General features: G+C 40.2%; 53 protein-coding genes and 1 pseudogene (1 of these 54 running past the window's edge). 26 read left to right on the plus strand and 28 right to left on the minus strand.

The features are described from left to right. A pseudogene (locus BLR27_RS18660) lies at positions 1–448 on the plus strand (hypothetical protein); the annotation flags it as partial. Between the two features lie 77 nt (positions 449–525). On the opposite strand, the gene BLR27_RS12675 reads toward BLR27_RS18660, so the two are convergent. From BLR27_RS12675 to xylA, 5 genes are all read right to left on the minus strand, one after another. After that, a complete protein-coding gene (locus BLR27_RS12675) occupies positions 526–1,443 on the minus strand; it encodes a PLP-dependent cysteine synthase family protein (RefSeq protein WP_090705432.1) in 918 nt (305 codons plus the stop codon). A gap of 15 nt (positions 1,444–1,458) precedes the next feature. Next, positions 1,459–1,767, minus strand: a complete 309-nt coding sequence (locus BLR27_RS12680) for a helix-turn-helix transcriptional regulator (protein ID WP_245704509.1) — start codon at positions 1,765–1,767, stop codon at positions 1,459–1,461. Further along, a complete protein-coding gene (locus tag BLR27_RS12685) occupies positions 1,760–2,125 on the minus strand; it encodes a type II toxin-antitoxin system RelE/ParE family toxin (protein ID WP_221406338.1) in 366 nt (121 codons plus the stop codon). The genes BLR27_RS12680 and BLR27_RS12685 overlap by 8 nt, the downstream gene beginning before the upstream one ends. Before the next feature lie 185 nt (positions 2,126–2,310). Further along, on the minus strand, positions 2,311–2,655 hold the full coding sequence (locus BLR27_RS12690) for a DHCW motif cupin fold protein (protein ID WP_090705433.1): 345 nt from the start codon (positions 2,653–2,655) through the stop codon (positions 2,311–2,313). Positions 2,656–2,660: 5 nt separating this feature from the next. Continuing rightward, the gene (gene xylA / locus BLR27_RS12695; protein WP_090705435.1) at positions 2,661–3,992 is read right to left on the minus strand and encodes a xylose isomerase; all 1,332 of its coding nucleotides are present in this window, start codon (positions 3,990–3,992) and stop codon (positions 2,661–2,663) included. A 373-nt stretch (positions 3,993–4,365) separates the two neighbouring features. Between xylA and BLR27_RS12700 the strand changes: the two genes are divergently transcribed. Further along, positions 4,366–5,568 carry a glucuronyl esterase domain-containing protein gene (locus BLR27_RS12700; RefSeq protein ID WP_090705437.1) on the plus strand — a complete coding sequence of 401 codons (1,203 nt, stop codon included), beginning with the start codon at positions 4,366–4,368 and terminating at the stop codon, positions 5,566–5,568. A 72-nt stretch (positions 5,569–5,640) separates the two neighbouring features. Here BLR27_RS12700 and BLR27_RS12705 read toward each other — a convergent pair whose 3' ends face one another. Both BLR27_RS12705 and BLR27_RS12710 read right to left on the minus strand, forming a co-directional pair. Further along, positions 5,641–7,113, minus strand: a complete 1,473-nt coding sequence (locus BLR27_RS12705; protein WP_090705439.1) for a xylulokinase — start codon at positions 7,111–7,113, stop codon at positions 5,641–5,643. Between the two features lie 76 nt (positions 7,114–7,189). Beyond that, positions 7,190–8,371 carry a formimidoylglutamase gene (locus BLR27_RS12710; protein WP_090705441.1) on the minus strand — a complete coding sequence of 394 codons (1,182 nt, stop codon included), beginning with the start codon at positions 8,369–8,371 and terminating at the stop codon, positions 7,190–7,192. 160 nt (positions 8,372–8,531) lie between these two features. On the opposite strand from BLR27_RS12710, the gene BLR27_RS12715 reads away from it, so the two are divergent. The 3 genes from BLR27_RS12715 to BLR27_RS12725 all read left to right on the plus strand — a co-directional run bounded on the left by BLR27_RS12715 (position 8,532) and on the right by BLR27_RS12725 (position 12,022). Next, positions 8,532–9,494, plus strand: a complete 963-nt coding sequence (locus BLR27_RS12715; RefSeq protein WP_090705443.1) for an NAD-dependent epimerase/dehydratase family protein — start codon at positions 8,532–8,534, stop codon at positions 9,492–9,494. Positions 9,495–9,522: 28 nt separating this feature from the next. Next, complete coding sequence (locus tag BLR27_RS12720; protein WP_090705549.1) at positions 9,523–10,815, plus strand: HAD-IB family phosphatase; 1,293 nt, start codon at positions 9,523–9,525, stop codon at positions 10,813–10,815. 136 nt (positions 10,816–10,951) lie between these two features. Beyond that, positions 10,952–12,022 (plus strand): branched-chain amino acid aminotransferase, encoded by a 1,071-nt coding sequence (locus tag BLR27_RS12725; RefSeq protein ID WP_090705445.1) that lies wholly within the window; start codon positions 10,952–10,954, stop codon positions 12,020–12,022. Between the two features lie 104 nt (positions 12,023–12,126). On the opposite strand, the gene BLR27_RS12730 is transcribed toward BLR27_RS12725, so the two are convergent. Beyond that, positions 12,127–13,926, minus strand: coding sequence for an AsmA family protein (locus BLR27_RS12730; protein WP_090705446.1), 1,800 nt, complete (start codon positions 13,924–13,926; stop codon positions 12,127–12,129). A 162-nt stretch (positions 13,927–14,088) separates the two neighbouring features. Here BLR27_RS12730 and miaB point away from each other — a divergent pair, with 162 nt between their 5' ends. The 8 genes from miaB (at position 14,089) to BLR27_RS12770 (ending at position 23,149) form a co-directional block, all read left to right on the plus strand. After that, positions 14,089–15,510, plus strand: a complete 1,422-nt coding sequence (miaB, locus tag BLR27_RS12735; RefSeq protein WP_090705448.1) for a tRNA (N6-isopentenyl adenosine(37)-C2)-methylthiotransferase MiaB — start codon at positions 14,089–14,091, stop codon at positions 15,508–15,510. Positions 15,511–15,566: 56 nt separating this feature from the next. Continuing rightward, entirely contained in the window at positions 15,567–16,802 is a 1,236-nt protein-coding gene (locus BLR27_RS12740) for a sigma-54 interaction domain-containing protein (RefSeq protein WP_090705551.1), read from the plus strand. Positions 16,803–16,924: 122 nt separating this feature from the next. Continuing rightward, positions 16,925–17,335: an LptE family protein gene (locus tag BLR27_RS12745; RefSeq protein WP_245704510.1), complete on the plus strand. Its 411-nt coding sequence runs from the start codon at positions 16,925–16,927 to the stop codon at positions 17,333–17,335. A gap of 33 nt (positions 17,336–17,368) precedes the next feature. After that, positions 17,369–18,934: a hypothetical protein gene (locus tag BLR27_RS12750; RefSeq protein WP_090705451.1), complete on the plus strand. Its 1,566-nt coding sequence runs from the start codon at positions 17,369–17,371 to the stop codon at positions 18,932–18,934. 5 nt (positions 18,935–18,939) lie between these two features. Next, positions 18,940–19,275 carry a preprotein translocase subunit SecG gene (secG, locus tag BLR27_RS12755; protein WP_090705453.1) on the plus strand — a complete coding sequence of 112 codons (336 nt, stop codon included), beginning with the start codon at positions 18,940–18,942 and terminating at the stop codon, positions 19,273–19,275. A gap of 219 nt (positions 19,276–19,494) precedes the next feature. After that, complete coding sequence (locus BLR27_RS12760; protein WP_090705455.1) at positions 19,495–19,788, plus strand: co-chaperone GroES; 294 nt, start codon at positions 19,495–19,497, stop codon at positions 19,786–19,788. Positions 19,789–19,938: 150 nt separating this feature from the next. Then, entirely contained in the window at positions 19,939–21,576 is a 1,638-nt protein-coding gene (gene groL, locus BLR27_RS12765) for a chaperonin GroEL (RefSeq protein WP_090705456.1), read from the plus strand. 370 nt (positions 21,577–21,946) lie between these two features. Further along, on the plus strand, positions 21,947–23,149 hold the full coding sequence (locus BLR27_RS12770; RefSeq protein WP_221406339.1) for a coiled-coil domain-containing protein: 1,203 nt from the start codon (positions 21,947–21,949) through the stop codon (positions 23,147–23,149). Positions 23,150–23,158: 9 nt separating this feature from the next. Here the strand turns inward: BLR27_RS12770 and BLR27_RS12775 are convergent, their stop codons facing one another. Genes BLR27_RS12775 through BLR27_RS12785 form a run of 3 tightly spaced genes read right to left on the minus strand, consistent with a single transcriptional unit; the run spans position 23,159 to position 25,186 of the window. Next, positions 23,159–23,848 (minus strand): SGNH/GDSL hydrolase family protein, encoded by a 690-nt coding sequence (locus BLR27_RS12775; RefSeq protein WP_245704511.1) that lies wholly within the window; start codon positions 23,846–23,848, stop codon positions 23,159–23,161. Further along, positions 23,845–24,543, minus strand: a complete 699-nt coding sequence (gene lipB / locus BLR27_RS12780) for a lipoyl(octanoyl) transferase LipB (RefSeq protein ID WP_090705459.1) — start codon at positions 24,541–24,543, stop codon at positions 23,845–23,847. The genes BLR27_RS12775 and lipB overlap by 4 nt, the downstream gene beginning before the upstream one ends. Beyond that, a complete protein-coding gene (locus tag BLR27_RS12785) occupies positions 24,533–25,186 on the minus strand; it encodes a 4'-phosphopantetheinyl transferase family protein (RefSeq protein WP_090705461.1) in 654 nt (217 codons plus the stop codon). The genes lipB and BLR27_RS12785 overlap by 11 nt, the downstream gene beginning before the upstream one ends. A 70-nt stretch (positions 25,187–25,256) precedes the next feature. Between BLR27_RS12785 and dcd the strand changes: the two genes are divergently transcribed. The 6 genes from dcd to BLR27_RS12815 all read left to right on the plus strand — a co-directional run bounded on the left by dcd (position 25,257) and on the right by BLR27_RS12815 (position 31,053). Beyond that, entirely contained in the window at positions 25,257–25,793 is a 537-nt protein-coding gene (gene dcd / locus BLR27_RS12790) for a dCTP deaminase (protein ID WP_090705463.1), read from the plus strand. Between the two features lie 169 nt (positions 25,794–25,962). After that, a complete protein-coding gene (locus BLR27_RS12795) occupies positions 25,963–28,671 on the plus strand; it encodes a carboxypeptidase-like regulatory domain-containing protein (protein ID WP_090705464.1) in 2,709 nt (902 codons plus the stop codon). A 2-nt stretch (positions 28,672–28,673) separates the two neighbouring features. After that, complete coding sequence (locus tag BLR27_RS12800) at positions 28,674–29,441, plus strand: enoyl-CoA hydratase/isomerase family protein (protein ID WP_090705466.1); 768 nt, start codon at positions 28,674–28,676, stop codon at positions 29,439–29,441. A 1-nt stretch (position 29,442) separates the two neighbouring features. Next, on the plus strand, positions 29,443–30,336 hold the full coding sequence (locus BLR27_RS12805; RefSeq protein WP_090705467.1) for an SDR family oxidoreductase: 894 nt from the start codon (positions 29,443–29,445) through the stop codon (positions 30,334–30,336). 8 nt (positions 30,337–30,344) lie between these two features. Then, on the plus strand, positions 30,345–30,731 hold the full coding sequence (locus BLR27_RS12810; protein WP_090705469.1) for a RidA family protein: 387 nt from the start codon (positions 30,345–30,347) through the stop codon (positions 30,729–30,731). Positions 30,732–30,771: 40 nt separating this feature from the next. Then, complete coding sequence (locus BLR27_RS12815) at positions 30,772–31,053, plus strand: ATP-dependent Clp protease adaptor ClpS (protein ID WP_090705471.1); 282 nt, start codon at positions 30,772–30,774, stop codon at positions 31,051–31,053. 17 nt (positions 31,054–31,070) lie between these two features. On the opposite strand, the gene BLR27_RS12820 is transcribed toward BLR27_RS12815, so the two are convergent. Next, positions 31,071–32,009, minus strand: a complete 939-nt coding sequence (locus BLR27_RS12820; RefSeq protein ID WP_090705472.1) for a PorP/SprF family type IX secretion system membrane protein — start codon at positions 32,007–32,009, stop codon at positions 31,071–31,073. 284 nt (positions 32,010–32,293) lie between these two features. On the opposite strand from BLR27_RS12820, the gene BLR27_RS12825 reads away from it, so the two are divergent. Continuing rightward, entirely contained in the window at positions 32,294–33,049 is a 756-nt protein-coding gene (locus BLR27_RS12825; protein ID WP_090705474.1) for a YdcF family protein, read from the plus strand. Positions 33,050–33,085: 36 nt separating this feature from the next. On the opposite strand, the gene BLR27_RS12830 is transcribed toward BLR27_RS12825, so the two are convergent. Beyond that, positions 33,086–34,225, minus strand: coding sequence for a carbohydrate-binding family 9-like protein (locus BLR27_RS12830; RefSeq protein ID WP_090705476.1), 1,140 nt, complete (start codon positions 34,223–34,225; stop codon positions 33,086–33,088). A 177-nt stretch (positions 34,226–34,402) separates the two neighbouring features. Between BLR27_RS12830 and BLR27_RS12835 the strand changes: the two genes are divergently transcribed. After that, the gene (locus tag BLR27_RS12835; protein ID WP_090705477.1) at positions 34,403–35,956 is read left to right on the plus strand and encodes a M20/M25/M40 family metallo-hydrolase; all 1,554 of its coding nucleotides are present in this window, start codon (positions 34,403–34,405) and stop codon (positions 35,954–35,956) included. 87 nt (positions 35,957–36,043) lie between these two features. Then, the gene (locus tag BLR27_RS12840; protein WP_090705479.1) at positions 36,044–36,412 is read left to right on the plus strand and encodes a hypothetical protein; all 369 of its coding nucleotides are present in this window, start codon (positions 36,044–36,046) and stop codon (positions 36,410–36,412) included. Between the two features lie 4 nt (positions 36,413–36,416). Here BLR27_RS12840 and BLR27_RS12845 read toward each other — a convergent pair whose 3' ends face one another. Both BLR27_RS12845 and BLR27_RS12850 read right to left on the minus strand, forming a co-directional pair. Further along, the gene (locus BLR27_RS12845; RefSeq protein WP_090705481.1) at positions 36,417–38,615 is read right to left on the minus strand and encodes a B12-binding domain-containing radical SAM protein; all 2,199 of its coding nucleotides are present in this window, start codon (positions 38,613–38,615) and stop codon (positions 36,417–36,419) included. Between the two features lie 46 nt (positions 38,616–38,661). Further along, a complete protein-coding gene (locus BLR27_RS12850; protein ID WP_176767700.1) occupies positions 38,662–39,420 on the minus strand; it encodes a DUF2490 domain-containing protein in 759 nt (252 codons plus the stop codon). Between the two features lie 178 nt (positions 39,421–39,598). On the opposite strand from BLR27_RS12850, the gene BLR27_RS12855 reads away from it, so the two are divergent. Next, positions 39,599–40,441 carry a CvfB family protein gene (locus tag BLR27_RS12855; RefSeq protein ID WP_090705486.1) on the plus strand — a complete coding sequence of 281 codons (843 nt, stop codon included), beginning with the start codon at positions 39,599–39,601 and terminating at the stop codon, positions 40,439–40,441. An 88-nt stretch (positions 40,442–40,529) separates the two neighbouring features. Beyond that, positions 40,530–41,123, plus strand: coding sequence for a hypothetical protein (locus BLR27_RS12860; RefSeq protein ID WP_090705488.1), 594 nt, complete (start codon positions 40,530–40,532; stop codon positions 41,121–41,123). A 28-nt stretch (positions 41,124–41,151) separates the two neighbouring features. Here the strand turns inward: BLR27_RS12860 and BLR27_RS12865 are convergent, their stop codons facing one another. Next, positions 41,152–42,414, minus strand: coding sequence for a TCR/Tet family MFS transporter (locus BLR27_RS12865; RefSeq protein WP_090705490.1), 1,263 nt, complete (start codon positions 42,412–42,414; stop codon positions 41,152–41,154). 180 nt (positions 42,415–42,594) lie between these two features. Then, positions 42,595–43,056, minus strand: a complete 462-nt coding sequence (locus tag BLR27_RS12870) for a MaoC family dehydratase (RefSeq protein ID WP_090705492.1) — start codon at positions 43,054–43,056, stop codon at positions 42,595–42,597. Positions 43,057–43,165: 109 nt separating this feature from the next. Here BLR27_RS12870 and BLR27_RS12875 point away from each other — a divergent pair, with 109 nt between their 5' ends. Next, positions 43,166–44,263: a DUF3810 domain-containing protein gene (locus tag BLR27_RS12875; protein WP_090705493.1), complete on the plus strand. Its 1,098-nt coding sequence runs from the start codon at positions 43,166–43,168 to the stop codon at positions 44,261–44,263. Here BLR27_RS12875 and BLR27_RS12880 read toward each other — a convergent pair. The 7 genes from BLR27_RS12880 to uxaC all read right to left on the minus strand — a co-directional run bounded on the left by BLR27_RS12880 (position 44,252) and on the right by uxaC (position 53,665). Next, positions 44,252–45,652, minus strand: coding sequence for a putative oxidoreductase C-terminal domain-containing protein (locus BLR27_RS12880; protein WP_245704512.1), 1,401 nt, complete (start codon positions 45,650–45,652; stop codon positions 44,252–44,254). The genes BLR27_RS12875 and BLR27_RS12880 overlap by 12 nt on opposite strands. A gap of 2 nt (positions 45,653–45,654) precedes the next feature. Continuing rightward, positions 45,655–46,929 (minus strand): MFS transporter, encoded by a 1,275-nt coding sequence (locus BLR27_RS12885; protein ID WP_090705495.1) that lies wholly within the window; start codon positions 46,927–46,929, stop codon positions 45,655–45,657. Between the two features lie 165 nt (positions 46,930–47,094). After that, positions 47,095–48,444 (minus strand): Gfo/Idh/MocA family protein, encoded by a 1,350-nt coding sequence (locus tag BLR27_RS12890; RefSeq protein ID WP_090705496.1) that lies wholly within the window; start codon positions 48,442–48,444, stop codon positions 47,095–47,097. Between the two features lie 57 nt (positions 48,445–48,501). Beyond that, the gene (locus BLR27_RS12895; RefSeq protein WP_090705498.1) at positions 48,502–49,707 is read right to left on the minus strand and encodes a Gfo/Idh/MocA family protein; all 1,206 of its coding nucleotides are present in this window, start codon (positions 49,705–49,707) and stop codon (positions 48,502–48,504) included. 22 nt (positions 49,708–49,729) lie between these two features. After that, a complete protein-coding gene (locus tag BLR27_RS12900) occupies positions 49,730–50,770 on the minus strand; it encodes a Gfo/Idh/MocA family protein (RefSeq protein ID WP_090705500.1) in 1,041 nt (346 codons plus the stop codon). Between the two features lie 138 nt (positions 50,771–50,908). Beyond that, positions 50,909–52,243 (minus strand): MFS transporter, encoded by a 1,335-nt coding sequence (locus BLR27_RS12905; RefSeq protein ID WP_176767701.1) that lies wholly within the window; start codon positions 52,241–52,243, stop codon positions 50,909–50,911. A 21-nt stretch (positions 52,244–52,264) separates the two neighbouring features. Beyond that, a complete protein-coding gene (gene uxaC / locus BLR27_RS12910; protein WP_090705502.1) occupies positions 52,265–53,665 on the minus strand; it encodes a glucuronate isomerase in 1,401 nt (466 codons plus the stop codon). Between the two features lie 227 nt (positions 53,666–53,892). Between uxaC and BLR27_RS12915 the strand changes: the two genes are divergently transcribed. Then, the gene (locus BLR27_RS12915; protein WP_090705503.1) at positions 53,893–54,909 is read left to right on the plus strand and encodes a sodium:calcium antiporter; all 1,017 of its coding nucleotides are present in this window, start codon (positions 53,893–53,895) and stop codon (positions 54,907–54,909) included. A 30-nt stretch (positions 54,910–54,939) separates the two neighbouring features. Here BLR27_RS12915 and BLR27_RS12920 read toward each other — a convergent pair whose 3' ends face one another. The 4 genes in view from BLR27_RS12920 to BLR27_RS12935 are tightly spaced (at most 36 nt apart) and all read right to left on the minus strand, a layout consistent with a single transcriptional unit that may run on beyond the window. Beyond that, positions 54,940–55,575, minus strand: a complete 636-nt coding sequence (locus BLR27_RS12920) for a Crp/Fnr family transcriptional regulator (protein WP_090705505.1) — start codon at positions 55,573–55,575, stop codon at positions 54,940–54,942. Continuing rightward, on the minus strand, positions 55,575–57,005 hold the full coding sequence (locus tag BLR27_RS12925) for an OprD family outer membrane porin (protein WP_090705506.1): 1,431 nt from the start codon (positions 57,003–57,005) through the stop codon (positions 55,575–55,577). Before BLR27_RS12925 ends, BLR27_RS12920 begins: the two co-directional genes overlap by 1 nt. Positions 57,006–57,041: 36 nt before the next feature. Continuing rightward, a complete protein-coding gene (locus BLR27_RS12930) occupies positions 57,042–57,479 on the minus strand; it encodes a DsrE family protein (protein WP_090705508.1) in 438 nt (145 codons plus the stop codon). Positions 57,480–57,489: 10 nt separating this feature from the next. Further along, positions 57,490–57,671, minus strand: the final stretch of a protein-coding gene (locus BLR27_RS12935) for a bifunctional metallophosphatase/5'-nucleotidase (RefSeq protein ID WP_090705510.1). It continues 1,507 nt past the right edge of the window; 182 of the gene's 1,689 nt are visible here — the last part of the coding sequence; the start codon falls outside the window, past its right edge; the stop codon is at positions 57,490–57,492.

Genomic DNA, 57,671 nt, shown 5'->3' on the forward strand with positions numbered 1-57,671 from the left:
GGTAACCTTTCCCTCGGAATCGTGGCGTACTTTGCTTCGGAATGGGCGGCGTACTTTGTGTCGGAATCGTGGCGTACTATGGAGCGGAATATCCAAAAGTAAAAGCAATATAATCAGAGTAAAAAAAATTGAACCATCTCTGGATCCATATTTAGGTTATGTAAATAAAACAGAATCATATTTGTATCCTGAATACAGGATTAACATTGATAAAGCTTATCGCGACTTTAAATATTCATTTTCTGTAATTGTTGACCATAATGGTAAAATGAAGTTCAAACGGTTCATGTTAAATCTGTTTCCTGAATTTATTGAAACAAAAACTAAAGTTGCGCAAGGAATAATAGATGTTTATTTAAGAAATTTATTAGATGTTACACCTGGAAAAACACTTGGGTTCCCACACTCAAGCGTAATTAATCTACATGTAATTGGAAAAGTAAATTGATTATCTGTGTGCTCGCCATATTCCTAAGGGCAGGTCGAATACTCAGATAATTTAGATTTGCAATCCAGTAAAGCGATTTAATCACTGTATTTATACCCCGAATCACAAAGTATAGTGACAATATTCAATGGTTTTGCCTGTTCCATCAAAAATTTCTTTGCTGCCAGAACGTTCGCTCCTGCTGAATATCCCACGTAAAGCCCCTGATCAGCTGATAAACATTTCTTCATATCCATTACTTCCTGATCACTAACTGTAATAAAATCATCAGCAAGTTTTTCATCCCAGTGCGGAGGGATTAAGCCATAGGCCGTACCCTGAATAATATGTTTAGGCTCATCCACTCTCCCGGTTTTCAAAATTGCTGCCTTTTCGGGTTCTACGGCAATGCATTTAATGCCTGGGTTAATCGATTTCAGGTACTTTGCAGTCCCGATGAATGTTCCACCACTACCTACAGATGCCATAAACACATCAATATCCGCCAGTTCCCGCAAAATTTCAGGCCCGGTATGATTAAAATGTGCACGAATACATGATGGATTATTGAACTGATCTGCATAGAATGCATTCCTGTTCTGAGCAATATCTTTTGCAACATCGACAGCAAGGGCAATATCTGCGCCGGTAACCATCCCTGGCAAACCATCCACCTGCTTAGTAAGTATAACTTCTGCCCCGAATACCTGAAGAATTTTTAACCGTTCCGGACTATTCCCTTCCGACATCACGGCAACAAAAGGATTACCAAACTGCCTGCAAACCAATGCAAGTCCCGCTCCCATATTTCCGCTGGTCATTTCCACAACCGTTTGCCCTCTTTTCAAACTCCCATTCTCATAGGCATCCAGAATAATCTGATAGGCTGCCCGGTCTTTGACACTTCCTCCCGGCTGCATATGTTCTGCCTTGGCACAGATCTTTCCGGACAGGCCGGCGCTGATCTTGTCGAGAAAGATTAATGGGGTGTTATGGATTAGGCTTAAGGTGCTCAAGGTTTATTTGACTCATTAACTCTTCATTTCCACACTAAAGCTAATCTTTGCGTTCAGGGCTTTGAAGACTTTCAGGATTGTCTCCACCCGGGCATCGGTAAGACTATTTTCCAGCTTGGAGATCTGAGCCTTTTGAACACCAACCAGCTTACCCAATTCTTCTTGTGTAAGTTTACGGTCTAAACGTGCCTGTTTGATCGCTTCTCCCAACAGGTCGAGACGCAATTCATTGTCAAAAGCTTCGCGCTTGGGTGTTCCCGGCTGACCGATATGCCTATCGGTGATTTCTTCAAGTGTAAAAGTTTTCAAGCTTTGCTTACTCATTTTTAGGTGTATTGAGTATAAAATATAGTTTTCTCAAACTTGCTGCCTTATTCAGATCATCCTGAGGCGTTTTTTCTGATTTCTTAATAATTCCATGAGTACAAACAATGAGAGTTTCGGTACTCACACGCTTGTCCCAAAATGCAAAAAGCCGGTATTGAATATTTTTGTAAAGAGTTCTAAACTCCCAGATCTCATCGTTTAGCTTTTTAAAAAGCTCCTTATCATTTGAATATCTTGATTTTGTGATATTGTAAATGATCTTAACCCTGACTTTCTCATCCAGAAGTTCGAGAAATTCAGCCGCCTCTTCCAAAAATTCAACGCTAAACTTTGGCTTCTGTAAATTATTATTCAAAGATAAAAGTTTCTTATTAAGGAAACAAACTATTTCCTTAATAAATCTTAGAATAAGCAGCCATAAGCTGAAATAAAAATTCTAAAAGGATGCTTTTAATTAGTTATCGGTTAAATATAGATTTGAATATATTGAAAAAAGTCAAGGATCTATTAGACCCAGAGAAGCCAATCCTATAGACCAGACTAATCAAGCTTCAAAAAATCACCATCTACGATAAGCAGTTTAACGCCGCTTTCAGTAACAGATCGATGCGAGCTTAGTTCATCCGATACGACATACGTTTCTCCTTTTTTGAGGCTTATCCGCTCACCGCTGATCAGCTCAGAGTCGAACTCTCCTTCCAGACAATGAACAATATGACCCTTTTGGCACCAGTGGTCGGCCAAATACCCTTCCGAATACTCCACCAGACGAATCCGCAATCCGGGAAACTGAATTGTTTGCCAAAAAGAGGTTCCTGTTTCTCCCTTATGTTCGGTTTTTTCGATGGTAGACCAGTCAATGGTTTGGAAAGGAATATGGCTCATTAATCCTAAATAAACCTGTTCACCACATTCTCCAGATACTCTTGCTTTCCGCTTCTCACTTCCGGCTCTCCATTTTCGATGGCGAAGGCTCTAAGATCTTCCATTCTCAGTTTGCCGGCTTCAAAGTCTTTTCCTTTTCCGGAATCGAATGAGGCATAGCGCTCTGTACGTACCCTTTTATAATCCGATTTATTCAAAATATTATCTGCTGCGATCAGGGCACGAGCAAAATTATCCATACCACCGATATGAGCGTAGAAAAGATCTGCAGGATCAGTCGAGTTTCTTCGGATCTTGGCATCGAAATTAATACCTCCACCCTGGAAACCACCGGCTTCAATGATCACGAGCATGGCTTCGGTCAGTTCATTGATATTATTCGGGAATTGGTCGGTATCCCAGCCGTTCTGGTAGTCACCGCGGTTGGCATCCATAGAGCCTAATAAACCTGCATCGGCACTTACCTGCAATTCATGCTGGAAAGTATGGCCGGCAAGAGTGGCATGGTTCACCTCAATGTTTAGTTTAAAATCGCCCATCAGGTCGAACTGGCGAAGAAAGGCGATCACTGTTGCCGCATCATAATCATACTGATGCTTGCTTGGCTCGCATGGTTTAGGTTCAATGAAAAAGGTGCCTTTAAACCCTTGCTTACGGGCATAATCTTTTGCCATATGCAGGAATTGGGCAAGATGCTCCTGCTCACGCTTCATATTGGTGTTCAGGAGACTCATATATCCTTCTCTGCCACCCCAGAAGACGTAGTTTTCACCACCCAGACTGATAGTCGCATCCAAAGCCGCCTTTACCTGTGCGCCTGCATGGCTCAAAACATGAAAATCAGGATTGGTTGAGGCACCATTCATGTACCGGCGATGCGAAAAGAGGTTGGCTGTTCCCCAAAGTAATTTAACACCGCTGGCTTCCTGCTTTTGCTTCGCATAAGCGGTAATTGCCTGCAGACGGCGTTCATTTTCTGCTATATCGTTTCCATAATCCACCACATCCACATCATGGAAGCAATAGAAAGGAAGGTTCATCTTAGTGATAAATTCAAAAGCCGCATCCATTTTATCTTTGGCACGTTCTACAGCATCTGTTTTCGCATCCCATGGGAAGATATGGGTTGGCTCACCGAAAGGATCAGCTCCATTACCAACAAAAGAATGCCAGTAAGCACAGGCAAAACGCAGGGTTTCCTTCATGGACTTACCCGCTACGATCCGGTTTTCATCGTACCAGCGGAATGCTAATGGGTTATCTGATTCAGGGCCTTCGTAAGCGATCTGGCCAATGCCTTTGAAAAATTCTTTATCTCCTGTGATGATGTTTGACATATTCGTTTATTTGATTCTTAAATAATTCATTCCTCATTACTCGAATTGGGATGAAAGTTTTGGTTTTGTAATTTATAGAATTTATATGAATTGATAAAGGGTAGGATTCGGGAAAAAATTGTGTTGGGATTGGGAGGGAGGCATGTTTTTATTGTCATTGCGAAGAGGCACGATGATGCAATCTCCTGATTTCAATCCAATTGACATTTGAGATTGCCGCGCTGCGCTCGCAATGACAAAGTAATGCTCGCAATTGACAAAGTAACGCTGACGTACGCGAGTGTGCTTTTTTAATCTCACCCTCCCTGCAATTCAATACTTAAAAACGAAATTTCATAATGTATATTTAAACCAACGAAATGAATAAGCCAAAATGAAAACCATCCTATCCCTGCTTCTGATATTTTCTTTTGCACTAAACCTTCATGCTCAAAGGCCCGCATCAACAAACTATGATGAGTCGAAAGTGCCTGAATATACCTTACCAGCGGTTTTAACCACAAGCAGCGGTAAAAAAGTAAGATCGGCCAAAGTCTGGGAAAAATCAAGGCGACCGGAAGTCCTGGGCCTCTTTGCAGAGAATATTTATGGCCAGATGCCGCTTAAATACGACAGGATCACTTATTCCATCATCAATGAGGACAGGAACAGCATGAACGGGAAAGCTCATTTGAAGGAAGTGCTGATCGAAGTATTCAACCGTAATAAAAGTGTGAAAATTAACCTGACCCTGTTCATTCCCAATCAGAAAACCGGGCCTGCACCTGTATTTTTATTGATCAATAACCGGCCAAAAGAGAATACTGATCCAAGCCGGACTGTAAAAAGCGAGTTTTGGCCAGCAGAGGTATTGATCGAAGGAGGATATGCCATTGCAGCCTTTCAGGTAAATGATCTGGCACCGGATAATAAAGAGACATTCATGAACGGAGCCTTGCAATTGTATCCGGAACAGCTGAATGCCGAAAATGGGATGCGGGCTATTGGTGCATGGGCATGGGGAGCAAGCAGGGTGATGGATTATTTTGAAACGGATCCTCAACTGGATAAAAAACGGGTAGCGGTTACCGGACATTCACGCGGCGGAAAAGCATCTTTATGGGCAGCAGCGAACGACCAGCGATTTGCACTCTGTATCAGCAACTGTTCTGGAAATACCGGCGCTGCACTGGCAAGAAGGCAATTTGGCGAACGGGTGAAAGTGATCAATACTGTTTTCCCTCACTGGTTCAATACCAATTATAAGAAATACAATGATAATGAAGATCAGCTTCCCGTGGATCAGCATATGCTGATCTCATTGATCGCTCCGAGGCCGGTTTATGCAACAAACGCTTCAGAAGATCTCTGGGCAGACCCCAGAGGAACCTTTCTTTCGCTCAAACATGCTGAGGAAGTTTATGAATTATATGGCTTGAAATCTGCGTTGCCGGAGGTTCAACCGGAATTAAATACCCCCATTATTGAATCACCACTGGCCTATCATAACCGCGAAGGAAAACATGATCTGACGGTTTACGACTGGAAGCAATTTATACGGTTTGCGGATTCTCACTATTGGGGAAAGAAGAATTAATTGCAGGAAGCTAACAGCGCTAGCACACGCGCCACGTGTGCTCAAATCAAAAACAAATCAACCAGTAAAATATCACAAATGCTTCTCTAACAGCAGCTTCCATTCCTGGAAAACACTCTCATATTCTGAAACCTTTTTCGGTTCCACGATCTTCAAAGCCTTCAGATTACTGAACGCATTTTCTGTGGTAAATTCTCCTTTTCCAATACCGGCGCCAATAGCAGCACCAATACTTCCTTCATTGCTATGCAGCTCAAGAGGTACCCCGCAGGAATTTACGAATGTTTCTATAAAAAGTTCACTGGAGAACATATTTGCCTGCCCTGCACGGATCAGACTGGGGTTCATCCCATTTGCGCGCATGATATCCAGACCATAGCGGAAAGCAAATGCAATTCCTTCCTGAACGGCCCTGAATATGTGCGGGCGACCATGAAGATTCAAGTCGATATGTTGAAAATGTGCTCCTATATTTCGGTTATTCAGCATGCGCTCTGCTCCATTACCAAAAGGAAGGATCCTCAAGCCCTGGCTTCCCACAGGAATCTGAGCAGCCTCCGAATTCATAGTATCGTAGCTAATTCCTGATGCCACCACATCTTTAACCCAGCGGTTCAAAATACCGGTTCCGTTGATACATAATAGAACGCCAAGCCGTTTTTGCTCAGGAGTATAATTAACATGCGCAAAGGTGTTTATTCTTGACTGCTCATCATGGGTCAACTCATCAGAAACACCATAAATAACTCCCGAAGTACCGCCATTGGCAGCAACCTCTCCGGGGTTTAATACATTCAGGGAAAGCGCATTATTGGGCTGATCACCTGATTTATAAGTAACAACCGTACTGGGATCGAGGGAAAGTTTAGCGGCTATTGCCTTATCCAGCCTACCATGTTCTGAAAATACCGGTAAAATTTGGGGAATGATTGATTCATCAAATCCATAATATCTGAAAACATCTTTGGAAAGTTCATCCTTCCTGAAGTCCCAGAATATTCCTTCAGAAAGTGCGGAAATACTGGTGCTGATCTCCCCCGTTAGCTTCATCGCAATGAAATCGCCGGGGAGCATTGCCTTATCTACTTTTTCGAAATTTGCCGGCTCATTTTGCTTGACCCATGCTAGTTTCGAAGCAGTAAAATTACCGGGAGAATTTAACAGGTCTGAGAGGCATTTTTCTTCCCCAATAGCCTTAAAAGCACCATTTCCAATCTCAACCGCCCTGCTATCACACCAAATAATGGAATTTCTAAGTACATTTTGCTGCTTATCGACCAGTACAAGTCCATGCATCTGATAGGCGATGCCAATAGCTCCGATATCAACCGGATCATATACTTTTAAAGCATGAGCTTTGAGGATGGCCTGCTGTACATTTTCCCACCACAGATCCGGAGATTGCTCAGCCCAACCTGGATGCTCAGCAATAATTGTTGTTTCAGTGTCCGGATACTGTACCGTACAAAGACTCCTCTGCGTAGCTGAATCAATAACTGAAACTTTAATGGAGGATGTGCCGAGGTCGATACCGAGTAGAAGCATATTAAGTGTTGTCTGTTATCTGTTGACGGTTATCGGTTGTGTGTTGTCTGATAACTGACAACTGTCAACTGACAACTTATATTAATTTCTGATATGTCCTTAACCACAGATCCGGCATTTCACCGGCATTTGCAAGTTGATAATCTTCATATCGGCAGGGTACCAGATGATGCCTTGCGTTCCTGGATGATCCTGAAGGATAAGGCACCTGCATCCACCAGCGGTCAGATTTCTTACTCTTCACAAAAACCAACTCATGCGAACCATCTTTCAGACTAGTGCGGTAAGTAATGTAATGCGACTTTGGCAGCATCGGAAATTCTTTTTTCCGGTTATAAAATCCATCTATAAAATACCAGACCATCTGCGAAAGCAGCATGGCCGTTTGCCCCTTCGGATCATGTTCAGGATTGTATTCATAAAATCCGATGGACGATAATTTATCATTCATTCCAGCATAACGCGCAATCTGACAGGCATCCTCCCCATAAAAACCATTGGGACTTGCATTACCATTTCCTGCTGCATCCGAGGAGCGGATCGCTGAGATATCAAAGCTGATCATGTTTGCGTTTCGGATGATCGGCTCAGCCGTACTTACACTCTTAGTGAAATCACCAAGGCGGTGAACATCAAAATATAGTTTGTCCATCACCTTCAAACTTTCCTGGTTGACAAAAAAGGTCTGATAGCCGATATTACTAAAGTTAAAAAGGAAATTGGGCTGATGTAAAAATATTTTATTCAGATAGGAAGCAGAACTGGTCTCGATCGTATCGTCTGAATTTTCATCCAGATCAAAATGGGAATCTACCACCAGCAGATCAACTTTTTGCTCCAGTTCCTCATAAGCCATGAATTGCGGATAGGTGAGATCCTGACCGCCACCGATAATAACAGGCAAAATGTTTTTCTTGATCAGTTCAGCAACCACCAGCTTCAATGCCACATAGGTATCTGAAACCTGATGCCCTGCCTTAATATTCCCAAGATCAACAATGTGGGTAGCATAGTTACCTTCATTCAACCCATAAAACTTCTTCCTGAAAAAATCCGGAGCTCTGGATGTTCCCTTATTATTTACCGAATTACGATCTTCAAGAACTCCGATCAGCGCTATATCAAACTTATGATCATCAAGATCAGGAAAATCAGCATGGTAAACCTCAATTTTTGAACCTAAATGACTGGTATAAAAACCATCTTCAGGAGAAAGGTTATTAAAATCAACAGGACTTAGAAAATCGGATAATGACATAGTTTAGTTTGTTCCTGTTAATTGGTAAACGATAATGAACTTCAGGCTGCCTCCTCAGTGATGTTTTAGAAAAACTGAAGATTATTAGTTTTTGAGCATACTCAAAGCAAATATCAGTTTATTCAGTTACTTTTGAAAGCATTTAAAAAAATTCATCCGGATGATTTTAGTTACCGGCGCCACCGGTTTTTTAGGCTCAGAATTAATCAGACAATTACTTCTTAAAGGTGAAAATGTCAGGGCGATCATGCGTGAAACATCCGTGATTCCGGCATTACTCAAAAACGAGAAAAAAATTGAATGGTTTACTGCCGATATCCTGGATTATTTCGCCCTGAAGGATGCGATGGAGGGTATCAGCAAAGTGTATCATTGTGCTGCTTTTATTTCTTTTGACCCTGCCGACAAAAAAAGAATGAAAAAGGTAAATGTTGAGGGCACAGTAAATCTGCTCAATGTTTCAATGGAAAAAAACATATCCCGTTTCTTACATGTCAGTTCAGTGGCAGCATTGGGCGAAAGTAAAAAAGACGAATTCATCACTGAAAAAGATCAATGGGAGTACTCTCCGGATCGCAGTGCCTATTCGATCTCAAAATATGAGAGTGAAATGGAAGTTTTCAGAGCGGCGGCTGAAGGTTTGAATGCAGTTATTGTCAATCCATCGATCATTATTGGTAAAAATGCAGGTAATGAAGGCAGCGGACAGCTATTTGAAACGATCCAAAAAGGATTAAAATACTATCCTGGAGGAAGTTTTGGCTATGTTGATGTTGAAGATGTGGCAAAAGCTATGATCTTATTAATGGATTCAGACATTTCTGATGAACGTTTCATTATCAATGCCGAAAACTGGAGCTATCGGGATCTTTTCACTGAAATTGCATTGAATTTTAAGAAAAATCCACCCAAAATAGCCCTTAAGCCCTGGATGATGCAATTAGCATACCTGGGAACACGAATTATTGCTGCTTTTACAGGTAAAAAATTCAACCTGACAAGAGATACAGCGACCAGCGCCTTTAAAAAACGAAAGTATTCTAATAATAAAATTAAAAAGACCTTAAATTTGGACTTTAAACCTATTAAGGACTCAATCGGCGAGATTTGCCGTGATTTTTAACACCAATAATATTCAAAACACCAATCCATTGAAGCAGTTTTACATCATAGATTTCGACAGTACTTTTACTCAGGTGGAGGCGCTTGATGAATTAGCCCGTATCTCATTACAAAACCATCCCGATAGGGAAATGATCTACAAGAAAATTGAAGATCTGACGAATTTAGCAATGGAAGGCAAAATGTCTTTCCGTGAAAGCCTGACCGGCAGGGTACGACTTTTAGAAGCGAACCGTGATCATTTAAAGCAATTGATCTCGGTGCTTAAAAAGAAGGTTTCCTCTTCGTTCTCCAGAAATAAAACATTTTTCAAAAAACATTCAGAATCTGTCCTGATCGTATCTGGTGGATTTAAAGAATTTATTATTCCTGTTGTACTTCCATATCATATCTCCAAAGAAAATATCTATGCCAACACCTTTATATTCGATGATCAGGATCGGATTATAGGGTATGATGAAAAAAACCCGCTTTCAAATGAAGGAGGGAAAGTCACGCTACTGAAGGAGCTTGACCTTAAAGGCGATATTTATGGAATTGGCGACGGACATTCAGATTTTCAGCTGAAGGAATTTGGTATGATCAGGAAATTTTACGCCTTTACCGAAAACATCGAGCGTAAAACTGTCGCTGAAAAGGCAGATCATGTTACCCCCAGCTTTGATGAATTTTTATATGTCAATAACCTCCCAAGGGCAATTTCCTATCCCAAAAACAGGATCCTTTGCCTCGTGATCGGAGATGTTCCTGAACTGGCGATTCAAACTTTAAAGAAAGATGGGTTTTCCATTCGACATAAGACAAGTTTTGAAGAAAAATATGTGGCTGATGTAGGCATGATGCTATTAGGCAATGGCGAAATACTGGAACGTGAAAAACTGGAACGTGCAGTAAAACTGAAGACCATCGGTTATCTGGGTAACAGTGAGCCTAAACTATCCCACGGACTATGTACAGATATGGGTATTGTCATTTTTGATGACCCCAAGAACAGCCCCAGAAATCCGGAATTTATTGCCAAACGGATGATTAATTTCATTAATCATGGCCATACGTATGTGAGTGCAAACTTTCCGAACCTGCAGCTTCCCCGTATTATTGGAGCACACCGGCTTATTCATATTCACAAAAATATGCCGGGTATAATGGCTCAGATAAACAAAGTATTCGCCGACCATCATATCAACATTGTCGGTCAGTATCTGATGACCAACCCAAGCATCGGCTATGTGATCACGGATGTGAGTGATGAATATGATAAAAAAGTATTGAAGGCTCTTAAACAGATCAATCATACGATTAAGTTCAGGATTCTTTATTAAGCCTAGGGGGAAAGCAAAAAGCTGAAAGATGAAAGGGGAAAGCTTAAAGCTTAAAATACGGGCTCAAAAAGGAGTTTTAACTGCAATTTTTTAACAAAAATCCTTAAATTGCGCAATTCACTCAAAAAATAGCAAAGTGTCTCAAAAAGTAAATATCTCTATAACGAAAACTGCTAAATCACGCTTAGCGGAAACAGATTTCGATAATTTACCGTTCGGAAAGACTTTTTCCGATCATATGTTCATGGCAGATTACAGCGATGGCGAATGGAAAAATTTCCAGATCCTTCCTTATGGAGAGATAGGTATTAGTCCGGCGATATCTGCTCTTCACTACGGACAATCATTTTTCGAAGGTATCAAAGCCTATAAACATGCAGATGGCAAAGTTGCGATCTTCCGTCCGGATAAAAACGGGGAACGTTTCAACCTTTCTGCACAGCGTTTATGTATGCCTGAATTACCTGTAGAAATCTTTTTACAGAGTATTGCAACGCTGGTAGACCTTGACAGAGACTGGGTTCCGGGAAAAGAAAATCATTCCCTGTATATCAGGCCATTCATGTTCGCTACTGATCCATATCTGGGGGTTAATCCATCAGGAAGTTATAAATATATGGTACTAACCGGACCGGTAGGCCCCTATTTTTCGAAGAACCTAAAGGTTAAAATTGAAACACATTATTCAAGAGCCTGCGATGGAGGTTTTGGTTTTGCAAAAGCTGCCGGAAATTATGGTGGTTCAATGCTTCCTTCATTAAAAGCTACACAGGAAGGGTTTGATCAGCTGATCTGGACGGATTCACGTGAGCATGCTTATATTGAAGAATTAGGAGCTGCAAATGTGATGTTCCTGATGGACGGAACATTAGTTACTCCTTCAACAAGAGATACGATCCTGAAAGGCGTAACCCGTGATACCGTTCTTACACTGGCTAAGAAATGGAATGTGAACATTGAAGAACGCAGAATTTCAGTGGATGAGATCATCACCGGAATAAAAGAAGGCCGCATAACCGATGCTTTTGGTGTTGGAACCGCTGCTACTATTGCACACATTGCTGAAATTGGACATCAGGGTGAACTTTATACTCTTCCGGATCCTGCAAAGCGTGTATTTTCAAACAAGGTTTTGAATACTTTAAATGACTTGCGCTACGGAAGATCTGCCGATGAATTTGGCTGGAATTATCCGGTAGGAAAATAAAAATATCAATTTGAAAGGAAGGCTGCTTAGGATTAAGCAGCCTTTTTAATTAAATAAAATCACAGACCCTTTCCAAAAGGTAGAGCGAATGCCTGTTAACGGTTTTAATTCCTATTACTTCTTCGAATATCCCTCTTTCTCAACCTGTCGTCTCTCCGTTCATCCCTGTCAATGCGTTCGTTTTCCATTTTCCTCAATCTGGCCTTGATCTCCCTTTGTGTGGCTGAATCAAAACCAATGGTCTCGAGTAAAGCCTCAGCAAATCCTTTCCAGATCATATTAAAAAAGGACGAATGCTGGGGACGGTTAAATAGAAAATCAGATGTTCTGACCGGAGCACCAGGCGATGGATTATCATCTTTTATGATAAGAATATTGGCAAAGATCGAGGCGATTCCTTTTCTCTTTAACCTGGTTGTTGCACCACTCATTTCAAGCAGGGTAATTTTCAGATCATTATAATAGCATGTCAGCTCTCCCTTGATCCCTTTTAGACTGCCAGCACCTTTAAAGAGCATCTTTTCAATAAAGCCCGATTTAATTTCAATAAGAGACAAAGGCCTGATAGCTGAATTAAGCATGTCTGCATCAATTCTACCAAGTCGTCCGTCGAATTCAAAAGCTCCCGCAGGATCATTCAGACTGAATTTCATATTCACATCCAGCCTGCCCCGATCCATGAGCAGGGAAGTTAGTTTTACATTACTGTATTTGTTTTTAATAAGGCTCAGTGAATCATTCGTTACATTGGTTATAGTTCCATTAATTCGACTGAAGGTTACTGTACCCTTACGTTGGGAACCCGGATTATATTCCGAATAATCAACCCTTGAATTCTGTAATAAAACTGAATCCACTGTGGTATTTAATTTAAAACGCTGCAAAGCTATCTGAGGAAAATTCATGCCCTTGTTCCTGATCGAATCTGGAATCTGCCTGTTCAGAAAAATTGAGAAATTAGCTCTCTTTAAGATCAATGCCGAGGCAGAAAGTCGCCGGTCTCTGTTAAGAAGCTCATAATTGACCTTATTGAGCTGCAATTCCTCGATATTCATGGTGTATCGGGGTTTCTGAAATTTAAATCTTCGCGAAAACTCCATTTCACCAAAACGCGGTACTATTCGAATGCCATTCATTCGGGCATAGCCTCCTGCAGTTGAAGCTCTTAATTCCTTGATTTGAACACTGTAATTTTTGTCTAATGTGATCGTATTGTATCCGAGGAGTTCTGCATAAATATCGCGGGTATGATAGAGTCGCGACTTATCAAATTGGGATGCAGAATCGATCAGAAGATCGCTGATCTTAATATAGAGGTCTTTTAACGCGGTGACTTTTCCACCTTTCAGGCTATTATCAATGTATTTAAAGTCGGCATTTTTGAAAATAATATCACCGATCTTAACAGATTTAAGATAAGGAGCAAGTCGCTGGAAGGCTGTACGCTTATCCTCTTTTAAGGTGCCGTTATTATTCTTTAAATCAGTAAAATTAACCTCCAGACTAGGATGATCGATCTCAATAGATCTCATTTCCAGATCCCTGTCCAAATAGACCTTCCAGGGCTGTATTCTTTTTAAGATAAGTTCAGCAACTGCAACTTTATACAAATACCTGGGAGCAATACTATCCCTTTTCATTTCGTTGTATACAAAGGTATCAGGGGTAAAACGGATATTCCTGATATTCATTCTTCCTGTAACAAAATTCACCCGGACATTGTCGAAATCAATACGATACAAACCATCAGTAGATTTATGAATGGCTTCCTTAATTCTTTCAGTAATAATTGGTTTCCAATAATAGTTAAGATATACGGCCAGACCGGATACCAATACGATCAGTGTCAGAAATCCAATCAGGATCCATTTCCGGATAAAGGCATAACTATTCTTTTCAGTCATATATCAGTAGAGAACTTAAACTTATACAATTAAAACCAATTTAATAATTGCCGGATATGTCAGCGCAAAATAAAAATATTAAACTCAAGGCTGAAAAAGCATGTCTGCCAAATTGGCATTCCATAGAAAATTGCCTAACTTTGCAAGCTAATTTAAAAACAAATGTTTGACCGCCCATTAAACTTAAAAGATTCATCAGAGACTGCTATGCATGATGAATCCCGTCAGGGTGAAGCCTTAATAATTGAAAGACCAAAACAATATACAGGACGAAAACTCTACATTGAGAGTTACGGCTGTGCTATGAATTTTGCTGACAGTGAGATCGTTGCCTCACTCATGCTGGATATGGGTTTTGAAACTACAGCTCAATATAAGGAGGCTGATGTCATATTTATAAATACCTGTTCGATACGAGATAATGCCGAGCAAAGAGTAAGAAACAGGCTTCGTGAATTCAGCGCGGCAAAAAAGAAACGTCCCGGTATGACCATTGGCGTTCTGGGCTGTATGGCTGAGCGCCTTAAATCTAAGTTTTTAGAGGAAGAGAAGTTGGTCGATATTGTTATTGGACCAGACTCTTACCGCGATCTGCCCAATTTGCTCTCACAGGCAGACGAGGGAATCCGCGCTGTAAACGTTCTTCTGTCCCGTGAGGAAACCTATGCGGATATTAGTCCGGTACGATTGAACAGTAACGGCATCTCTGCCTTTGTTTCCATCATGCGCGGCTGCGATAATATGTGCTCATTCTGTGTGGTTCCATTTACAAGGGGAAGGGAAAGAAGCAGAGATCCGGAATCAATTGTCAGAGAGGCTAAAGAATTATTTGAAGAGGGCTATCGTGAAGTTACTCTCCTGGGTCAGAATGTAGATTCATATAAATGGGAAGACAGGCTGAATTTCGCAGGCCTTCTGCAGCTTGTCGCTCAGATCGATCCGCTTTTACGGGTTCGTTTTTCAACTTCCCATCCTAAAGATATCACCGATGAGGTATTACATACTATGAATAAGTATGATAATATCTGCAATCATATCCATCTGCCGGTACAATCAGGCAATTCACGGGTGCTTGAGCTGATGAACCGAACCTATACACGGGAATGGTATATCGAGCGGATCGATACCATCAGGCGACTAATCCCTGATTGCTCCATTTCAACGGATGTGATCATTGGTTTTTGTACCGAGACCGAGGAAGAACATCAGGATACCCTGAGTATGATGGATTATGTAAAGTATGATTTTGCCTACATGTACACGTATTCGGAGCGCCCCGGCACCTTGGCTGCCAAACGTTTTGAAGACGATATTCCAGAGGATGTTAAAACACGCCGTTTTAATGAGATCCTGAAAATGCAGCAGGCATGTTCCTTAAACAGGCTGGAGCAGCATATTGGGAAAACACACCGGGTATTGATCGATGGGTTTTCCAAAAAATCAGATAAGGATCTGGCAGGTAAAACTGAACATAACATCACGGTTGTTTTCCCGGCAAATGGAAACAACAAGCCCGGAGATTATGTTAATGTGGAGATCGTGCGTTGCACACCAGCCACCCTAATTGGTCAAATTATTAATTAACAAAAAATTTATGCAAATGATGGCCTATCATCATCTGCATATGGATGAATAAGAATATGGATGTTCAGGATATAAAAAACCGGTTTGGAATAATTGGGAATTCACCCTTACTCAACAGAGCTATTGATATTGCCAGGCAGGTAGCACCAACTGATATTTCGGTGCTGATCACCGGTGAAAGCGGAAGTGGTAAAGAAGTATTTTCTCATATTATTCATTCATTAAGTGCGCGTAAACATGGCCCTTTCATAGCCGTGAACTGTGGAGCTATACCAGAAGGTACGATCGACTCAGAATTATTTGGTCATGAAAAAGGATCATTTACCGGAGCCCATGATGCAAGAAAGGGTTATTTTGAAGTAGTTGATGGCGGAACTATATTTCTGGATGAGGTTGCAGAACTACCAATCGGTACTCAGGCTCGTTTGTTACGGGTATTAGAAACGGGTGAATATATTCGTGTTGGCTCTTCCAAAGTACAGAAAACAAATGTGCGTGTAATTGCAGCTACGAATAAGGATGTTTTTGATGCCGTAAGTGCCGGTAAGTTCAGGGAAGATCTTTACTACCGTTTGAACACCGTTCCCTTGAAAATACCAGCGCTGAGAGAGCGCAAGGAGGATATAAATTTACTATTCAGGAAGTTTGTTGCCGATTTTACAGATAAATACAGAAGCCCTTCAGTGCAACTGGACCAGAGTGCACAGCAGGCTTTAATGAATTACAGCTGGCCGGGAAATGTTCGTCAGCTAAAAAATATTGCGGAACAAATTGCCGTTCTTGAAAAAGAAAGGAACTTAACGGCCGAGCATCTGCAGAGTTACATTCCGACAGAGGCTGGAAGCACCCTGCCTATGAGGATTCAGAACCAGAATAAAGAAGATTTTTCTGAGCGTGACATCCTCTACAAGGTACTCTTCGATATGAAGAAAGACATGATGGAGCTGAAAAAACTGGTTGCAGAGATCATACAAAACGGAGGAAATACTTCAAGTATACAATCTAACCAGAATGTGATCAATCAGCTTTACCGCGATATTGAAATTCCGGGAAGCAGTAACCTTCCTTCAGATCCGCATCAATTGGTGATACATCAGCCCAATAATGATAAGTCATACGATATGATGGATGAGGCTGAAGAAGTGGAAGAGTCCTTATCTCTGGTGGATAAAGAATCGGACCTGATCAAAAAGGCGCTGAAAAAACATAAGGGAAAAAGGAAACTGGCAGCACAGGAACTTGGAATATCTGAACGCACACTGTATCGTAAAATAAAAGAATTAGAATTATAAGATCATCTTTGACCATGCATAAATTTCTGATAACAATTAAGTGTTTTATTGTTCTGACAAGCATTCTGATTATTCAGTCATGCGGAACTTATTCATTTTCAGGCGCTTCAATTCCAGCAGAAATGAAGACAATCTCAGTTCAGTTCTTCGAAAATAACTCCGCTTTGGTGGTTCCATATTTAAGTCAGCAATTTACTGAAGCATTGAAAGAGCGGATCCGGAATCAATCCAGACTTAGCATCGTCAGAGCTGATGGTGATGCTAACTTTGAGGGAAGGATCTCAGATTATACCATCAGGCCTGTGGCTATTCAGGGCAATGATCGCGCAGGATTAAACAGGGTTACGGTTACCGTTAACGTAAAGTACACGAACAGCCTGAACCCGGAGCTGAATTTTGAACAGAGTTTTCAGGCATTTCAGGAATTCAGCCTTAACCAGGGCCCAATACAAACACAGGAACAAAAATTATTAACATTGATCAATCGTCAGCTAACCGAGGATATTTTTAACAAGGCTTTTGCCAATTGGTAAAAAATATTTAGCTTTCAAAAAACTGAGCATATAGTGGAAGAGGTAAATCACCAGAATTTTGGCATCAAATTATTTTCAGAATATGTTGCAGATCCATCAGCAGCAAGCTTCGCCGAACCTGAAGAATTACAAACAGCACTTGAAAAATTTCCGTATTGCCAGCTGCTGCATCTTTTTTATTCTCGCTCTTTAGCTGCTAAGGGATCTGCAGAAAATGCTGATCATCTAGCAAGGACCGCACTCATTATACCTGACAGAACTATTTTATATTCAGCAATAAGGAATCCTGAAAAATTAAATTATACAAATTCAACACCTAGAGCTTCAATCGAAAGCCCCGAAAGTGAAGCAGGTCCGGTCGCAGAAGAAATTATTGATAAAGAGATCAGTAGCGAAGAATCCCTGGCTAAACAAACTTTAAAAGCAGATACCATTGAAAAAGAAAACCCAAAGGATGAAAGCTTAGCTGAAGAAATCAATACTGAAGAAATTCAAAGTAAAGAAACCTTAGTGGAGGAAAGTGATGTTGAAGTAACCAGAAATGATGCCGGTCAATTAATTGAGGAAGAAGAGATTAGTGAAGAGTCTCAAACAGAAGATACATTAGATAAATCAGAAGAACAGGCAGCACCAATAAGTCCGGAGCCGGAAATCAAGGCAGAATCTGATTGGTCGGCAAAAGAGGAACCTCAGGCTACTTCAAAGGAAACTGCTGTTAGCAAGTCTGCCACTAATGATTCAGACCTCATAGAGAATATATTTAATCAGCTGATTGGAGCCATTCCACCACCTGTAACCCCCGTAGCAGTTCATGCGGTTACGACGCCCTTTACTGATGAGGATTTTATTTCCGAACCTGTAAACATGGCCCCTGCTGATAGCATACCTCCTCAGGAGGAAAATCCGGCTCTGGGTAAGGAAGAAAGTATAGAAACAAAGGAAGAAGTCGAATTCAAGTCCGAAGAAACTATAGATGCAAAGGCAGAGGAAGAAGTCGAAATTAAGTCTGAAGAAGTTTTTATTCCTGTTAATGAGCTAGCTATCGCTTCTGAAGAAAATAAAACTAAAGATCCGGAAACAGATCAGAAAGTTTCAAAATACGACGACGATAAAATGCCTTATTCATTTTTATGGTGGCTTAACAAGACAAGAAATGAGCATTCTGACACCTACCAGCCGTATGTAGAATTTAAGCTGGATACTACTCAGACTATAAAAAGAACTTCGGTTGATCAGTTAAGCAGTCAGATCATTGAAAATATATTCCATTTGCAATCACCGCTTGAAGAGGTAGAAAATGCACCTAAAACTGTTCCTTTTCAGGTTCGGCGTAAAGAAGATTCGATTTTAGACAAGTTCATTAAAGAAGAGCCGCAGATCAAACCACCAAATTCACAAAAATTAGATACTGAGAACAAAGCGCGTAAAAGTGCAGAGGATCCAAACGACCTTGTTTCAGAAACACTGGCTCAGATCTATACCGATCAAATGTTGTTTCAAAAAGCGATCGATACCTTCAAAAAATTAAGTTTGAAATTTCCGGAAAAAAGCACGTACTTTGCCGACCAAATTATTGAATTAGAAAAGAAAGTAAATTAATAAATATGTTATATACAATTATTATTCTGGCAATCATTATTTGTTTTCTGCTAGTAGTGATCATTTTGATCCAAAACCCAAAAGGAGGTGGCCTTTCATCAGGTTTTGCCGGTTCTAACAATATAATGGGTGTTCAGAGAACAGGTGATTTCCTTGAAAAAGGCACATGGGTTCTTGCCGTAACATTAATGGTTTTAGCATTGATGGTAAATGTTGTTGTTCCCCGTGGAGGAGTAGTTGATCAGGAAAAAAATGATATTCAAAATCAGATCAACAAACCTGCTGTACCGGTTGCTGCACCATCAAATCTTCCACTTCCTGCAGATACCACTAAGAAATAATTAACGAACTTATAGTAAAGGTCACCTAAAAAGGTGGCCTTTTTTTTTGGAAACAGGCTGACATTCAACTGACAGCTTGACACCGAATAGTATTGAATAAAGCAGGTCCAGGTACCTATTAATGAAAATTTGACAAGAATACTGACCAGAGGTCATTTGGCATAATTAGTGACTTCAATAAGGAAGAAAAATTTAATTAATTAAATACATAATAATAATATGGCATTAAATATCAAACCTAGCGCAGACCGGGTAGTTATAGAAGCTGCTCCGGCTGAAGAAAAAACAGCCTCAGGACTTTATATTCCTGATACTGCAAAAGAAAAACCTCAAAAAGGAACTGTTGTAGCCGTTGGCCCGGGCAAGTATGCAGAGCAAACCGGCAATTTGATCCCTATGGCTTATAAAGTAGGAGATGTGGTATTATACGGTAAGTATGCTGGTACCGAGATCACTCATGATGGTAAGGAATATCTTATCATGCGTGAATCTGATATTTTCGCAACATTATAAGGAGGTCGGAGGTCGGAAGTAAGAGGTCGGAAATCAGACATCAGACATCGTACCTCATTCCTCATACCCCTAATCTAATTAAATTGAAACCCAGGAGCCTGATCCAAACATCTGTTTTGAATTAACTCCAGCATTTAAAATCTTTAAACAATGTCAAAACAAGTTAAATACAACGTTGAAGCACGTGACGCTCTGAAAAGAGGCGTGGATATCCTTGCCAATGCAGTAAAAGTAACTCTTGGACCAAAAGGCCGTAACGTAATTATCGATAAGAAATTCGGTTCACCAGCAATCACAAAAGATGGTGTTACTGTTGCCAAAGAAATTGAATTAAAAGACGCCCTTGAAAACATGGGTGCTCAAATGGTTAAAGAAGTTGCATCAAAAACAGCTGATCAGGCTGGTGATGGTACTACTACTGCTACTGTTTTAGCTCAGGCGATTGTTACAGCAGGAATTAAGAACGTTGCTGCCGGTGCAAATCCAATGGATCTTAAGCGTGGTATCGACAAAGCAGTTACTGCTGTTGTTGCTAACCTGAAGAAACAATCTCAGTCTGTTGGCGAAGACAACAAAAAGATCAAACAAGTTGCTTCTATTTCAGCTAACAATGATGAAATAATCGGAACTCTGATCGCTGATGCAATGGCGAAAGTTGGAAAAGATGGTGTAATTACTGTTGAAGAAGCAAAAGGTACTGAAACTGAAATGAAAACAGTTGAAGGTATGCAATTCGACCGTGGTTATTTATCTCCATACTTTGTTACCAATGCAGATAAAATGGAAGTTGAGTTGGAAAACCCATACATTCTTATCTACGATAAGAAGATCTCTTCTATGAAGGAATTACTTCCTGTACTTGAGAAACAAGTTCAAACAGGTAAACCATTACTTATCATTGCAGAAGATCTTGATGGAGAGGCTTTAGCAACTCTTGTTGTTAATAAGATTCGTGGTTCACTGAAAGTTGCTGCAGTTAAAGCTCCTGGATTTGGTGATCGTCGTAAAGCAATGCTTGAAGATATCGCTATCCTTACCGGTGGAACAGTTATCTCTGAAGAAAGAGGTTATAAATTAGAAAATGCAGATCTTACTTACTTAGGTCAGGCAGAAAAAGTGGTTGTTGATAAAGATAATACCATCGTAATTAACGGTGCAGGTAAATCTGATGATATCAAAGCCCGTGTTAACCAGATCAAAGCTCAGGTTGAAACTACAACTTCTGATTACGATAAAGAAAAATTACAAGAACGTTTAGCTAAACTTTCAGGTGGTGTTGCTGTACTTTACGTTGGTGCTGCTACTGAAGTTGAAATGAAAGAGAAAAAAGACCGCGTTGATGATGCTTTACATGCAACCCGTGCTGCGGTTGAAGAAGGTATCGTTGCAGGTGGTGGTGTTGCTTTCATCCGTGCTATCGAAGCTTTAACAGACCTTAAAGGAGTTAATGAAGATGAGAATACAGGTATCGCGATCATCAGACGTGCAATCGAAGAACCATTGCGTCAGATCTGCCAGAACGCAGGTATTGAAGGTTCTATCGTTGTTCAGAAAGTGAAAGAAGGTAAAGCTGATTTCGGATACAATGCCCGTACAGATGTTTATGAGAACCTGATCGGTGCAGGTGTTATCGATCCAACTAAAGTTGGTCGTATAGCACTAGAAAATGCAGCATCTATCGCAGCGATGTTATTAACTACTGAAGTGGTTTTAGCTGATGATCCTGAAGAGGACAAAGGTGGCCATATGCCTCCAATGGGTGGCGGTGGTATGGGTGGAATGATGTAATCTTCCCCCTCATTTAGACTCAAAAAGAAAGCCCTTCCTGAAAATTCAGGAAGGGCTTTCTTTTTGGGAGTTTTTTGTAAACTGAGATCATGAACCCGATATCAAACCTACCGGGCAATCCATTTCAATTTGACTCCTGCAGAGTGTAAACAGTTTCAAGATTTCGGCCCGGATGTAATAATCTTGTTGCTTTTACTATACAACCATTCCGGTTTAATACTCTCCTAATTAAATATATTATTTACTTTCCAGCCAAAACCCTTTCCTATCCTACTCAGTACAAACAGTGCACTTAGTTTAACCACTTGGAACAATTATTGACATTCGTACAATTAATGCGTTGAAATTCTAAAACTACATTTTTATGTTAATGATGGAGAAACGGAAAAAAACGAAAGGTTCTGCTTTCCAGATAGTTAAACCTTTCTCTCAAACCGATAATAAAAATCTGGCGACAGAATTGAAACTTGCCAACATAGAACTAGCTTTTCAAAATGAAGAGAAAGAGAAAAGGGCTGACGAACTGCGAGTCGCCAATATAGAGCTTGCATTTGAAAAAGAGGAAAAGAGAAAACGAGCTGCTGAACTGATAGTTGCCAAGAAAGAATTAGCATTTCAAAATTTCAAAAAGGAAAAACGAGCCGGTGAACTGATCATTGCCAATAAAGAACTCGCCTTCCAGGATAAGGAAAAAGAAAAAAGAGCTGCTGAACTAATTATAGCAAACAAGGAGCTGGCCTATCAAAATCAACAAAAGGGAAAGAGAGCGGCAGAACTTATCATCGCGAATAAAGAACTTATTATACAGTACAAAGAAAGGGAGAAAAAGGCGGATAAGCTGATCATTGCAAACATTGAGCTTGCTTATCAGGATGAAGAGAAAGAAAAAAGGGCTGCTGAACTAATTATAGCCAACCAGGAACTTGTATTTCAAAACCGGGAAAAAGAAAATAGAGCTGAAGAACTTATCATCGCCAATATTGAACTCGTATTCCAGAATCAGGAAAAAGAGAATAGAGCCGCTGAACTAATTATCGCAAACGAAGAACTTGCATTTCAGAACCAGGAAAAAGAGAATAGAGCTGCTGAACTGATCATAGCCAATAATGAACTCGTATTCCAGAACCAGGAAAAAGAAAAAAGAGCAGCTGAACTGATCATCGCAAATAAAGAACTAGCATTCCAGAACCAGGAAAAAGAGAATAGAGCTGCTGAACTAATTATCGCCAATAATGAACTCGTATTCCAGAACCAGGAAAAAGAAAAAAGAGCCGCTGAACTGACTCTTGCAAATACTGAACTTAAAAAAGCAGAAGAATCTCAAAAAGAATATATCCTGGGACTTGAGGAGATCATCTTTATTACATCCCACAAAGTCAGACAACCGATCACACAAATACAGGGAATTTCAAACCTGCTTGACGAAAAAATTGTTTCACGCGAAGAAATAAAAGAAATAACACTCTTTTTAAAGGAACCAATCAAATCTCTGGATACTTTTACCAGAGAGCTCACAAGCTATATATACCAACTTCAGTATAAAGTAAAAAATAAAAATGGAGCAAATGAATAGCTTTTACATTTAATACAGCTCCTTTTTTACCATTGGCAGTAATTGCTTAACCCATTCAGCATACATTTTACCAGAAGGGTGAAGACTGTCAGCAGATGTCAGGCTTTGGTCGTTTTCGGCAAGCCGTGAACCCGGAGTAATATCGATATAATGAACCCTGGCATTGAACGCCTCCTCCCGATTTATTTTATTAAAAGCATCTATTTCTATTGTAACTTCTACAGGATTCTTTAATTGTCCGAAGGGTGTAACACCCCAGTCCGGTATAGATATGACAAAAACTGTAGCCCTCCCCCCTGCTGAATGGCTGATAGCAGTATTAAGCAATTCAGCAAACTCCTTTCTGTAAGTTTCTTTTGAGAACTTCATATATTGATTATTGACCCCAATGAGCAGGGTCACAAAATCATACTTCTCTTTGAGCTTCGCCTGCTTTATCCCATCGATCAGATTGCTGGTTGTCCATCCTGTATAAGCCACAACATCGGGATCTGACGTTTTAATACCGGCAGCATTTAATTGATCAACAAGCTGAAAAGGAAATGATTCCTTCTGGTAAACAGCATCTCCAACCGTATAGGAGTCGCCAAGTGCCAGGTATGTTTTATCTGAAAATTGAATGATACTTCTGGGAAGGTCCGGTTTTGAACAGGAAAATACTGAAACTAGAACTAAAAGAAGCAGCAAAGATCTCATCATAAAATTTCCATCTCAAATAAATCACTGATATGCTGGCGGAGCTTTAGTTTAACCTCCTCCATCTCAACTTTATAACCAAGCTCTCTTTCCATCGAGGTAACATCCTTATCATCTATGCCGCATGGAATGATATTTTTAAAGTAGCTAAGGTCCGTATTCACATTGAATGCGAATCCATGCATGGTTACCCAGCGACTGCACCTGACTCCCAAAGCGCAGATCTTCCTGGCTTTCTCATTATCAGCGTCCAGCCATACTCCAGTAAACCCCTCATACCTGCCGCTACTTATTCCATAATCTGCAAGTGTAAGTATGATGGCCTCCTCGAGGGTACGTAAATACAGATGTATATCCGTAAAGAAATTATCCAGATCGAGGATCGGATACCCTACCAGTTGACCCGGACCGTGATAGGTAATATCACCCCCACGATTAATTTTATAATAAGAAGCACTTTTTTCCTTCAGGCCAGCCTCATCAAGCAGCAAATTTTCAGGCTTCCCACTTTTACCAAGCGTATAAACATGAGGATGTTCCACAAAAACAAGGTAGTTGGGGACCGGAATTTCGGTGCCGTTATTCCTGTTTAGAGTTTTAATGTTCACTGTTTCTGAAAAAACACTTTCCTGCTTATCCCATGCCGCCTGATAATCAAGCAAGCCCCAATCCTGAAAAATTACTTTTTTATTCTTCATTTGTATCATCTGAAACAAATCCAATCATATATTCATCAAATTTCTCATAATGAACAGTGAACTCCTTATGCGTGGAACCAACGTCCAGTTTTGCCGGAAATGATCCTTTACCCTCGTAATGGAATGGCTTGAGTTCAATATTCTCAACAAAGCTCACATTCTTTTTCCCATGAAGCTTATAAACTGCCTCCTTTGCGCACCAGCAGACATATAAATGCTCGATGCGCTGCTTTTCTTCAATGAATTCAAGTTCCTCAGCGCTCATGAACTTACTGGCAATACGTTCGATCTTATCTTTTATAAGTTCAATGTCAATTCCCACAGCTTTGTTCTTACTGACCATTACTGCGGCATACTCATAAGAGTGGCTGAGAGAAATATAATGAGGGAAATTACTCAGGTAGGGCTTGCCGCTTGAATCAACCCTGCAATCAATATACTCATCGGTATCCATCATTCTGCGAAGCAAGACACGGGTGCTTAGCCAATGCATATTTCTTTTGCCATTGACCAGGCTGTCAAGGTAAGTTCTTTCGTGCTCTTTTAACTGTAATTGAGCTAATAGCTCATCTGCAGATTCTTCGATCTTCCAGATAGCGAAAGAAGTATAGGGGTCAATTTCTTTGTGATAAGCAAGAGCCATTTTTAAAAATAAAATACCTGCAAAACTATCTCAAATTAATCATAATTTAGTCCAAATCTTAAGCTTATTTATGATACTTTCTGATAAAATTATACTGGAGGAAATTGAAAAAGGGAATATAATCATTGAACCCTTCCAAAAGGATTGTTTAGGCACAAACTCGTATGATGTACATCTGGGCAAATACCTGGCAACCTATAGAAACAGGGTTTTAGATGCCAAAGCACATAATGAAATTGATCATTTCGAAATTCCAAAAGATGGTTTTGTGCTTCAGCCAAATACTCTTTACCTGGGAGTGACTCTGGAATATACTGAAACCCACAGGCATGTGCCCTTTTTGGAAGGAAAATCAAGTACCGGCCGACTGGGAATTGATATCCACGCTACCGCAGGAAAGGGAGATGTAGGATTTTGTAATACCTGGACATTGGAAATCTCCTGTGCCCAACCAGTAAGGATCTATGCAGGAATGCCTATTGGACAATTGATCTACTTTGTTGTTGAAGGAGAAGTAGAAACTATGTACAATACTAAGGCAAATGCTAAATACAATAATAAAACTACCAAACCTGTTGAAAGCATGATGTGGAAGAACACTTTCTAAGACTTAACAGCCAAAAAATTCGTATATTATAATCAGATAAGCCTCAGTTTTTTAGTAAATTGAGGCTTAGTATTTTAATTACCCGGGGATTCCAAAGACTGACCATCATGTTGAATAAAAAAACTCATGCCTTTTGGAATTTTCAGGCTTACTTTTTCTAAAGAAAATTATGAAAAAATACGTTGTTATACTATTTTCTATAATAGCATCCATAGTTGTTTTGGGTTTTGTCAGGGATGATGAACCACTGAAAAAAATACTCCAGCAGATCGAAAAATATCGATTACAATACCCGCAGGAAAAAATACATCTTCACATGGATAAGCCATATTATGCCATCGGGGATAATATATGGTTCAAGGCCTATGTGGTTACTGCTGAGAAGAATGAATTATCAGATCTGAGCAAGATCCTTTATGTAGAATTGATCAATGATAAAGATTCTGTGAAACAATCCTTAGCCTTGCCTATAGAAATGGGGCTAACCTGGGGTGATTTCTCTCTTACCGACTCGTTAAAAGAGGGTAATTACAGGATACGGGCCTATACTAACTGGATGCGGAATTTTGGTGAAGAATACTTTTTTGATAAAACCTTTACCATAGGCAATTCCATTTCAAATACTGTACTTACTCAGGCAGATTATACCTACAGTAAAGACCCAAAAGGGCAGAAAGTGATGGCTAGTTTAAACTACGCCGATATGGCCGGTCAGCCATTGGTAAATAAAGAAGTCACTTATCAGGTGGTCCTGGATTTCAGAACTATCCTGAAAGGAAAGGGAATAACAGATTCAAAAGGTAATCTACTGATCAGTTTCGTGAATAATCAGCCTTTTATATTAAAATCCGGAAAGATCCTGACTACTATCCGTCTGGATGATAAGATCAGTGCCAGTAAAAATTTCCCTGTTAAATCCACATCAAACGAGACCGATGTAAAATTTTTCCCGGAAGGCGGAGATATGATCAATGGGATCAGTACACGGGTTGCCTTCAAAGCACTTGGCTCTGATGGTCTTGGTATTGCTGTCAGCGGATACATTTCTGACCAAAATAATGTCAGGATCAGCGAATTTAAATCAGAACATGCCGGAATGGGCTCTTTCAAAATAAAGCCAGTCGTTTCAAATACCTATACAGCACATATTACCTTTGAAGATGGCTCAGAAAAAGCTATTCCACTCCCAAAGGTTAAGGCACAGGGTTATGTATTAACTACTGACAATTCTGATCCGAACGAACTCAAAATAAGGGTCTCCACAACTGAGATGGATCAGCCGGATTCAGAACTTACGCTTGTAGCACAAAGTAACGGACAAGTACAGTTTGTATCAAAAAACAAGATGAATAGCAGTACTTTCAGTGCCGCAATACCCAAATCACGTTTTCCAACCGGCATACTGCAATTAACGCTGTTCTCCCCTAAGAATGAGCCTGTTGCAGAGCGTCTTGTTTTTATCAATCACTCAGATTTTCTTAAAATAAACCTCAGCACCAATAAACCTGAGTTCCAAAAAAGAGAAAAGGTAAAGATCATGCTGGATGTAAACGATCCAAAAGGCAAACCTACACTTGGTAGTTTTTCAATTGCGATCGTGGATGAAACAAAAGTTCCTGTTGATGAAGCAAGCGAAACGAGTATTATTTCGAATCTGCTTCTTAGTTCAGATCTGAAAGGTTTCATTGAGCAGCCAAACTACTATTTCACTGAAACTAATGCAGATAAAGTTCGGGAACTCGACAACCTCTTATTAACACAGGGCTGGCGTCGCTTCGAGTGGAAAAATATCTTATCAAACAACTATCCATCATTGGTTTATCAGCCGGAAAAGAGTATGCAGGTTAGTGGAAAAGTGACCTCCTTGACTGGCAAGCCTGTTATTGGAGGCAAAGTAACTCTATTCTCTTCATCAGGAACTTCATTTTTACTGGATACACTGACCGATAATAATGGAGTATTTAGATTTGATAATCTCTATTTTAATGATAGCACAAAATTCATTGTTCAGGCAAGGAATGAAAAGGACAAGAAAAATGTTGAGATCCTCCTCGATAGAATTCCAGCTCAACTGGTAACAAAAAACAAGAATGAGGCAATGCTGGAGGTCAACGTAAATAAATCGATGTTCGCCTACCTGAAAAATAGCCGTGCACAGTATGATGATCTAAGAAGAAATGGTCTGATCGCCAGAAATATTCTGCTGGATGAGGTTAAAGTGGTTGATACGAAAGTGGCAGTAAAAAACTCATCTAATTTGAATGGAGCAGGCAGAGCCGATGCCATTATAAGAGCTGAGCAGCTGCAAAACTGTTTTGACATAGCCCAGTGCTTACAGGGAAGGGTTGCAGGAATTATGGTAATGAACGGCATGGTTTACTCCACCAGAAGCATGAGCTCCTTCTCGGGGCCTGTACCTATGCAACTGATCCTTGATGGAGCCTACCTGGAACCTGAGTTTCTTTCATCCATAAATCCGAATGATGTTGAGTCCATTGAAGTATTAAAAAGCGGTGCCACTACTGCAATCTATGGAATGAGAGGTGGTGGCGGGGTTCTTATTATAAATACAAAGCGTGGTGAGAATAACAGAGATTACAGAACCTATGCACCCGGAATTATGGGGTACAACCCTAAGGGCTATTATAAAGGGCGCGAGTTCTATTCACCGAACTATGATGATCCGGAAATCAATTCAAAGATCGCCGACCTCCGGACAACCATTTACTGGAATCCGAATGTGATCAGTGACTCGACCGGAAAAGCCAGTGTTGAGTTCTTCAATTCAGATGGAACAGGAAATTACAAAGCTATTGTTGAGGGAATAAATGTTGATGGAACAATAGGCAGACAAATATTCAGATATAGCGTTAAATAAATATGAACACGATAAAAGTTAATATAAAAGATAAAATAGCGGTTCTGTCATTAAATCGCGGCCGTTCAAATGCTATTAACGCAGAAATGGTTGCTGAGCTTCATCAGATGATAAGGAACATTGAAAATGACGATTCGATTGCCGGCCTTATTTTGACTGGCAAGGATGGTTTTTTCTCTGCCGGCCTTGACCTTATTGAGCTTTATGATTATGATGAGGAAACAATAAAAAGCTTCTGGATCGACTTTTTAGACCTGGTAACGGCATTGGTTTCCTTCAAAAAACCAATGATTGCTGCCATCAGCGGACATAGCCCTGCAGGTGGTTGCGTGCTTGCCCTTTGTTGTGATTACAGAATAATGGCTGAAGGTAAATTCATTATAGGACTGAATGAAGTTCCGGTAGGCATAATTGTTCCGGAGAGCGTTTTTCATCTTTATTCATTCTGGCTTGGTCAGCCAAATGCTTATCGCTTCTTATTGGAAGGAAAGCTGTTGAATACTCAGGAAGCATTAAACACTGGTTTGATCGATGAAGTGGTCAACCCGGAAAGTATTTTACATGCTGCTGAGCGTAAAATGCTTACTTATATTCAATTGGAACGTAATACCTGGCAGCAAAGCAAAATGAATATGCGCGAAGAGCTGCTAAAAAAGGTAAGTACAGATCCAACTGAAATGCTAAGGCCTATGCTGGCACAGTGGTGGTCACCATCTACCCGCTCTATCCTGAAAACAATTATTCAAAATCTTCAACAAAAATCGGCCTGATATGTATAATGAACCCATGTTACGTGATGATGCCCTGAGTGGTAAAACAATAATTGTTACAGGCGGAGGAACCGGTCTGGGAAGGGCCATGAGCACTTATTTTCTTAAACTGGGCGCGAATGTGGTGATCACCAGCAGAAAGATGGATGTGCTCCTTAAAACTGCAGCAGAAATGGAACAGGAAGCTGCTGTCAGCAATAAAGGAGGTGCAAAAGTACTGGCGGTTCAATGTGATGTACGTAAGCCGGAAGAGGTGGAGGAAGTTCTGAAACAAACACTGGAAACTTTCGGTCAGGTGAACGGACTCTTAAACAATGCAGCAGGGAACTTCATTTCACCTACTGAACGTCTTTCAGCCAATGCCTTTTCTACGATCATCGATATTGTATTAAAAGGTACTGCAAATTGTACCATGGCAGTAGGCAAACACTGGATCAAAGAAAAACAAGCAGGTACAATTTTAAATATCGTTACTACTTATGCATTTACAGGATCTGGATATGTCGTTCCATCTGCCTGTGCGAAAGGTGGTGTACTTGCCATGACTCGTTCACTGGCCGCTGAATGGGGGAAATACGGCATCAGAAATAATGCCATTGCGCCCGGCCCATTTCCAACTAAAGGGGCATGGGACAGACTCCTTCCCGGAGACATGGCGAAAAAATTTGATTTTAAGAACCGGGTTCCGCTTAAACGTGTTGGAGATCATCAGGAGCTTGCAAATCTGGCTGCTTTCATGATGTCCGATTTTTCGGGTTATATTAATGGTGAAGTGATCACTATTGATGGAGGAGAATGGTTACAGGGAGCAGGTCAGTTTAATGGACTTGAGGCAATTACCCCCGAGATGTGGGATATGCTGGAAATGATGACCCGATCGGCTAAAGGAAGTTAATAATCAGGATGAAACGCGTCAATATATCATCAGGAGCCGTGTGGGAGGACATTGTAGGCTATAGTAGAGCCGTGCGTATTGGTAATCAAATTGAGATTTCAGGTACCACATCCGTTGATGGAGAAATAGTAATTGGCAAAGGCGACCTCTATAGCCAGACTATTTTCATCTTTCAGAAAATAGAAAAAATCCTCCGGGAAGCTGGTGCATCAATGAATGACATCGTACGTACCAGGATGTATGTTACCGATATCAGTAAATGGGAAGAAGCGGGCAGAGCACATGCCGAATTTTTCAGAAATATAAAACCTGCAACAAGCATGATCGAGGTAAGCCGGCTGATCGACCCCGAACTGCTCATTGAAATTGAGGTCACTGCAATAATTCAGGAATAGTCCGTTTTATAATTCGAATCGGAATTACGTAATTTGCAGAATGGGAACACAGGTACAGGAAGAAACACTAACGCTTGAAGAAGTTTTAGCAGCGTTAAAAGTTAACCATCGCCTTATACTCTGGAACGATGACACCAATACCTTCGAACATGTCATCAACTGCCTGATGAAATATCTTGATTATAGCGAAAAACAAGCTGAACGCATCGCATGGACTGTGCATAATGATGGGAAATGCACCGTCTTGGAAGGATCTTTCACAGAAGTTGAGGTTTATCGTAAGATCTTACAACAAGAAGGCCTTAGCGTTAGTGTCGACTAAATCAAAAAACCGGACTCTTAAAAATAACAGCGGGGCAATGAGCTGGTGCTTCTTCTTGGTTGAATTCGAAAGTTCAAGACAATTTCATGAGAACCTTTTTCAACTGCTGCAAGTTTTGAAGTTGTAAAATCATAAGAATAGCCGAGCTGTATATTAGGCGTAAGCTGCATTTCAGCTAACAGGTCTATTGAATCCATTGACCGCAGGGAAGCACCGATCCATAAAGTTTCCTTCAACAGAAAGTTTGCATTAAGATCTACCTGAACAGGTGAGCCATTTACATACTTGACCATTACGCTTGGCTTAAATTTTATATCTTCCCCCAGATCCTTGAGGTATCCACCCTGCAAAATAAAATGAGGCTTGTAGGCTGTATAGGTAGAAGTACTGGTTCCCAGGTCCCGATTAAAAAAATAGGGAGATGAAAATCCAGCATAGAATTTCTGTGAAAAGAACATCAAACCAAAACCTAAACTTCCTCTTAGCGAGTTCTGATCAGCAAAAACAGGGTCAAATGCCGCAGAAGCACTACCAGTCAAACTATATTGACCAACATATTTGCCAATACCTCCATTCAAACCTAGTGCAAAGAAAGTATTATCGCCCACCTCCACTTTATGTGCCAGCGTGCCCAAAACACCATTTTCACTAATCACTTCACCGATCTGATCTCTCAAAAATATAAATCCAACAGAGGTGTTTGATTGTTTTATTGGGCTATGAACAGAAAGAGTTTGAGTATTAGGTGCACCAGTAAAACCAACCCATTGTTGTCTTGCCAGAGCAGTGACATTTATTGCCTCATCCATCGCAGAATATGCAGGATTGATCACCAATCCATTGAACATATATTGAGTGAACATGGCTTTTTGCTGGGCCATTAAAGAAGTATGGCCAATAATGGAAACCAGTAGAGCAAGTAAGATGGGGAATATTGCCCTCGACTGAAATTTCATCTAATCAGATTGTTAAAATCATCAAATCGTCCGGTTCCAATCAGAACCTTGGTTTTTTAAATACTCGAAAATGGACTTTGAGTAAAGAATTGTTAAGCAATTCAACGGCATCCCAAAAACATAGTAACTGACTGTTTTTACGCTTTATAAGCGAAAAAGTTACATTTATGACCAATAGAACAGAATATTCGTATCCATTTAACCCTGACTTAATTCAATAATTTTTAACTTAATTTGTGAGTGCTTGCGAGATATAATATCTACTGGTTCTAAAATAAACAGACATGTTTTTCATACTCTCAAAGATCCTTAGCTTTCTAATATCACCCACCATTATATTATTGGGTATGCTAATAATTTCGCTGCTATCAAAAGTTCCTTCCATACGAAAGCGTTTCCTCATGATTGCTATTGGATTGCTTTTACTATTCAGCAATCCATTCATTATAAATCAATTACTAAATGTTTGGGAACTGAAAGCTGAAACAACAAGTCCGAAAAGCTATGATGCCGTGATAATTCTAGGAGGCTTCATGAGTGCCGACAAGACTAATAATAGCTATAGTTTTGGAGAAGGAGCCGACAGACTTACAGAGGGCCTGATTCTGTATAAAAGAGGATTCGTTAAGAAAATTATTCTAAGCGGGGGAAGCGGCAGTCTGGTAGATGACACACGTGAATCTGTCCTTGCAAAAGCTTTTCTGGTTGACAACTGCGGGGTACCTGACTCTGTAGTACTGATCGACACTGCGTCAAGAAATACATACGAAAATGCCGTAGAAAGCAAAAAAATAATGAAAACGGCTAATTTAAAAACTGCCGTAATGATTACATCCGCATGGCATATGAGGAGAGCTTTGGGCTGTTTTGAAACAGTAGGAATGAATGTTGACATCCATCCAACAGACCGCCTTTACAACAAGCCTCCTCATACACTTGATGATTTCATTATCCCAAACACAAATAATATAATCAAATGGGAAATTTTAATGCACGAAATAGCTGGTATTATTATGTACAAAATAAGAGGGTATAATTAAACCGGACAGCATGTAATCTGCTCAATTTTGAACTGCCTATTTCCGGTTCTGCTTTAATAATTGAACAAGGCCTTCATCATTTACAATGTAAACATCATCGCCACTACTGATATAAACCATAAACTGCCTGCTGGTTGCTTCCATCCAAAGCTTATTATCTTCCCCATTGATACTGAAGTCAAGATCATTAATTCCGAGTTTACTCAGGTCAGTTGCATACGACCTATTTTTCTGGAAATAGTCTTTCTGAAGATAATAGACATGCCACAAATGTTTCTTCTGCTCTTCACTATAAGGAATTGAAAATGTAGTTTCTGATGCTCCGGAAGCTTTTTTACTGAAAAACAGATAAGCCCAGCGCTCCGGAAAATGCATATTAACCACCCCCTGTGGAGACCATACCCAGTTATGCTCTGGAAGGTTTTTGCCATTTGCATCCTTCTTCTTTACATATTTTCCATCCTTAACTTCGGTATCCCATTCCACCCTTGAGAAATTAATTCGCCAGAAATCACCGTCAACGGGGGCATTTTGGTTCTTTGCAAATGGCATAGCTGAAAATGGAATAAATATCTCTGTAGTCCAGCCCTTATCAATATCAGAAGGATCATTAAGCGTTCCCTGTACATCTACTGCCCACTTCATACCGGGAGCATTATACACGATCATCGCACCACTTCCATTCCGGTAAGGCTTCGGCATGAATAAATCAAACATGGTATTTTGCGCATTGACTTCAAATTCATAATACCGGTGAGTATCATTATCAGGGTCAATAAAAATTTCAAAGTCATTATCATAAAATACGATATCATCATAATTTTTAAGGTAGGCCCAAACATGCGGATCCAGTAATTCAGCAGCAATATAAAGTCCTTTTTCGTCCCAGGTCATTTTAGCACGGGTATTCCATGTTGGCGCTGGCTTTTTATCTCCCTCTATATCCTTAAAGTACTCTGTCCATGGCACATTCTGCCATACAGCATCATTTAACTTTCCATCAACAACAGGAGCTGCAGGATTAAAAACAACAGTATACTGCCCTGGAGTAGACAAAAGATCCTCCTTGCCAGAAAATTTAGATTGCGAAAAGCCTGAAAAACTATTGACGAATAAAAAGCAACACAGAAAAGATAAATTCTGGAATTTTAGTTGAGATTTTGATTTGAATAACATTTTATATACTAATGATTGGGGATGGAAAATAAGAAGAATTATTGAAATTTTATGAAGACTGTGATACAGATATGTATTAAAAGGCACATTGTATCATTAATATTGCTATTTTCTCTTATTAATGCTTTTTAATATCTTCGTTATCCTAATCAATTTATAATTAACCAATTTAATTTCATGAGAAAATCCTTATTCCTATTTTCCTGTTCCCTGATTCTATCGGGGAATCTTGTTTATGCCCAAAGTAAAGATCCTGTTGTACAGGGAATTATAAAAGAGGCGACCGAAAACTCACAATTGAAAAAACTTGCACAGGAGCTGACTGATGGTATTGGTCCGAGGCTTGTTGGTACACCACAAATGAAGCAGGCTCATGATTGGGCTGTTTCAAAATACCAGAGTTGGGGTATATCTGCAAAAAATGAACAATGGGGTGAATGGCGCGGATGGGAAAGAGGAATAACTCATATAGATATGGTGCATCCACGGGTAGAATCCCTGGAGGGAATGCAACTGGCATGGAGTCCATCAACTTCAGGTAAAACAGTTACTGCCGAAACGATCATACTGGCAGACGTAGCCGACTCAATTGCTTTTCAAAACTGGCTTCCATCTGTAAAAGGAAAATTCGTGATGATATCCATGCAGCAGCCTACAGGAAGAGATGATAGAAACTGGGAAGAATTTGCAACCAAAGAATCACTCGAAAAAATGAAATCTGAACGTTCAAATGCTAGTACAGCCTGGCGTAATCGTATCGGCAAAACAGGACTAAATCCAAAAAGTCTGGCATTGGCCATTGAAAAGGCAGGCGCAGCAGGTATTGTGGCTTCCAACTGGTCGGCAGGTTTCGGTGTAAATAAAATATTTGGAGCACAAAGTACAAAAATACCTACTGTAGACATTTCATTGGAAGATTATGGAATGTTATACCGTCTAACTGAATCAGGAATAAAACCAAAGATCAGCATACGTGCAGATTCAAAAGAACTGGGAATGATGCCAACGTTCAACACTATAGCTGAAATAAAGGGAACTGAAAAGCCTGAAGAATATGTGATCCTTTCAGCCCATTTCGATTCATGGGATGGCGGCACAGGAGCCACAGATAATGCAACCGGTACTATCACCATGCTTGAAGCGATGAGGATATTGAAAAAGATCTATCCAAACCCAAAAAGAACGATCCTGGTAGGACACTGGGGTAGTGAAGAGCAGGGTTTGAATGGTTCAAGAGCATTCGTTGAGGATCATCCTGAGATCGTAAAAAACATTCAGGCTGTATTCAATCAGGATAATGGAACAGGTAGAGTAGTTGACCTTTCAGGACAAGGATTTTTGCACGCCTATGAGTACCTGAACAGATGGCTTAATCCAGTACCTACTGACATTCGTTCAGAGATCAAAACAAGCTTCCCGGGAACTCCGGGTGGTGGCGGATCTGATTATGCATCATTCGTTGCAGCAGGTGCTCCGGCATTCTCTTTAAGCTCATTAAGCTGGGCTTATGGAAACTATACCTGGCATACCAACCGTGACACATACGATAAGATTGTATTTGATGATGTTCAGAACAATGCCATTCTAACGGCAATATTAGCATATATGGCCAGTGAAGATCCGGCAAAATCATCAACCGTAAAAAGTGTATTACCTACAAACCCACGTACTGGTCAACCGATGAGCTGGCCAGCTACCCGTCAGCCAATCCGTAAAGGTGGTGTGAACTAATTCATTAAGAATGCTGACAGGGTTATGAATCCTGTCAGCATTCATAATATTCGGTATATTTGTTTTTTCAGACTAAGAAAAATAAATATGAAAAACCTCCACAACCTGATCCTTGTATTTATTATTCTTTCTCTGACTGCATGCGAAAAATCTGGCTCAGAAACCTCGCTAACCGGTAAATGGAAGTTAACTGAAACACTTGCCGATCCGGGTGATGGAAGCGGCAAATGGGTATCTGTAAAAAACAGTGATTCATACCTCCAAATAAATGCAGATGGAACGATCTCAGGTAATAATTTTACAAATTTTAAACAGTACAGGGTGATTGATAATCAACAGATTGAATTCATTTATCAGAATGGCACACCAACAATTCTAAGCTATAAACTCAGCGGGAATTCACTGGAGATTAGCGGAGGTTGTTTCGAAGCATGCGGATCGCGCTACAAAAAATAAAAATTTACAATACCAACAGATCGCCCTGCCTCAGGGCATTTATGGCCTTCCCATACCAAAAAGGTTCAAAATCGATATTTAAGCTGGTTTCAAAATTCTCTTTCGCTTTTTTAAAAGTCATCAATTCTGCATTTTCTATGCCTGCAAGTGGCAGAAATTTAAGCAGCCAATCGGCCTGATCTTTTTCAAGTTGTATGCTAAAGCTCCCCTTCTTATCAAAGAATTTTAGCTCTGCCATCTCCCATTGCCTGCCCTTTTTACTTTTGGTAAAATAATCGATCACAGGTTTTGTACCGAGCCAGACAATTTTTGCATCAGGCTTGATAAGGAATGACTCTTCTTTCGACAAAGATTTCATAATAAACTGAGGATCAACCTTTGTCTTAGGTACCTTATGTTCAAACCATTCCTGCAAAGGATAGTCAAAACAAATACCATGCATATAATTAAACAATGATTTCTTTAATCCATAGCTGAACAGTTCATGGTCTGTACCGATCTTGTCAACATGTCCGATATCGTTATTCGCAAAGGTACCGGTAGTTCCACAAGCCTTTTCCACCTTGAATTGTTCAGGGTACATCCCCACAGGGCTATGAGCAGTCATCGCAAACTGGTGCCAGAAAGCCGACTGTAATACTCCTGCATCAAACATTTGCCTGACCATTTCCAGTGAATCGATGGTTTCCTGAGCAGTTTGCGTAGGAAATCCATACATCAGGTAAGCATGAACCATGATACCTGCTTCCGTAAAATGATGACATACCCGGGCTACCTGTTCCACCTTCACACCTTTTTGTATAAGTTCGAGCAAACGGTCTGAGGCCACTTCCAATCCGCCTGAAATGGCAATACATCCGGAAGCCTTCAACAACAGACAAAGGTCTTTCGTAAAGCTCTTTTCAAATCGGATATTGGTCCACCAGGTAACAGTTAGCTTACGGCGCAGTATTTCCAGAGCCAGTGAGCGCATTAAAGCTGGAGGTGCAGCCTCATCTACAAAATGGAAACCCCGTTCCCCTGTTTGATCTACCAATTGTTCCATTCTGTCGCAAAGCAATGAGGCAGCAATGGGTTCATATATCTTAATATAATCCAATGAAATATCACAGAAAGTACATTTTCCCCAATAACAGCCATGAGCCATCGTAAGCTTATTCCACCGTCCATCACTCCACATGCGATGCATCGGATTGACAACTTCAATTACAGAAATATAACGATCAAGAAACAGATCGCTATAATCAGGAGTACCGGTTTCAAATTGCTTGTAATCAGGCGATTTACTTCGATTGCAATAGGTAACCTTTCCATCTATTAATGCAAATGTTCTTTTCAGTTCCGATATTTTTCGCTTACCATCAAGAAGCTCACAAAGGTGCTCAATGGGAGCTTCACCATCATCGAGGCAAATAAAATCCATGAACTCAAAAACACGTACATCAGCGACAGATCGTAATTCAGTATTTGGGAAGCCACCACCCATGGCAATTTTAACGTTTGGATACTCTATTTTCAGCCACTGAGCGATACGGAAGGCAGCATATAGATTTCCCGGAAAGGGTACTGATAGTGAAACTATTTCCGGAACTACGATCTTCATCTTTTGATCCAGGAGCTTGATCAAAAGCTTATCTGTAAATGTTAGTTCTTGCTGCAGAGCATCATAAAGCTCATCAAAACTTGACGCAGACCTTCCAAGACGTTCTGCATACCTGCTGAAACCAAAATTGCTATCAGCACATTCTATGATAAGATCTGAAATGTCTTCTAAAAAAAGTGTTGCCAGATGCTTAGCCTTATCCTGAGTCCCCATGGTACCGAAGGCCCATTCAAGCTCTTCAAGCTGTTCAAACCGGGATGCCTCAGGCAGGAAATCTTCCTGGCATATCAAATGAGAAAGTGTTGGGTTATGTCCCTGTAAAAAGGAGATCACAGCATCAATTTTATTGACATAATGCTCCTTCAAAGCAATTATACGTTGGGCATTTTCACTCAGCTCAGTGTTTGGTACTTTAATCTGATCAAACAGCTCATTCAGGCCGGAACTTGAAAAAAGAGCCAAAATAACCTCAATGCCCAGATCTGACTGATACGAGGAGATACCTTTTGTATTAAGAAATCCCTTTAAATAGGCGGTTGCCGGATAAGGCGTATTTAACTGCGTAAAGGGCGGTGTAATTAGATATATCTTGTTTGCCAATTCTTTGCTATTGAATGAATTCTGCGATTCAAAAAGAGATTAATGGTCAATTTCTGGCATGCATTTTTATCCTGTGGTTTATCGCTAAACTTGCAATATTACGATTTAAATACTCTTCCCCTGAACTGCGTTGCTGAAACAGATTGATATAGCCAAGTTCTACACTAAGATTTCTAATCAACTGGTAGTTCAGTCCTGCATAAAATCGATTCTGGTCAAAGGTATTGTAAATAATTCCACCATTAGAATTAATATATATTCCGTCACTAACCTTCAGGTTCAAGTCGTGAACCTTATTCTTTGATCTGATCAGGTTACATTCCAGTGAAACCATATAGGATAACCTTTCTATGAATCTGTATCCATGAATTAATGAGTCATCAAGTCTTTTCCGAATGAAACGTTCCTCCATTCTATAGCGATGTCCAATATTCAAATGTTTGAGTTGATGTCTGTATGCAAGTTCATGATTTAGCCTTATTTCAGGAACCTTAAATGAAGATGCGAACTCCTGGTCTCCAGGAGAATTTAAATAATAAGCAAAACCATTACCTAGGGAGAGATCTTTTAATAGAGAAAAATTAACCTGCGATTTCAAGAAGATCTGAGATTGCCTGACTGGTTCTAAAAAAATACGCTCCTGAATTTCAGCACTCAGAGACCATTTAGGCGAAAATTCAAAATTTGCTGAATAGGCAGCTGTCGAAAGGGACTGTTTAATAAAATTTTTCTTTAGGGTCTGGCCGAAAGAAGAAAAAGCAAAAAGCATTAACAATAAAATTTTAAATGCTATCCGATGATTCATAATAAACATACACTAAAATAGAGTGAAGAGTTTAAAGAATCAAACCTTAAAGCAAATAAAGATCAGTTTCCGAAAAGCAAGTTTGAAAACTTATATTTTCTACTTTTTCCAAAATCAAAGCTAAAACAGGATCAATAAACTGCTTTTAGTATCTTTGCAGGATATTCAATCAGAAAACATGATAGAGATCGGAAAGTTTAATGAATTAAGGTTTATCAAAAAGACTGAAGCAGGTCTTATCCTAACCGATGGCGAGAAAGAAGTTCTCCTACCTTATGTTCATGCTCCGGAAGATGCTCAAATTGGAGACAATCTTCATGTTTTCACCTATATCCATAGTGATGGCAGATTAATGGCTACCACTGAAACGCCAATTGCACAGGTTGATGAGTTTGCATTATTAACTGTTGTTGATGTGAATGAACAGGGTGCTTTCCTGGACATGGGCATTGGAAAAGATGTTTTTGTGCCTGAGAGGGAGCAAAAGCGGCCCATGCAGATCGGACAGAAATATGTAGTTTATCTGTTTAATGATGAAAGAAGTGAACGTATCACTGCATCTTCCCGATTAGCCGAGTTTGTTGATCAGGATGAACATGATCTGGAGGAAGGAGATGAGGTAAGATTACTGATCACAGAAGAAAGCGACCTTGGTTATACCGCAGTTATCAACCAGAGGTTTTTGGGGCTATTATATCATAATGAGGTTTTTGAAGATTTAAAAGCAGGTGACCAGAGAAGAGGGTTTATCAAGAAGATCAGAGAAGGCAATAAGATAGATCTTAGCCTTCAGGTAATTGGATTCAAGCATATACTCGATCTTAAAGACAGTCTGATGATTGAACTTGAAGAAAACGGTGGATCAATATCACTGGGAGATAAAAGCTCACCGGAAGACATTTACAATCGTTTAAAGATCAGCAAAAAAGCATTCAAAAAAGCTGCCGGAAGCTTGTATAAGGAACGCCTGATTGAGATCTCAGATTTTGAGATCAAACTGGTGCCAAAAGTACGGGCATAGGAGTCTTTGCCAGATATTTTTGCAATTCTGAATAAAAAAGGCTAATATTATTAATAGGTCTGCATTAAATATATCTTAAAAACGCCTAATGAAAACAAACTTTTTATCCATTGCACTTTTAGGTCTGGGACTTACAAGTTCAGCACAAACCACTATTCCATCAAGCTCCGTACAGATTCAAACCGCACTTTTGGCGGCTCCGGTAGACAAACGAGATGATGCAAGTGTTTATGGTTATAATGAAAAAGGTGATTTTATTTTACTGAGAAAAGGCAAAAATGAAATGATCTGCCTGGCCGATGACCCTAAGATCCCCGGATTAAATGCAGCTTGTTACCATAAAGACCTTGAACCATTCATGAAACGGGGTCGGGACTTAAAAATGGCTGGAAAAACTCCAAAAGAAATTTCAGATATCAGAGATGCGGAAGCAAAAGCCGGAAAACTGAGAATGCCTAAACAACCAACAAGTTTATATGTTTATACAGCCAAGGCAGAGAATTTTGATGCTCTGGCAGGAACTGTAAAGGATGGTTACCTCAGGTATGTGATCTACATCCCATATGCAACACCAGAAAGCACCGGATTGCCATTAAAGCCCAGCAGTCCTGGAATGCCATGGATCATGGATCCGGGAACTCATCGTGCACACATCATGATCAGTCCTCCGCAGAAAAACTAAAATTAATTCAGGTTAAGAATTTTATAGATCAATGAATCTGGATTTCGGGTTCATCATCTGATTTGGATCTTCTATTCAAGAATGAATCCTTCTTCATTGTTCTGGCTGCCAATATCGCGCTGACCAGCATAAAAACAGCGCCAGCCAGGAAAGGAGCGCCTGCAAACTTAATACTTCCTTCAGGCCTTGTAAACCAGGCAAAAAGATTTGTCATTAACAGAGGACCGATGATTGAAGTAACACTCATCACACTTGTCAGGGCTCCCTGTAATTCACCCTGTTCATTTTTGGGAACATTACCTGAGATAATAGATTGTAAAGCAGGTCCTGCGATGCCACCAAGGCAATAAGGAACCAAAAAGACAAACATCATCCAGCCTTCGGTGGCAAAAGAAAACAATAAAAGTCCGAAGGCATACAAGCCTAATCCTATATAGATACTCTTCTCTTCACCGAATTTCGGAGTGGTATAACGAATCAATCCGCCCTGAACTGAGGCAATAAGGATACCTATAAAGGTCAGGGAGAGGCCCATCAGCGAGTTACTCCATTGAAATTTTTCAATATTGACAAATGTCCAGGTGCTTTGTACTGCATGCCCCCCGATATATACCAGAAAAAAGGCTACGATTAGACCACCAACACCCTTATATTTCTTTAACTGCATCAAAGAGCCCATCGGATTTGCCCTTTTCCATTCAAATGGCCTCCTGTGTTCCTTTGAAAGCGATTCAGGTAAAACAAAGTAGCCATAGATCATATTCACAAAAGTGAGTACCCCTGCGGCAATAAATGGAACTCTGGGCCCTAACTCACCTAATAATCCGCCCAAACCAGGACCAATGATAAACCCTAGTCCAAATGCAGCCCCAACCATACCAAAATTTTTGGAGCGTGTTTCGGGGGTACTGATATCAGCGATATAGGCGGTAGCCGTTGTAAAACTTGCACCGAAAACGCCAGCAATGATCCTTCCGATGAATAACCACCAGATAGTTGGTGCAAGAGAAAGGAAAATATAGTCAATACCAAATCCAAAAAGGGATAACAGCAATACCGGACGACGGCCGTACTGATCACTCAAATTACCAATTACAGGTGCGAAAACAAACTGGGTTATGGCGTAGGCAAACGTTAAAAGTCCGCTCCATTGAGAGGCCGTACTCATATTCCCGCCAACTAATTCAGAGATCAACTGAGGAAATACCGGTATGATCAAACCAAGTCCGATGACATCAAGCAATAAGGTAAAAAAGATAAAACTGATGGCAGCTTTACGGGGTCCTGGCATAAATATTCTGATGAGAAATTGAGTCGCTGAAATTAGTCATTATTTTGGAAAATGCTGGTTTTATAAGCCAAAGCAGATGCTTACGAGGAGCACCATCCAATATTTTACATAGGTTCTCCAATTAAGGGCTAAACAAATAAGACAATACGAACTGTTGAACGACCCTAATTATTTTAATACTTATCCTTCAAAATGATACAGGAATACAACCTCGCCTTTAAATGCAGGTTTGCTCTGGCCTATTATTTCGAGTTCTGCACCAATCGTAGCCTTAGTCACTCCCCGCAGATTGGCAATTGAAACAAGTTTAGCTTTTAACCTTACATCGTTGTTCACAATAACAGGCTGTCCGAATCTTAGATTTTCAATACCGTAATTGATCTCCATTTTTAGATTTTGAACATCAACAATTTGCTTCCACAAATAAGGAATAAGCGAAAGTGTAAGATAACCATGCGCGATTGTTGCCTTAAATGGTCCTTCATTTTCAGCTCGCTCCGGATCAGTATGGATCCATTGATGATCCAGAGTTGCATCAGCAAACTTCATGATCTGTTCCTGTGTAATTTTGTGCAGTTCGGAAACACCAAGCTCTTTACCCAAAAAAGATTCGAATTCATTAAAATTTCTAATTACCAGCATAGTCTCCTGAGATTGTTTAAACTTTGTGTGAAAGAGCAATATAAAATCAAATTTATATTTAAATTAATGAATTTGAATTTCTTTGCGTTAAATAGAGTTTATTAGATACATGAAAAATATCCGGGCATATTCCTCAACAAAGAAAAGACTGATTTGGGTAGTTTTTATGTTTGTACTGATTTTTTTACTATTCCGACTAAAAAACTATCCTGCGATCGTTGAAGAGTATTACTCACAAGCAATTTTTCCATTCATTCGGTCAGGCCTGCAGCTGATCTTCAATCGTATACCATTTAGCATAGGCGATATTTTTTACTTACTGCTCACACTTTTTATAGCAGTCAGCATTATCCGGATCATCAGGAAAGGCTTCTTTCAGAAAAAGGCTAAAGAAGCGGTTCATTTACTTCTTGGTCTTGTGCTTGCTCTGCAAGTATGCACTTTGGTATTTTACCTGTTCTGGGGCCTCAATTACTTCAGAACAGAGGCATTTGAAAGGCTTGATCTTACAGAATCTGACTATTCTGCTGCAGAACTCATAGCAGTTGGTTCCATGCTCATTGACTCTGTCAACTATAGCCGCGCTGAAGTTCGATCAGAAGATCTCGCTCAATCAAATGATAGCATTTTCAAATCAGCATCCCAGGCAATTCAAAATTTCGGAGCCTCAGAACCTGTAGCTAAGCCTTCCTTATCAGGACCAATTTTAAGTTATCTTGGTACAGCGGGGTATTATAACCCATTTACAGGAGAAGCCCAGATAAACGCTCTGATGCCGGTCTATTTAAGACCATTTGTAGCTTGTCATGAAATGGCTCATCAAAATGGATTTGGAGCAGAAAATGAGGCCAATTTTGTCGGGTTTATTTCTGGAATTAACTCAAATAACAGGCTCCTTAAGTATTCATCCTACTATCTTGCAACGCAGGAATTCCTTACTGCCATTTGGACTACCGATAGTATGGCATTTAAGACTTTAAAAAGCAGGATCTCCCCAAAGGTTTTAACTGATCTTAAATCGGAGAACGAGTACTGGAAATCCTATCGCGGAGCTACATCAAAGCTTAGCAGCATCTTCTATGATAACTATCTGAAAGCAAATAATCAACCCGACGGCTTAAGAACATACAACAAAATGATCAGGCTAAGTATGGCCTATTACAAAAAAAAGGGGCTGATTAAAGCCCCTGTAAATTTATCGCCCTAAGGCCACTTCGCGTGCCTTTGTTGTTGTGTAATACTTTGCGATCATATTTGGCACCTCCCATGCAGGAAGTCCTCCTTTTTTCAGATACTCAAGATACTTTTTAGTTACCTGAGCAAAATGATCTTCATGGCTAACTTTATAGGTATCAGGAATAATTACTTCCCAGCCATTGGCAATCTTCTTTAGTTCAACACCAGGATATTTTATATTCAGCTGTTTCAGATCGGCCATGATTGCCTTTTCAAAAGCTTTAAGATCTGTTTTCGCTACCGGCTCAATATATAAGGCTGGTTTAAAATTCTGCTCTTTACCCTGCTTGATAACTACGCTGGCATTGGTCCCCCACATCACAGAAAAATGGGTATCTCCTGTTCCTTCCGGTGCCTGAAAATCCCAGGTTACAGATATTTTAGCATGAATACCTTTCAGACGGTAGTTTATTTCGCCATTGGAATAAGAATTCAAAATCCCATTCTTCACATCTGCTTTCAAATATTCAGGGTATTCTTTCTTCTGGGTTACTTTTTCAAATTGTTCAGCATTGATACTGGTTGCCCATCTTTTTGCAGATACAATTTCTATATCCTTTTTATAATCCAGGATCTGATCCGGGAAGCACTCCCATTGAACCAGATCAACAAGATGGGTGGTTATATCAGTGATACCTTCACCCTGTTGTTTAACATCAAAGAACCATGCCGGTCTGACAAGTGGTTTCCCGGAAACATTTTTAAAGAAATGATGCACACTAACTTTGGTCACTGAAGGATTTTCAGTTGTACCTTTCTCAAGCTGACCGAATGCCGGAAGATGGGCAAACTCCTTTTGAAGCATGCTATTGATCTCATACCTTTCTGTCATGATATCATACAGAAGTACTTTATTCTTTTCTGCAGATTCAAATGCCTTTACCAGCATGTTAAATCCATCCAGATCAATCGCCATCGGCTTATCTGCAAGAACATTCAGTCCCGATTCAACAGATCTGCGGATATAATCAGTTTTCATTTTATTATTACCGGCGATCACAACCACATTCCCTGCTTTTTCAGCGAACATTTTATCAAGGTAATCCGGACCCGTATAAACTTTTTCTTTCCAGGCAGTAGGATTCTCATCACGCGTATTATAGCTGTCGATGAGGCTCAAATGCGACTTTACTTCCTGACCATCAGGTGCATAAACATGAACTACCGAATCAACATCCTCATACATGGATTTCTGAACCAGAGCGGAATGAAAATGACCGGGATCGAGCGTGATCAGCTGCAATTTATCATCAGTTTTTTCCTTCGGTTTATCTGGATTCGTAGAACAGCCTGCTGCAATGATCATCATGCAATTAATTAATAGAATGTGTTTAAGATTTTTAAGATCAGTTCTTATCATAATTAAATTATTTTCTCAAGTGTTATAGATTTTAATTTAGGAGATAGTATTTGTATTCCTGTAAATGCGATCAGATAAGCACATCCTGCAAACAGGAACAATGAAACATAGCTTCCTGTAGTTTGAAGCAGGAAGCCGCCAATTGTAGCAGCGAACATACCGCCAACAGCACCCAGCATACTTCCTATTCCTACCACGGAACCAACAACCTGCCTTGGAAACATGTCTGTTGTCAGGGTAAACAAGTTTGCAGACCATGCCGAGTGAGCAGCCAAAGCCAGGCCGATCAATCCAACAGAAACCCAAATTTCTGTTGCTTCAGCAGCAAAATAAACAGGAACCACGCATAATGCAGAAACAAGCATAGTAGTTTTACGACTCTTATTTATGGACCAGCCATGCTTGATCAGTGCGGATGAAGCCCATCCGCCAAGAATACTGCCCAGATCAGACATCAGGTATATTACCATCAGTACCGGGCCTATTTTATCAATTCCAATATCATAATTCGTGTAAAAAAACTTAGGTAAAAAGAACAGAAAAAATGAAAATATGGGATGGGTCATGAATGCTCCGAATGCAAAAGCCCAGGTTTGCCTGTATCTCAATAGCTGGAGCCAGGGAATTTTAATCTCAGGCTCAACAGGGTCACTTGTTATGTATTCCAGTTCTTCTTTACTTAAACCTGGATGATCTTTTGGAGACTTATAGATCCGCATCCAGAATAGTATCCAGATAAAGCCAATTGCACCAGTAATAATAAAGGTCATTTGCCACCCATAATGAATAGCAATAAAAGGAACAGTTAGCGGAGCTATGATGGCTCCAATACTTGCACCGGATACAAAAATCCCGGTCGCAAGGGCTCTTTCTTTTCTGGGAAACCATTCAGAAACTGCCTTCAAGGCAGAAGGAAAGTTGCCGGCCTCTCCTAAGCCCAACAGAAAACGAACACCAGCAAAGCCAAACAAGGAACTGACCAGTGCGTGCATCATTGTTGCAGTACTCCAGAATCCAATAGCGATCATAGAACCCAAACGAGTGCCTATCTTATCCAGGAGATGCCCCATGAAAAGAAATCCAATTGCATAAGCAGCCTGGAAAGAGGAGACAATAAACCCGTACTGAGAATCGGTCCAGCTGAATTCTTTTTGAAGCTGTGGCGCCAGGATTCCGAGCACCTGACGATCAACAAAGTTAATTGTTGTGGCCAGAAACAACATGGCGCAGATCTTCCAGCGATACATACCAATTCCCGATGTTGGAGTTTTAATCATTACTTCCTCAAATTAATTTAAAGATCATTGTCTATTCTCTCTGAAAGCAGATATTTTACAGGAGTCACAATAATAAAGGAGGAAATAAAACCTTTCATTTTCAAACGAACGGAAAATTTAAAAAAATAGAACCTTATTAACAATAAGGTTCTATTTGAGTATATCTTAAACTTTAGGCTCCCAACCTTTTTGGTAATCTCTTGTCCATAGTTTCATAGCAGCAGGATCATTTTTAATATGACCATTACCAGGGTCTATATTCAACGTTTTCCCTGTACGTTGAGCAATATTTCCAAGCTGGCATAAAAGTGTACTCCTATGGCCACCATGTATATCTGAAGCCAATGGCGTTCCGCTCTTTATCGCGCTAAAAAAGTTCTGAAGATGATAAGCATCCAGCTGTTGTGAAGGGCTGGTCAGGTTAGTTGCATCAACCTTGGTCTCATTCTTAGCTTCCTTAATGATATTATTCTTAAGGTCATAAGCTTTATATGCATTACCGCCACCGATCACCATAGTACCATTTTCACCATAGAAGATCACTCCTACAGTACTTCCCTCTATCGGGAATGGATTACAACTTCGACCCTCCCATGAAATTGTTGATTTATTGGCGAATTCTATGCTAATATTTTGTGTATCAGGCGCTTCCCAATCATCCTGATATCTGTATCTGCCACCGGCAGAGGTTACTTTTGTCGGGAAGTCAACCTGCAGGCCCCAGCGGGCAAGATCGATCATATGCGTACCATTATTCAAAGCCTCACCTGTTCCCCAGTGCCAGAACCAATGCCAGTTATAATGGATCAGGTTATCTTTCAACTCCCTGCGTGGTGCAGGTCCCTGCCAAAGATCGTAGTCAAGCCATTCAGGTACCGGAATGGTCTTACCTACCCCTATTGAAGGTCTGTTATTAGTATACCAGGTTTTTGCATAATACGGACGGCCAATAATTCCGCCATGTAATTCAGCGATTCCGGCAGCTACATTTGGCCATGAACGACGCTGATTACCCATTTGAATGATATTTTTATATTTATTAGCCGCAGCAATTAGCAGTTCTCCTTCATGTGGGTTATGACTGCATGGCTTTTCAAGATAGACATGTTTTCCAGCAGCAGAAGCCAGTAAAGCAGCAGGAGCATGCCAATGATCCGGAGCGGCAACTACTAAAGCATCCAATTGCTTATCTTCAAGTGCCTTTCTGAAGTCAGGCTGTGCCTTAGGAGTACTGTCCTGTATTTTGGCAACTGTGCCGATACATTTTTCAGCAGCTCTTTTATCAACATCACAGATGTAACGGACCTCACAATTCTTTTGAGCGGCAAAATTAGATGCAAGTGCCAGACCACGACTGTTTACACCCATCATTGCAACCTGAATTCGCTCATTTGCTCCAAGAATGCGGGCATAACTTTTAGCGCTAAAACCTGGCAAAACACCTCCGAAGGAAAGTGCGGCAGCCCCGGTTACTGTCTTTTTAATAAAATCTCTGCGGGTATCTGAATTTTTCATATTTATCAGTTTTCGGACCTGAAAGCCCCTTTATAAATTATTTTTTAATAGGTATGATCATACTGAATATTCATCTTTCCAGTATTGTGTTTTTTCTGTTTCTGCAGCTTGATTTCCCATGTGTACTGCTATAGCTACATCCCGACCGTTATTTACATTAGATGCAGGTTTCTTCCCTTTTAAAATACATTCTGCAAAATCCTGCAAAGCATAAGAAGTTGGATCCAATTGTTTTTCAAAAACTATTGGCTGTCCTTTTCCACCAGGAAGAACTTCAATCGTTGCTCCGGTCACACCATCAACTGTACCCAGTGTTTTTTTGGTTGCTTCAGGATAGATATATGCCTGATCTCTGAGAATTTCAATCGTTCCTTTTGATCCGAGTATTCGTATGGAATACCCTTTATATTCATTGGAAAGGATAGATGTTACACTTGCTTTCACACCCCCCGGATATTCATAAACAAGCCTGATATTATCAAAAGTTTCTCTACCGTCTTTCCAGTAATCTATTCCACCAAAACCGGCAACTTTCAAAGGATGACTATCCTCCATCCAGTTCACGATATCTATTTCATGTGCACTAAGTTCAGAAAGAACTCCTCCGCAATATTCCTTATACATACGCCAGTTAATCGCTCGCTCCATTTTAGGGTCGCTTACCGGTTTACGCCAGTCGGAATTACGATTATACTGACATTCATAATGACTAACCTTTCCAATCCATCCCTGTGAAAGGATCTCTTTCACTTTTAAATACATCGAATAATAGCGGTACTGATGTCCCACCTGAAAAACAAGGTTTGATCTTTCTACTCTTTTTACCAGATCAAGCGCCTGCGGAATAGTATAGGCCATGGTTTTCTCCATGTAAATATGCTTTCCGGCGGCTATGGCATCCACTGCCATCGGATAATGAAGGTACAGAGGTGTTGCGATGATCACAGCCTGAATATCCTTATCCTGGAGAAGCTTTTTATAGTCGGTATAAGATCTGGCTCCTTTTGCAGCAAGTTTCATACCACCCTGCAAGTTTTCAGGTATGATATCACAGCAGGCAATAAGCTCAAAGCCCTGAATTTTACTAAGCAATGAGGCTAATCCCTGTCCTCTGCTACCTGAACCTATGAGGCCAATTCGTATCGGACCAGTCTGGCCCAAATCACTCAGAGAGATCCCCTGATATCCAAATGCGGTTAAACCAGATAAGGCAAGGGCACCGGTTGCAATAAATTTTCTTCGTGACTTATCTGTTGTTTTCATTATATTTTTATCAGAATAATTTTTAACGCTTTAATGATGATTTGCTGAACATAGAATCAAGACTGACAGGAATTCCACCCATTTTTTTACTTGCATCTGCTGCTTCCATAAATGCACATATCTCGAGAGTTTCCTCAGAACTGACCGGCACTACCCCTGTTTTGAAAAAATCAATTATTCTTATAAGTAATGGATTATAACCACCATAGTCGCCAATAGGAGCTGTTCCTTTTTCTGCGAATACGGTACCTCCATATCCTGCTTTACCTGAACGGGTACCACGGAAAGTTCCTACTCTTCCATCATTCCAGGTACCGGTAACTACATCTGTATCAGCAGTACTCACTCTTACCACTTCCTTGCAGCCTGTTCCCATAACTGTGAATAATGATTCTACACCATGAATACCATACCAGAAAAGATCTGGATGAGTACTTTCAAGGTGACATGGACTATAGGTTTCAGCACCAAGAACTTTTCCCAGCTTACCGGCAGCCAGCTCCTGAGCACCGGTGGTATATCTTAACGATGAGGAAGAGAAAACGCCAACATTTGCTTTCTTTGCAGCCGCAAAAATTGCAGCGGCATCTGCAAGCGAAGCTGCGATTGGTTTATCAATAAAGAAGCGCTTACCCGCTTTGATCACCTCCAGGGCTTGTTCAAGGTGTAATCGGCCATCATTAGTTTCTAAAAGAATAAAATCAACTTTTTTCAAAAGGTCAGCAATTGAGCCCGTAATTTCAACCCCCAGAGTTTTCATTTCTGCGGTATAACCCAAAATCCTGTCGGAGCTGCTCTGTATTTCCCTGCTACCATATGGATATGCCGCAACTACCTTAAATCCTCCAAACTCAGGACCTGCAGCAGGATTATTCAGGGCCTTTGTAAAGGCGATACTATGAGAAGTATCCAATCCAATTATCCCTACCCTTGTGCCTTCTGCAAACAATAGTTTCGAAGCGGGACCAAGGTTTTCAGCAAAGCTATTCATGCCTAATCCTATACCTGCCGCAGCCAGGGCCGAAGTTTTAATGAACGATCTGCGATTTTGTTCTGAACTCATTTTAATATAAAATTATCGATGTGTTATTCAAATACTTTTCTCTATAAGTGCTAGAGATGATTTCACACATGAAAAGTAGAATAAACATCCCGGTTTTGCAAATTATGAACCTGCGATTTTAATAGCATATCACTAAGGTTACCTAACTTCAGCCTGAATAGGCGTCATTTTAGGAGCCAAAACCCGAAACATCAAAAACCAGGCGATCAGATAGGCCGTTCCACAGAACAGAAAAAGAATGTAATACCCTGTTTGAACATCGCCCTGAGCTTTATAATAATCAAGCAAGGCACCGGCAGATTTCGCCACTGTGATACTTCCAAAACCGCCGAACATTCCACCGATTCCGATTACAGCTCCAATAGATCTCTTTGGGAACATGTCTGAAACCGTGGTCAGAATATTGGCCGACCATGCCTGATGTGCAGACATAGCAATACCAATAATAATGACGGCATACCACATATCATAGGAGCCTGCTGCCTGTGAGAACATCACTAAAATTGGGAACAATGCATAAATAAACATGGATGTTTTTCTGGCGCGAACCATGCTCCAGCCTTTGGTATTCATGAACCACATGGGCAGCCATCCACCTGCAACACTACCAACACCTGCCATCAGATAAACCACTGCAACAGGAAAACTTATCTCCATTCCAACAAGACCATATTCGGAAATTAAGAAGGCAGGAAGCCAGAATAAGAAGAACCACCATACTCCATCAGATAAAAATTTACCGACAGCAAAGGCCCAGGTTTGTTTATACGTCAATAATTTACTCCAAGGAATATCTGCCTGGGGTTCAGTACCCTCAGCCAATACAGACTCCCCGTCGCTGTTAATATGTTCAAGCTCTGCAGCATTAACCAGCTTATGCTTGTCGGGCGAATTATAAAGAAGGAACCAGAAAATAAGCCATAAAAATCCGACAGCTCCGGTCAGAATAAAAGCCATTTGCCAGCTATAACTTATCGCTATCCAGGGCACTATCAAAGGAGCTATCACCGCTCCAATATTGGTCCCGCTATTAAATATACCTGTTGCAAAGGCTCTTTCCTTCTTTGGAAACCACTCTGCCACCACTTTAATAGCTGCAGGAAAGTTTCCGGCTTCTGTCACTCCCAAAAATGCTCTTACCACCCCAAAGCCAAAGGTAGATGTTGCAAATGCATGCATGATAGACGCGATGCTCCATAGGATCAGGGATATCGCATAGCCAAGTTTACTGCCGATCTTATCAATAATACTTCCCACACCCAGCATCCCCAGGGCATAAGCCAGCTGGAATGAAGCCACAATATTTGAATAATCTGATTCCGACCAATTAAATTCCTTCTCAAGCATAGGCTTTAACAAGCTTATGACTTGTCTGTCGAGATAATTGATGGTTGTAGCGAAAAAGACCAGGGAACATATCGTCCAGCGATAATTCGTCATTGGCTGCAGGCTGGTTAATATGGGCACTTTCATTCAGACCGGTTTTTATATTTATCAGGAATTAAAATATTTCTTTGCGTTAAAGTAGCAAATATTCTCAACCATTTTACCAAGCCAATCTATGTCAGCAGGTAACTCACCATTTTCAACATCATTCCCAATTAGATTACAGAGGATTCTCCTGAAATATTCATGTCTTGGATAGGAAAGAAAGCTTCTTGAATCGGTGATCATACCAACAAACCGGCCTAACAGGCCCATATTAGATAATGCATTGATCTGATCAATGATTCCATGTTTCTGATCAAGAAACCACCAGGCTGCTCCAAACTGGATCTTTCCTGCTACTGTACCATCATTAAAATTACCTGCCATGGCAGCAACCATTTCATTATCAGCCGGATTGAGATTATAAAGTATGGTCTTTGTCAGTCTGTTTGTTGAATCCAGCTTGTTTAAAAATTTTGAAAGGCTCACCGCCTGTGAAAAATCACCAATGGAATCGAATCCGGTATCGGGACCAAGCTCGCCTAACAGTCTCGAATTATTATTCCTTAGTGCACCCACATGATATTGCTGAACCCAGCCTTTTTCATGATCCCAAATGGCCAGGTTAATAAGCATGCATGACTTAAACTTTAACACTTCAGAAGCACTTAAAACCTCCAGATCAAGGATCTTACTAAAGATACCCTCGATTTCAGCATCTGTATATTCTTCACAATAAAGCTGCTCAATTCCATGGTCAGAAACATTACAACCATTTTGAGCAAAGAAATCATGCCTGCTCTTCAGAGCATCCAGAAACTGCCTGAAATCAGTTATTTGCTGCCCTGAAATTTCACCCAGTTTTTTAATGTAGGAACTAAACTCAGGTATATTATCTGCATTCATTGCCTTATCAGGTCTGAATGATGGCAAAACTTTAGTAAAAAAACCATCTGCCCTGATCTTCTGATGAGATAACAGATCATCAAGAGGGTCGTCTGTAGTTCCAATACTTTCAACATTCATTTTTTCAATCAGACGGCGAACAGAATATTCCGGAGTCTGGAGTTTTGCAGTACATTCATCATATATCTTTCTTGCGGTAGCCGGAGATAGAATATCATAAACATCAAAATACCTTTGCAGTTCCAGATGTGTCCAGTGGTAAAGCGGATTTCTTAAAGTATAAGGAACGGTTTCGGCCCATTTTTCAAATTTTTCATAATCGCTCGCATCGCCTGTTATATATTTTTCAGGAATACCATTGGCCCGCATGGCACGCCATTTATAATGGTCTCCATACAACCATATTTGCGCTAAATTTTTGAAGTTTGAATCTTCTGCAATCTGGTTTGGGGGAAGATGGCAATGATAATCTATGATTGGCAGTCTGGCAGCAAAATTATGATAAAGTGTTTTTGCTGTTGTGGTTTCAAGTAGAAAGTCCTGGTCTAAAAATGTCTTCATTTGTTTTTATTCTCAAGGTCGGATTGTATTAAACATGCCTGTACCGTAAAGCAATATGGTAAATTTTCTTCTTAAAACTACCCAAAATCAATTCGATAGATCATACGCATGCTCACCCTGCTACATGAAATTAATAATCTGAGCCAAAAAATCACTAACTTATTATCTTTAAGAGTGCAATAAAAATGAATTGATTTTCAGGAGTCAATTCAATATAAATTATACAGATGAATTCAATTGTCCTCCTGATAGCAGGTTTTATTTTATGTTCGGCTTTAATTACCTACAGTGGAACCCGGCTTTCTAAATATGGGGACATAATTGCTGAATTAACTGGAATGGGCAAAGCCTGGATGGGACTGATCCTAATGGCAGCTGTAACCTCACTTCCCGAGCTATTTACAGGTTTCAGTGCTATAGTATTGATAGATTCTCCGGACATTGCTGTTGGAAGTATCATGGGAAGTCTTTCCTTTAACCTGGTAATTTTAGCTGTACTGGACTATTTTGTACCGGGCAAACCACTTTCATCAGTAGTGACCAAAAGCCATGTTCTCGCAGGATTTTTCGGTATGATTCTGATTGTTCTCTCGATCATCGGAATATTATATGGAGACCTTATGCCTGACATAGGCTGGTTTAGTACTTTTCCGGTTTTGCTTATCATCCTCTATTTGTTAACTATCCGGATCATTTATGAAAATGACCGAAAATTTTCTACAGATACAATTCAGGGAGTCAACACGGAATACCGTGATAGATATAAGGACATTAATTTGAAGATCGCAATCAAACGATATGTCTATTATGCCCTCCTTGTAATTGCGGGAGCCATATTGCTGCCTTATTTTGCCGATGAGCTTGCTACAAGAACAGGCATGAGTGAATCATTTGTTGGAACACTTCTGGTTGCAGCAACCACCTCATTGCCCGAACTGGTTATATCAATTGCCGCTGTCAGAATGGGCAGCATGGACATGGCTGTTGGCAATCTTTTAGGAAGTAATATTTTCAATATGCTAATCCTGGCCATTAATGATCTATTGTACACCAAGGGGAAATTATTACTGGTAAGCGATCCAAATCATGCACTAAGTGGCCTTGTTACCTTACTTATGACCGCCGTGGTTGGTGTAAGTATATTGATCGGTTCTCCAAAAAAGAGGTTTGTTTTAGGTATTGATGCAATTATTCTGATCATACTTTATATCACCCTGATATTATCATTATACCACTTAGGGTAGGACAGTCTGGTACTTTTTTTCAGAATCAGATCAGGAAAAAGAAGCAAGTAGTTTTATTTCATTTCTATAAAGAATGATTTTCTCATCGTTTTCGAGCTGCTTTAAAAGTCTGGAAATAACTACCCTTGAAGTAGCCAGTTCGTCAGCGATTAAATTATGAGAGGCCTTGATAACACTGGAACCGCTCATTCGTTGTTTTTCTTTTAAATAGGCTATAAGTCTTTCATCGAGTTTATGAAACGCGATACTTTCAATTGATTTCAATAGTTCTATGAAGCGCTCATTGAAACTGCGCATGATATAGTTTTTCCAGCTTGGGTAGGTACAAAGCCAATCATCCAGCTTGAGATGGGGAATCGCAATTAGTTCAACATTATCTTCAGCTACCGCCCTAACTTCACTTTTCTTGGCTTCCAGACAACAACTATAAGCCATTGAACAGCTTTCATTACTTGACAAATAGTATAAAAGGATCTCATTTTCCTTTTCATCCAAACGGGATACCTTCACAGTACCTTGCAGAACAATTGGCATCATGCGGACATATTTGCCATAATCCATGATCAGATCACCTTCCTTAAAGGTTTGAAAGATCCCGAACTGTTGTATCTCAGTTATTAACTGAGGTTCAAAAATACTCTTAAGCTTATCCAGATTAGCTATCATCAGAAATGAAAGTTTAAAACAAAATTAGTTTGAAACATATTTACCTTATTGATCACCATTTTACTATTACCATAGGTTTCGCCGCCATTGATCTTAGCTACCAGGAGGAGTTGGGCTTCGAGACCTTTCAATGCTTTAGCAAAGGTATATCTAAAATCTGTATTTATCTGGGTATATGAAGGAAGACCATATTTGTTCAGGGCATAGTTCTTTACATCTGGTAGCTTATAATAACCTACTGCAATTGATGTTTTAAAGCCAGATTCCGGAAATTTATGGTCCAATTTAGCCATAAATGCATGTAAATCTCCAAAGCCTTCATTTCGCTCGCGTGGAAGAAATGTAAAGAATGGGTCTCTTCCCCATTCTCTTGGAACCAAATAGCGCCCATCAGCAGTAATGCGGTTATAATTCAGAGAAGTCTCCCAGGTATTATTTTTCAGAGCCAGTTTAGCACCAAAACTTAATGACCTGGAATCCTTTAAAAAATAGCTGGCTGATTGGTCCTGATTACCGCCATCATGTATGGCATCCTGTTTAATTAATTGGGCCGCAGCAATGAAGTTTGTTTTATTTTTTAGTGGCAAAACGAGATCGGTCTGTAACATCGCTGTATTAAAAACATTTTCGGTGTACATATCCCAGGCCTGGAGTTTTAATTGCTTTGTCAGATTGGTTTTTATCCCCATTAAAGCCACACCATTACTTTTAATATTGTTCGGGTATTTTGATGGAGTACCATCCGGATTTAAACCTGCAGAGTATGCCCCGATTGTTTCCCCGATAGTATACCATTTGGTTGTACTCCGGGGTGAGATGGCATACAGCCAGCCCCCTTCAATCTTTAAGCCCTTTATTTCATTGATCTCGGCCCAGAAACCTTCCGTTCCGGTTGGCCTCATTCTGCCGTCCTGAAGATTAATAAATGGAGTATTGAGTAATTGGCGGCCGAAGATCAGCGATGATTTATTAACATGATATTTAAGATAAAATTCTTCCAGACGATCAATATCACTTTTATTTTTGGGATCCTCCAGATCAAATAAGCCAATCTCATAGCGGTTGAATTGTCCGCTTGTTGGATCTGCCTTTGTCATATCAGATGAACCAATATTGAAAATATAAAACCCGCTTATTGCAAATTGAAAGTTATGAAACCTGGCAGTTTCAAACCTTAAACCACCACCGGCAGCATTTGCATAGTAGTCTGTAAGTTCGCCTTCATTTACAGTATTCATAAAAAAATACCTGAAATGACCCTGCACCTTACCTCCCTTAAATGCCCCAAGTAAGGAACCACTATCCGCTTCATTAGTTTCTTTGCCTTTGTACATTTCAGGACGCTCGCTGACATCCTGATGTTGAGCCTTAGCATTCTCAAACTGAAAAAAAATAAGGCATAGCAAAGCCAGGTAGAAAATAGATCTCATTTAAATTAGATTTAATCGGACGGCAGAATATTGGTGTTATAACTTAATATAACTCCAGCCTTCCTGTTGTTTTTTTGCAATTTCCAGAACCCCTGAGGTTACGGTACCAGCTCCTGCAACTAACTCTTCTTTAGTGACATTTCTCTTTTTCATAGCAAATTCACATGCTACAAAACTCACTCCTTTATCAGCATACATTTTGATCTGATCCTGAATGACGCAGGTCTTTTTCACCAGCATATTTAGTCCTCCTCCGTGGCAAACCACTTCAAATTTTGTGTCAGGTGCCACACTAAAATAGTTCTTTAACTGGCTCATCAATGTCTGATGGATCACCGTATCTGCTGAAGTGAGCTGAAAAACAATTTTCAGTCCATGATAGTTAGCGGCAGAGGCCATCTGACCGTTTGCTGATTGAGCACTCAGGCTATTTGAAACAACAAACAGCAGAATTACAAGAAGGATTTTTTTCATCTTTGTTTATTTAGCGAAATTGATAATCAACTCCTGTAACCTGAGTAAGCAATTTTTGCGGAGCATCTAATACTTTCGCAGACAATGGAGGCTCAGGAGTTACTGGTGAATTTAGCTTTAAATATTCTTTTAACACAGAGTGTAATGTAAAAGGAGTATTACTTGCATTTGAAACCCCTCTCATTCTGCAAA

The sequence above is a fragment of the Daejeonella rubra genome, assembly GCF_900103545.1.
Lineage (GTDB): Bacteria > Bacteroidota > Bacteroidia > Sphingobacteriales > Sphingobacteriaceae > Daejeonella > Daejeonella rubra.

Excerpts from the sequence above, each read along its gene's own strand:
- dcd (WP_090705463.1), top strand. The coding sequence starts at position 25,257 with ATGATACTTTCTGATAAAATTATACTGGAGGAAATTGAAAAAGGGAAT.
- BLR27_RS12795 (WP_090705464.1), top strand. The coding sequence starts at position 25,963 with ATGAAAAAATACGTTGTTATACTATTTTCTATAATAGCATCCATAGTT.
- BLR27_RS12860 (WP_090705488.1), top strand. The coding sequence starts at position 40,530 with ATGAAAACAAACTTTTTATCCATTGCACTTTTAGGTCTGGGACTTACA.
- BLR27_RS12760 (WP_090705455.1), top strand. The coding sequence starts at position 19,495 with ATGGCATTAAATATCAAACCTAGCGCAGACCGGGTAGTTATAGAAGCT.
- BLR27_RS12875 (WP_090705493.1), top strand. The coding sequence starts at position 43,166 with ATGAAAAATATCCGGGCATATTCCTCAACAAAGAAAAGACTGATTTGG.
- BLR27_RS12805 (WP_090705467.1), top strand. The coding sequence starts at position 29,443 with ATGTATAATGAACCCATGTTACGTGATGATGCCCTGAGTGGTAAAACA.
- BLR27_RS12775 (WP_245704511.1), bottom strand. The coding sequence starts at position 23,848 with ATGATGAGATCTTTGCTGCTTCTTTTAGTTCTAGTTTCAGTATTTTCC.
- BLR27_RS12825 (WP_090705474.1), top strand. The coding sequence starts at position 32,294 with ATGTTTTTCATACTCTCAAAGATCCTTAGCTTTCTAATATCACCCACC.
- xylA (WP_090705435.1), bottom strand. The coding sequence starts at position 3,992 with ATGTCAAACATCATCACAGGAGATAAAGAATTTTTCAAAGGCATTGGC.
- BLR27_RS12710 (WP_090705441.1), bottom strand. The coding sequence starts at position 8,371 with ATGTCATTATCCGATTTTCTAAGTCCTGTTGATTTTAATAACCTTTCT.
- BLR27_RS12885 (WP_090705495.1), bottom strand. The coding sequence starts at position 46,929 with ATGATTAAAACTCCAACATCGGGAATTGGTATGTATCGCTGGAAGATC.
- BLR27_RS12740 (WP_090705551.1), top strand. The coding sequence starts at position 15,567 with ATGGATGTTCAGGATATAAAAAACCGGTTTGGAATAATTGGGAATTCA.
- secG (WP_090705453.1), top strand. The coding sequence starts at position 18,940 with ATGTTATATACAATTATTATTCTGGCAATCATTATTTGTTTTCTGCTA.
- BLR27_RS12915 (WP_090705503.1), top strand. The coding sequence starts at position 53,893 with ATGAATTCAATTGTCCTCCTGATAGCAGGTTTTATTTTATGTTCGGCT.
- BLR27_RS12880 (WP_245704512.1), bottom strand. The coding sequence starts at position 45,652 with ATGATAAGAACTGATCTTAAAAATCTTAAACACATTCTATTAATTAAT.
- BLR27_RS12770 (WP_221406339.1), top strand. The coding sequence starts at position 21,947 with ATGATGGAGAAACGGAAAAAAACGAAAGGTTCTGCTTTCCAGATAGTT.
- BLR27_RS12715 (WP_090705443.1), top strand. The coding sequence starts at position 8,532 with ATGATTTTAGTTACCGGCGCCACCGGTTTTTTAGGCTCAGAATTAATC.
- groL (WP_090705456.1), top strand. The coding sequence starts at position 19,939 with ATGTCAAAACAAGTTAAATACAACGTTGAAGCACGTGACGCTCTGAAA.
- BLR27_RS12700 (WP_090705437.1), top strand. The coding sequence starts at position 4,366 with ATGAAAACCATCCTATCCCTGCTTCTGATATTTTCTTTTGCACTAAAC.
- uxaC (WP_090705502.1), bottom strand. The coding sequence starts at position 53,665 with ATGAAGACATTTTTAGACCAGGACTTTCTACTTGAAACCACAACAGCA.
- BLR27_RS12840 (WP_090705479.1), top strand. The coding sequence starts at position 36,044 with ATGAAAAACCTCCACAACCTGATCCTTGTATTTATTATTCTTTCTCTG.
- BLR27_RS12870 (WP_090705492.1), bottom strand. The coding sequence starts at position 43,056 with ATGCTGGTAATTAGAAATTTTAATGAATTCGAATCTTTTTTGGGTAAA.
- BLR27_RS12730 (WP_090705446.1), bottom strand. The coding sequence starts at position 13,926 with ATGACTGAAAAGAATAGTTATGCCTTTATCCGGAAATGGATCCTGATT.
- BLR27_RS12810 (WP_090705469.1), top strand. The coding sequence starts at position 30,345 with ATGAAACGCGTCAATATATCATCAGGAGCCGTGTGGGAGGACATTGTA.
- BLR27_RS12680 (WP_245704509.1), bottom strand. The coding sequence starts at position 1,767 with ATGAGTAAGCAAAGCTTGAAAACTTTTACACTTGAAGAAATCACCGAT.
- BLR27_RS12905 (WP_176767701.1), bottom strand. The coding sequence starts at position 52,243 with ATGAAAGTGCCCATATTAACCAGCCTGCAGCCAATGACGAATTATCGC.
- BLR27_RS12925 (WP_090705506.1), bottom strand. The coding sequence starts at position 57,005 with ATGAGATCTATTTTCTACCTGGCTTTGCTATGCCTTATTTTTTTTCAG.
- BLR27_RS12930 (WP_090705508.1), bottom strand. The coding sequence starts at position 57,479 with ATGAAAAAAATCCTTCTTGTAATTCTGCTGTTTGTTGTTTCAAATAGC.
- lipB (WP_090705459.1), bottom strand. The coding sequence starts at position 24,543 with ATGAAGAATAAAAAAGTAATTTTTCAGGATTGGGGCTTGCTTGATTAT.
- BLR27_RS12835 (WP_090705477.1), top strand. The coding sequence starts at position 34,403 with ATGAGAAAATCCTTATTCCTATTTTCCTGTTCCCTGATTCTATCGGGG.
- BLR27_RS12850 (WP_176767700.1), bottom strand. The coding sequence starts at position 39,420 with ATGAATCATCGGATAGCATTTAAAATTTTATTGTTAATGCTTTTTGCT.
- BLR27_RS12920 (WP_090705505.1), bottom strand. The coding sequence starts at position 55,575 with ATGATAGCTAATCTGGATAAGCTTAAGAGTATTTTTGAACCTCAGTTA.
- BLR27_RS12865 (WP_090705490.1), bottom strand. The coding sequence starts at position 42,414 with ATGCCAGGACCCCGTAAAGCTGCCATCAGTTTTATCTTTTTTACCTTA.
- BLR27_RS12800 (WP_090705466.1), top strand. The coding sequence starts at position 28,674 with ATGAACACGATAAAAGTTAATATAAAAGATAAAATAGCGGTTCTGTCA.
- BLR27_RS12745 (WP_245704510.1), top strand. The coding sequence starts at position 16,925 with ATGAAGACAATCTCAGTTCAGTTCTTCGAAAATAACTCCGCTTTGGTG.
- BLR27_RS12830 (WP_090705476.1), bottom strand. The coding sequence starts at position 34,225 with ATGTTATTCAAATCAAAATCTCAACTAAAATTCCAGAATTTATCTTTT.
- miaB (WP_090705448.1), top strand. The coding sequence starts at position 14,089 with ATGTTTGACCGCCCATTAAACTTAAAAGATTCATCAGAGACTGCTATG.
- BLR27_RS12895 (WP_090705498.1), bottom strand. The coding sequence starts at position 49,707 with ATGAAAACAACAGATAAGTCACGAAGAAAATTTATTGCAACCGGTGCC.
- BLR27_RS12820 (WP_090705472.1), bottom strand. The coding sequence starts at position 32,009 with ATGAAATTTCAGTCGAGGGCAATATTCCCCATCTTACTTGCTCTACTG.
- BLR27_RS12815 (WP_090705471.1), top strand. The coding sequence starts at position 30,772 with ATGGGAACACAGGTACAGGAAGAAACACTAACGCTTGAAGAAGTTTTA.
- BLR27_RS12890 (WP_090705496.1), bottom strand. The coding sequence starts at position 48,444 with ATGAAAAATTCAGATACCCGCAGAGATTTTATTAAAAAGACAGTAACC.
- BLR27_RS12855 (WP_090705486.1), top strand. The coding sequence starts at position 39,599 with ATGATAGAGATCGGAAAGTTTAATGAATTAAGGTTTATCAAAAAGACT.
- BLR27_RS12705 (WP_090705439.1), bottom strand. The coding sequence starts at position 7,113 with ATGCTTCTACTCGGTATCGACCTCGGCACATCCTCCATTAAAGTTTCA.
- BLR27_RS12690 (WP_090705433.1), bottom strand. The coding sequence starts at position 2,655 with ATGAGCCATATTCCTTTCCAAACCATTGACTGGTCTACCATCGAAAAA.
- BLR27_RS12785 (WP_090705461.1), bottom strand. The coding sequence starts at position 25,186 with ATGGCTCTTGCTTATCACAAAGAAATTGACCCCTATACTTCTTTCGCT.
- BLR27_RS12900 (WP_090705500.1), bottom strand. The coding sequence starts at position 50,770 with ATGAGTTCAGAACAAAATCGCAGATCGTTCATTAAAACTTCGGCCCTG.